56 protein-coding genes and 6 tRNA genes (1 of these 62 running past the window's edge) are annotated in these 57,143 nt (G+C 66.7%); 44 read left to right on the top strand and 18 right to left on the bottom strand.

The features are described from left to right. Positions 1-239 carry the 5' portion of a 1,4-dihydroxy-2-naphthoyl-CoA synthase gene (locus F3087_RS00575; RefSeq protein WP_150399779.1) on the bottom strand. The gene continues 655 nt to the left of window position 1, outside the view, so the window shows 239 of its 894 coding nt (coding positions 1-239); its start codon is at positions 237-239; its stop codon lies off the left edge, out of view. A gap of 94 nt (positions 240-333) precedes the next feature. Between F3087_RS00575 and F3087_RS00570 the strand changes: the two genes are divergently transcribed. The 3 genes from F3087_RS00570 (at position 334) to menD (ending at position 3,331) form a co-directional block, all read left to right on the top strand. Next, positions 334-990: a PaaI family thioesterase gene (locus F3087_RS00570; protein WP_150399778.1), complete on the top strand. Its 657-nt coding sequence runs from the start codon at positions 334-336 to the stop codon at positions 988-990. Between the two features lie 85 nt (positions 991-1,075). Continuing rightward, positions 1,076-1,525 carry a DUF6918 family protein gene (locus F3087_RS00565; RefSeq protein WP_150400817.1) on the top strand — a complete coding sequence of 150 codons (450 nt, stop codon included), beginning with the start codon at positions 1,076-1,078 and terminating at the stop codon, positions 1,523-1,525. 162 nt (positions 1,526-1,687) lie between these two features. Further along, positions 1,688-3,331 carry a 2-succinyl-5-enolpyruvyl-6-hydroxy-3-cyclohexene-1-carboxylic-acid synthase gene (gene menD / locus F3087_RS00560; RefSeq protein WP_150399777.1) on the top strand — a complete coding sequence of 548 codons (1,644 nt, stop codon included), beginning with the start codon at positions 1,688-1,690 and terminating at the stop codon, positions 3,329-3,331. Positions 3,332-3,349: 18 nt separating this feature from the next. Here the strand turns inward: menD and F3087_RS00555 are convergent, their stop codons facing one another. Continuing rightward, positions 3,350-3,565, bottom strand: a complete 216-nt coding sequence (locus F3087_RS00555) for a hypothetical protein (protein WP_150399776.1) — start codon at positions 3,563-3,565, stop codon at positions 3,350-3,352. 133 nt (positions 3,566-3,698) lie between these two features. After that, on the bottom strand, positions 3,699-3,935 hold the full coding sequence (locus F3087_RS00550) for a hypothetical protein (protein ID WP_150399775.1): 237 nt from the start codon (positions 3,933-3,935) through the stop codon (positions 3,699-3,701). Between the two features lie 206 nt (positions 3,936-4,141). On the opposite strand from F3087_RS00550, the gene F3087_RS00545 reads away from it, so the two are divergent. Continuing rightward, complete coding sequence (locus tag F3087_RS00545) at positions 4,142-4,720, top strand: TIGR03086 family metal-binding protein (RefSeq protein WP_150399774.1); 579 nt, start codon at positions 4,142-4,144, stop codon at positions 4,718-4,720. A gap of 66 nt (positions 4,721-4,786) precedes the next feature. Here the strand turns inward: F3087_RS00545 and F3087_RS00540 are convergent, their stop codons facing one another. Next, positions 4,787-5,419: a TetR-like C-terminal domain-containing protein gene (locus F3087_RS00540; RefSeq protein ID WP_150399773.1), complete on the bottom strand. Its 633-nt coding sequence runs from the start codon at positions 5,417-5,419 to the stop codon at positions 4,787-4,789. An 82-nt stretch (positions 5,420-5,501) separates the two neighbouring features. Here F3087_RS00540 and F3087_RS00535 point away from each other — a divergent pair, with 82 nt between their 5' ends. Continuing rightward, a complete protein-coding gene (locus tag F3087_RS00535) occupies positions 5,502-6,536 on the top strand; it encodes an aldo/keto reductase (RefSeq protein ID WP_150399772.1) in 1,035 nt (344 codons plus the stop codon). 20 nt (positions 6,537-6,556) lie between these two features. On the opposite strand, the gene F3087_RS00530 is transcribed toward F3087_RS00535, so the two are convergent. From F3087_RS00530 to F3087_RS00515, 4 genes are all read right to left on the bottom strand, one after another. Further along, positions 6,557-10,735, bottom strand: a complete 4,179-nt coding sequence (locus F3087_RS00530; protein ID WP_223884753.1) for a bifunctional nitrate reductase/sulfite reductase flavoprotein subunit alpha — start codon at positions 10,733-10,735, stop codon at positions 6,557-6,559. A gap of 113 nt (positions 10,736-10,848) precedes the next feature. Beyond that, the gene (locus F3087_RS00525; protein ID WP_150399770.1) at positions 10,849-11,553 is read right to left on the bottom strand and encodes a demethylmenaquinone methyltransferase; all 705 of its coding nucleotides are present in this window, start codon (positions 11,551-11,553) and stop codon (positions 10,849-10,851) included. 86 nt (positions 11,554-11,639) lie between these two features. After that, positions 11,640-12,779, bottom strand: a complete 1,140-nt coding sequence (locus F3087_RS00520; RefSeq protein WP_150399769.1) for a glycosyltransferase family 4 protein — start codon at positions 12,777-12,779, stop codon at positions 11,640-11,642. 92 nt (positions 12,780-12,871) lie between these two features. Further along, positions 12,872-13,339, bottom strand: a complete 468-nt coding sequence (locus F3087_RS00515; protein ID WP_223884752.1) for a MarR family winged helix-turn-helix transcriptional regulator — start codon at positions 13,337-13,339, stop codon at positions 12,872-12,874. Between the two features lie 57 nt (positions 13,340-13,396). On the opposite strand from F3087_RS00515, the gene F3087_RS00510 reads away from it, so the two are divergent. Next, positions 13,397-13,762, top strand: a complete 366-nt coding sequence (locus F3087_RS00510) for a cupin domain-containing protein (protein WP_150399768.1) — start codon at positions 13,397-13,399, stop codon at positions 13,760-13,762. Between the two features lies 1 nt (position 13,763). Here the strand turns inward: F3087_RS00510 and F3087_RS00505 are convergent, their stop codons facing one another. Beyond that, positions 13,764-14,216, bottom strand: coding sequence for a DUF3592 domain-containing protein (locus F3087_RS00505; protein WP_150399767.1), 453 nt, complete (start codon positions 14,214-14,216; stop codon positions 13,764-13,766). Between the two features lie 40 nt (positions 14,217-14,256). On the opposite strand from F3087_RS00505, the gene F3087_RS00500 reads away from it, so the two are divergent. Continuing rightward, a complete protein-coding gene (locus F3087_RS00500) occupies positions 14,257-14,763 on the top strand; it encodes a DUF2505 domain-containing protein (protein WP_150399766.1) in 507 nt (168 codons plus the stop codon). Positions 14,764-14,815: 52 nt separating this feature from the next. Here the strand turns inward: F3087_RS00500 and F3087_RS00495 are convergent, their stop codons facing one another. The 3 genes from F3087_RS00495 to F3087_RS00485 form a co-directional block, all read right to left on the bottom strand. Beyond that, entirely contained in the window at positions 14,816-15,250 is a 435-nt protein-coding gene (locus F3087_RS00495; RefSeq protein WP_150399765.1) for a VOC family protein, read from the bottom strand. A 57-nt stretch (positions 15,251-15,307) separates the two neighbouring features. Further along, complete coding sequence (locus tag F3087_RS00490) at positions 15,308-15,736, bottom strand: helix-turn-helix transcriptional regulator (protein ID WP_150399764.1); 429 nt, start codon at positions 15,734-15,736, stop codon at positions 15,308-15,310. Positions 15,737-15,811: 75 nt separating this feature from the next. Further along, positions 15,812-17,077 (bottom strand): geranylgeranyl reductase family protein, encoded by a 1,266-nt coding sequence (locus F3087_RS00485; protein ID WP_150399763.1) that lies wholly within the window; start codon positions 17,075-17,077, stop codon positions 15,812-15,814. A gap of 184 nt (positions 17,078-17,261) precedes the next feature. Here F3087_RS00485 and F3087_RS00480 point away from each other — a divergent pair, with 184 nt between their 5' ends. Both F3087_RS00480 and htpX read left to right on the top strand, forming a co-directional pair. Next, the gene (locus F3087_RS00480; protein ID WP_150399762.1) at positions 17,262-18,284 is read left to right on the top strand and encodes a polyprenyl synthetase family protein; all 1,023 of its coding nucleotides are present in this window, start codon (positions 17,262-17,264) and stop codon (positions 18,282-18,284) included. 82 nt (positions 18,285-18,366) lie between these two features. After that, positions 18,367-19,248, top strand: coding sequence for a zinc metalloprotease HtpX (gene htpX / locus F3087_RS00475; protein WP_150399761.1), 882 nt, complete (start codon positions 18,367-18,369; stop codon positions 19,246-19,248). On the opposite strand, the gene F3087_RS00470 is transcribed toward htpX, so the two are convergent. Then, positions 19,242-19,715 carry a MarR family winged helix-turn-helix transcriptional regulator gene (locus F3087_RS00470; RefSeq protein WP_150399760.1) on the bottom strand — a complete coding sequence of 158 codons (474 nt, stop codon included), beginning with the start codon at positions 19,713-19,715 and terminating at the stop codon, positions 19,242-19,244. The genes htpX and F3087_RS00470 overlap by 7 nt on opposite strands. An 18-nt stretch (positions 19,716-19,733) precedes the next feature. After that, positions 19,734-20,225 (bottom strand): YajQ family cyclic di-GMP-binding protein, encoded by a 492-nt coding sequence (locus tag F3087_RS00465; RefSeq protein ID WP_150399759.1) that lies wholly within the window; start codon positions 20,223-20,225, stop codon positions 19,734-19,736. Positions 20,226-20,389: 164 nt separating this feature from the next. Here F3087_RS00465 and F3087_RS00460 point away from each other — a divergent pair. From F3087_RS00460 to F3087_RS00410, 11 genes are all read left to right on the top strand, one after another. Continuing rightward, positions 20,390-20,472, top strand: a tRNA-Tyr gene (locus F3087_RS00460). Positions 20,473-20,685: 213 nt separating this feature from the next. Next, positions 20,686-20,758: transfer RNA gene (locus tag F3087_RS00455), tRNA-Thr, on the top strand. A 90-nt stretch (positions 20,759-20,848) separates the two neighbouring features. Further along, positions 20,849-20,924: transfer RNA gene (locus tag F3087_RS00450), tRNA-Met, on the top strand. Between the two features lie 41 nt (positions 20,925-20,965). Beyond that, positions 20,966-21,136, top strand: coding sequence for a 50S ribosomal protein L33 (gene rpmG, locus F3087_RS00445; RefSeq protein ID WP_150399758.1), 171 nt, complete (start codon positions 20,966-20,968; stop codon positions 21,134-21,136). Positions 21,137-21,407: 271 nt separating this feature from the next. Next, positions 21,408-22,466, top strand: a complete 1,059-nt coding sequence (locus tag F3087_RS00440; RefSeq protein ID WP_150400815.1) for a fused (3R)-hydroxyacyl-ACP dehydratase subunits HadA/HadB — start codon at positions 21,408-21,410, stop codon at positions 22,464-22,466. Between the two features lie 224 nt (positions 22,467-22,690). Then, positions 22,691-22,763, top strand: a tRNA-Trp gene (locus F3087_RS00435). 29 nt (positions 22,764-22,792) lie between these two features. After that, complete coding sequence (gene secE, locus F3087_RS00430) at positions 22,793-23,179, top strand: preprotein translocase subunit SecE (RefSeq protein WP_191093719.1); 387 nt, start codon at positions 22,793-22,795, stop codon at positions 23,177-23,179. A 218-nt stretch (positions 23,180-23,397) separates the two neighbouring features. After that, positions 23,398-24,108 (top strand): transcription termination/antitermination protein NusG, encoded by a 711-nt coding sequence (nusG, locus tag F3087_RS00425; RefSeq protein ID WP_223884853.1) that lies wholly within the window; start codon positions 23,398-23,400, stop codon positions 24,106-24,108. 96 nt (positions 24,109-24,204) lie between these two features. Next, positions 24,205-24,639 carry a 50S ribosomal protein L11 gene (gene rplK / locus F3087_RS00420; protein ID WP_150399757.1) on the top strand — a complete coding sequence of 145 codons (435 nt, stop codon included), beginning with the start codon at positions 24,205-24,207 and terminating at the stop codon, positions 24,637-24,639. Between the two features lie 76 nt (positions 24,640-24,715). Further along, on the top strand, positions 24,716-25,432 hold the full coding sequence (rplA, locus tag F3087_RS00415) for a 50S ribosomal protein L1 (protein ID WP_150399756.1): 717 nt from the start codon (positions 24,716-24,718) through the stop codon (positions 25,430-25,432). A gap of 104 nt (positions 25,433-25,536) precedes the next feature. Next, a complete protein-coding gene (locus F3087_RS00410; protein WP_150399755.1) occupies positions 25,537-26,067 on the top strand; it encodes an NADPH-dependent FMN reductase in 531 nt (176 codons plus the stop codon). Positions 26,068-26,121: 54 nt separating this feature from the next. On the opposite strand, the gene F3087_RS00405 is transcribed toward F3087_RS00410, so the two are convergent. Next, the gene (locus F3087_RS00405) at positions 26,122-27,744 is read right to left on the bottom strand and encodes an MFS transporter (RefSeq protein WP_150399754.1); all 1,623 of its coding nucleotides are present in this window, start codon (positions 27,742-27,744) and stop codon (positions 26,122-26,124) included. Between the two features lie 409 nt (positions 27,745-28,153). Here F3087_RS00405 and rplJ point away from each other — a divergent pair, with 409 nt between their 5' ends. The 15 genes from rplJ (at position 28,154) to F3087_RS00330 (ending at position 48,851) form a co-directional block, all read left to right on the top strand. Continuing rightward, positions 28,154-28,699, top strand: coding sequence for a 50S ribosomal protein L10 (gene rplJ, locus F3087_RS00400; RefSeq protein ID WP_150399753.1), 546 nt, complete (start codon positions 28,154-28,156; stop codon positions 28,697-28,699). Between the two features lie 142 nt (positions 28,700-28,841). Next, on the top strand, positions 28,842-29,222 hold the full coding sequence (gene rplL / locus F3087_RS00395) for a 50S ribosomal protein L7/L12 (RefSeq protein WP_150399752.1): 381 nt from the start codon (positions 28,842-28,844) through the stop codon (positions 29,220-29,222). A gap of 241 nt (positions 29,223-29,463) precedes the next feature. Continuing rightward, positions 29,464-30,540 carry an ABC transporter ATP-binding protein gene (locus tag F3087_RS00390; protein ID WP_150399751.1) on the top strand — a complete coding sequence of 359 codons (1,077 nt, stop codon included), beginning with the start codon at positions 29,464-29,466 and terminating at the stop codon, positions 30,538-30,540. A gap of 11 nt (positions 30,541-30,551) precedes the next feature. Then, positions 30,552-31,346, top strand: coding sequence for an MlaE family ABC transporter permease (locus tag F3087_RS00385; protein WP_150399750.1), 795 nt, complete (start codon positions 30,552-30,554; stop codon positions 31,344-31,346). Positions 31,347-31,451: 105 nt separating this feature from the next. Next, positions 31,452-32,216 (top strand): ABC transporter permease, encoded by a 765-nt coding sequence (locus tag F3087_RS00380; protein WP_223884852.1) that lies wholly within the window; start codon positions 31,452-31,454, stop codon positions 32,214-32,216. Then, positions 32,213-33,565: an MCE family protein gene (locus F3087_RS00375; protein WP_150400811.1), complete on the top strand. Its 1,353-nt coding sequence runs from the start codon at positions 32,213-32,215 to the stop codon at positions 33,563-33,565. The genes F3087_RS00380 and F3087_RS00375 overlap by 4 nt, the downstream gene beginning before the upstream one ends. Further along, entirely contained in the window at positions 33,562-34,638 is a 1,077-nt protein-coding gene (locus F3087_RS00370; RefSeq protein ID WP_150399749.1) for an MCE family protein, read from the top strand. The genes F3087_RS00375 and F3087_RS00370 overlap by 4 nt, the downstream gene beginning before the upstream one ends. Next, on the top strand, positions 34,638-35,648 hold the full coding sequence (locus F3087_RS00365; RefSeq protein WP_191093718.1) for an MCE family protein: 1,011 nt from the start codon (positions 34,638-34,640) through the stop codon (positions 35,646-35,648). The genes F3087_RS00370 and F3087_RS00365 overlap by 1 nt, the downstream gene beginning before the upstream one ends. A gap of 1 nt (position 35,649) precedes the next feature. After that, positions 35,650-36,903 (top strand): MCE family protein, encoded by a 1,254-nt coding sequence (locus F3087_RS00360; protein WP_150399748.1) that lies wholly within the window; start codon positions 35,650-35,652, stop codon positions 36,901-36,903. Beyond that, a complete protein-coding gene (locus tag F3087_RS00355) occupies positions 36,900-38,138 on the top strand; it encodes an MCE family protein (RefSeq protein WP_396897522.1) in 1,239 nt (412 codons plus the stop codon). The genes F3087_RS00360 and F3087_RS00355 overlap by 4 nt, the downstream gene beginning before the upstream one ends. Continuing rightward, entirely contained in the window at positions 38,135-39,376 is a 1,242-nt protein-coding gene (locus tag F3087_RS00350) for an MCE family protein (protein WP_150399747.1), read from the top strand. Before F3087_RS00355 ends, F3087_RS00350 begins: the two co-directional genes overlap by 4 nt. A gap of 29 nt (positions 39,377-39,405) precedes the next feature. Beyond that, a complete protein-coding gene (locus tag F3087_RS00345) occupies positions 39,406-40,131 on the top strand; it encodes a hypothetical protein (protein WP_191093717.1) in 726 nt (241 codons plus the stop codon). 11 nt (positions 40,132-40,142) lie between these two features. Next, complete coding sequence (locus F3087_RS00340; protein WP_150399746.1) at positions 40,143-40,862, top strand: hypothetical protein; 720 nt, start codon at positions 40,143-40,145, stop codon at positions 40,860-40,862. A gap of 423 nt (positions 40,863-41,285) precedes the next feature. Beyond that, positions 41,286-44,792: a DNA-directed RNA polymerase subunit beta gene (gene rpoB / locus F3087_RS00335; RefSeq protein WP_150399745.1), complete on the top strand. Its 3,507-nt coding sequence runs from the start codon at positions 41,286-41,288 to the stop codon at positions 44,790-44,792. A gap of 105 nt (positions 44,793-44,897) precedes the next feature. Beyond that, positions 44,898-48,851 carry a DNA-directed RNA polymerase subunit beta' gene (locus F3087_RS00330; protein ID WP_150399744.1) on the top strand — a complete coding sequence of 1,318 codons (3,954 nt, stop codon included), beginning with the start codon at positions 44,898-44,900 and terminating at the stop codon, positions 48,849-48,851. Between the two features lie 94 nt (positions 48,852-48,945). On the opposite strand, the gene F3087_RS00325 is transcribed toward F3087_RS00330, so the two are convergent. Then, positions 48,946-49,419, bottom strand: a complete 474-nt coding sequence (locus F3087_RS00325; protein WP_150399743.1) for an NUDIX domain-containing protein — start codon at positions 49,417-49,419, stop codon at positions 48,946-48,948. A 167-nt stretch (positions 49,420-49,586) separates the two neighbouring features. Further along, entirely contained in the window at positions 49,587-50,141 is a 555-nt protein-coding gene (locus tag F3087_RS00320; protein WP_223884751.1) for a hypothetical protein, read from the bottom strand. Between the two features lie 279 nt (positions 50,142-50,420). Here F3087_RS00320 and F3087_RS47070 point away from each other — a divergent pair, with 279 nt between their 5' ends. The 8 genes from F3087_RS47070 (at position 50,421) to F3087_RS00290 (ending at position 55,018) form a co-directional block, all read left to right on the top strand. Then, positions 50,421-50,549, top strand: coding sequence for a hypothetical protein (locus tag F3087_RS47070; RefSeq protein WP_263407187.1), 129 nt, complete (start codon positions 50,421-50,423; stop codon positions 50,547-50,549). Positions 50,550-50,720: 171 nt separating this feature from the next. Then, the gene (locus F3087_RS00315; protein WP_150400808.1) at positions 50,721-51,755 is read left to right on the top strand and encodes an alpha/beta fold hydrolase; all 1,035 of its coding nucleotides are present in this window, start codon (positions 50,721-50,723) and stop codon (positions 51,753-51,755) included. A gap of 9 nt (positions 51,756-51,764) precedes the next feature. Beyond that, positions 51,765-51,908, top strand: a complete 144-nt coding sequence (locus F3087_RS45790; protein WP_191093716.1) for a hypothetical protein — start codon at positions 51,765-51,767, stop codon at positions 51,906-51,908. Between the two features lie 52 nt (positions 51,909-51,960). Beyond that, positions 51,961-52,932: a zinc-binding dehydrogenase gene (locus F3087_RS00310; RefSeq protein WP_150399742.1), complete on the top strand. Its 972-nt coding sequence runs from the start codon at positions 51,961-51,963 to the stop codon at positions 52,930-52,932. A gap of 52 nt (positions 52,933-52,984) precedes the next feature. Continuing rightward, positions 52,985-54,049, top strand: a complete 1,065-nt coding sequence (locus F3087_RS00305; RefSeq protein ID WP_150399741.1) for a glycerophosphodiester phosphodiesterase family protein — start codon at positions 52,985-52,987, stop codon at positions 54,047-54,049. Between the two features lie 259 nt (positions 54,050-54,308). Beyond that, positions 54,309-54,384 (top strand) — tRNA-Glu (locus F3087_RS00300). 10 nt (positions 54,385-54,394) lie between these two features. Further along, positions 54,395-54,467, top strand: a tRNA-Glu gene (locus F3087_RS00295). An 83-nt stretch (positions 54,468-54,550) separates the two neighbouring features. Then, positions 54,551-55,018: a PaaI family thioesterase gene (locus F3087_RS00290; protein WP_150399740.1), complete on the top strand. Its 468-nt coding sequence runs from the start codon at positions 54,551-54,553 to the stop codon at positions 55,016-55,018. A 35-nt stretch (positions 55,019-55,053) separates the two neighbouring features. Here the strand turns inward: F3087_RS00290 and F3087_RS00285 are convergent, their stop codons facing one another. Then, entirely contained in the window at positions 55,054-56,064 is a 1,011-nt protein-coding gene (locus F3087_RS00285) for an aldo/keto reductase (RefSeq protein WP_150399739.1), read from the bottom strand. 100 nt (positions 56,065-56,164) lie between these two features. Between F3087_RS00285 and F3087_RS00280 the strand changes: the two genes are divergently transcribed. Beyond that, complete coding sequence (locus tag F3087_RS00280) at positions 56,165-57,037, top strand: helix-turn-helix transcriptional regulator (RefSeq protein ID WP_150399738.1); 873 nt, start codon at positions 56,165-56,167, stop codon at positions 57,035-57,037. Positions 57,038-57,143: the final 106 nt, after the last annotated feature.

Below are 57,143 nucleotides of genomic sequence, written 5' to 3'. Positions count from 1 at the left end.
CCGTCCTTCTCGCTCGGGCCGTTGCCGGTGATGAGCACCGCGCCGACGTCCGAGGTCATCCGTGCGTGGTCCAGGGCCCGATAGAGTTCGTCGACCGTATGCGGGCGAAACGCATTGCGCACCTCGGGACGATCGAAAGCGACACGGACCGTGCCCTGTTCGATGTGCCGGTGGTAGGTGATGTCGGTCAGGTTCTCGAACCCGGGGACGGGTCGCCACAACTTCGGATTGAACGTCACCCCAGTGATTATTGCCCTCGGCTCTGACTCGGCTCGAGCTGCGTGCGGAAACGTTGCCACTTGACGGTGTAAAATAACGCGTTACCGTGCATATATGAGTGATCGAGTGAAACCGGTTATCGACCGCAGTGCGGTGGACGAGTCCCGGTATGAACGGCACGGGGGCTTTCCTAAGGCGTCCCGCGCGAAGATCGGACCGAACTTCGGGCCGTTCGTCGAGGCGATGCGGACCCTGCAAGATCTCGCGGTCTCCGTGGACGCGCCGGACGAGGTCTTCGGCGCCGCGCTCGCTCAGGCCGAACAACTCATCGCGCTGCTCGAGCCGCACCGCGCACCCGAACTCCAGGGCCCGGCCGGGCGCGCGGTCGAATTGCCCGGCCGCGGAAGCCTTCTGCTGCCGCCGTGGCAACTGGCCGAGGCGGGTCCGGACGGCATCCGGATGACCGGCGAGTTCCGCCGATACCACCTCGGCGGCAACGGCGCGGTGCACGGCGGCGTGCTGCCGCTGCTGTTCGACGAACTGCTCGGCATGATCGTGCACTACGCCGGCCGGCCGATCAGCCGCACCGCGTTCCTGCATGTGAACTACCGCAAGATCACTCCGCTGGAAACGCCGCTGACGGTGCGCGGTCGTGTCGATCGGATCGAGGGGCGCAAGACCTTCATCACCGGCGAATTGCTCGATGAGCAGGGCAATCTGCTCGCAGATTGTGAAGGATTGATGGTGCAATTGCTGCCCTGGCAGCCTTGAGCCGGTGAGTGCCGCGACCAGTCGCGCGGGGATGCGTATAGTTGCGCCTGCTCGTTCATCGAAACCTATTCCGGAGGACCTGAAAGTGGTTGCAGCACTGTCTGAATCCCTGCTCGACGACGCCAAGCGCCCGGCTTTCCTTGCCGATGCCGTCGAGGTTCTTGATGCCGAGGTCTCGGACAAGGGTGGTGCGTCCGGCCTGGCAGTGAAGGGTGGCTACGCGGCGGTCAAGAAGATCAGCCCGTCGATCGTGCCCGACGGCCTGGAGTCGTTGGCGCCCAAACTCGTTGCGCAGCTGGACCCGTTCTGGCAGGAATTCACCGCAGCGGGAGCGTCGGGCAAGTTCGGCGATCTGCTGGTCGCCAAGTCCGACCAGGTCGCCGAGGCACTCCTGTCGGTCACCGACGCCCGCGCCGAAGCCTCCACCCGGCCGGCGCTGAAGAAGGTCTACTCGTCGATGCGTTCGTCGGCGAAGAAGAATGTCATCGAGGCGCTGCCGCGCGTCGGCGACCTGATTCAGAAGCACGCCAACTGAATTAAATCTCGTGCACGTCGAACGCGTCGCACATCGACCGGCCGCCCGCGGCCGGGCTTTCCGATGTGCGGCGCGTTCTGCTATCCGGCCGGCCCGGTTCGACCCGCCCGGTGTGAGCAGGGCGACGAAGACGTGGGGCCCACTGTCTGAGAGGCTGGAGACGTGAACCCGTCTACAGCACAAGCGCAGGTCGTGGTGGACGAACTCGCGCGCGGCGGGGTGCGGGATGTCGTCCTGTGCCCCGGCTCGCGCAACGCCCCGCTGGCCTTCGCGCTGCAGGCCGCCGACGCCGCAGGGCGGATCCGGCTGCACATGCGCATCGACGAACGGACCGCGGGCTTCCTCGCCATCGGTTTGTCGGTGGCCAGCCGCCTGCCGGTGCCCGTCGTGATGACCTCGGGTACCGCGGTGGCCAATCTCGGCCCGGCCGTGCTGGAGGCCAACTACGCCCGCATTCCGCTGGTCGTGCTCAGCGCCAACCGGCCGTACGAGATGCTCGGTTCCGGCGCCAATCAGACGGTGGAACAGCTCGGGCTGTTCGGCAGCCAGGTCCGCGCCACCATCAGCCTCGGGCTGGCCGAGGAAGAAGCCGTGACCGCCGACTGCGCGGCCTACGGGCAGCAGAACAGCCAGTGGCGCTCGGCCGTGTGCCGGGTCCTCGCGGCGGCCCGCGGCACCCGTTCCGGCAACGCGGGTCCGGTGCACTTCGACATCCCGCTGCGCGAACCGCTGGTGCCCAACCTCGCGCCCGGCGAGTTCACCCCGGACGGCCGCACGGACGATCAGGCGTGGACCAAGACCCAGTACGCCACGCTGGACGTGCCGCTCGATCTCGATCTCACCCCCGACACTGTCGTGATCTCCGGGCACGGCGCCGGGCTGCGGCCGGAACTGGCCGACCTGCCCACGGTCGCCGAACCCACCGCGCCCATGCACGGCCCCGCGCTGCATCCGCTCGCGCTGCCGCTGCTGCGGCCGCGCCAGGCGATCATCACCGGGCGGCCGACGCTGCACCGTCAGGTGTCCAAAGTTCTTGCCGATCCGGCGGTTCGGGTCTACGCGCTCACCACCGGGCCGCGCTGGCCCGATGTCTCCGGCAATGTGCTCGGCACCGGAACCCGTGCTGTCACCTCGGGCGCTCCGCGTCCGGAGTGGCTGGCGTACTGCCGGGAGCTGAACGCGAAGGCGCAGCAGGTGGTGCGCGAGGAGCTCGACGCGCACCCGAAGCCGACCGGGCTGCACGTGGCCGCGGTCGTGATGAACGCGCTGCGCGACGGCGACCAGTTGCTGCTCGGCGCGTCCAATCCGGTGCGGGACGCGGCCCTGGTGTCGCATCCGCGGCCGGGCATCCGGGTGCTGTCCAACCGCGGGGTCGCGGGGATCGACGGCACGGTGTCCACCGCGGTCGGGGCCGCGCTGCGGCACGAGGGCCGGACCGTCGCGCTGATCGGCGACCTGACCTTCCTGCACGACGCGTCCGGGCTGCTGATCGGTCCCGGCGAGCCGCGGCCCGCCGACCTGACCATCGTGGTCGCCAATGACGACGGGGGCGGCATCTTCGAGCTGCTCGAGCAGGGCGATCCGCAGTACGCGGGCGTCTTCGAGCGGGTCTTCGGCACGCCGCACGGGATGGATCTGGCCGCGTTGTGCGCGGCCTATCGGATTCCGCACAAGCAGGTCGATCCCGCGCAGCTGGCGGTCGAGCTGGGCGGCAACGCGCACGGGACGCGGGTACTCGAGGTGGCTACCGAGCGATCCAGCCTGCGCGAGTTGCACGCGACGGTGCGGGCGAAGATCGCGCCCTGACAAGATCTTTCGCTGAGTTCAGGCGTGGTCCGCTTCGTCGTCGAAGGGGACCGTGATCGATTGTTCGATCACGTCTGCCGCGTCGGCGTTCCAGGTTTCGGCTATTTCCGGGTCGTCCTGGTCTGATCGATCGTCCGCGTACTCGGTGTCGCTCGGGTAGGCGGGGATCGACTGCTCGGCGAGGTCGGCTTCCGGAACCGCGTACAGGTCGTCGGACGTGCTGCGATCGGTCATTGTGCGCTCCTCTCGGCAGTGGGCCTCGGTCGAGGGCGTACCCCGCGGCGGCACGCCGTAATCAAGGCGGACAAAGGTCCAGCACGTCGAGCATGCGCCTCGTGTGATGCGTGAGCAACCCGGTGGCGTCGAATTACTCGCCGGCGCGCGCTCCGTTTCCGTCGGCCGGGAATTCGACCAGCGCCAGTGTGCGGCCGGCCATGAACCGCGCGGTCCGCACAGGTGTCCCGGTTCGGGTCACCTCGGTTACTTCCACGACTCCGCGCGCGATGCGCACTTCGACTCGCCGCCCGGCTCGGGTAGCGACCACTTCGTAATTGCGAGACCCGTCGCCGAAGTCGACGACGATCTCCACTCGATCACCCTTCATCTACCAATTGTCCTCTTTTCCAGCGCTTTTCGCTGTCACGAGTTGGTCGCGGTGCGGTCGCGCGGGCGGCGTCGGACGGCCGTGGCAGGCCGGTGAATTCGCTCGGCGGAGCGCGCGCGGGGAGCGCCGAGATTCGCACCGATGAATCCCGCTGCACCGCGCCGTCAGTACAACCAGAGACGTCCAGCGTGCCCTCAGGAGAACCGATGAATCAGGATTTCGATTTCGAACCGGCCGCCACCGCACTCGAGACGGTGGTCTGCCGCATCGCCGACGATCAGCTCGACGCGCAGTCGCCGTGCGCCGACACCACGGTGCGTGATCTGCTCGCGCATGTCGTGGACCTGACCGAGGCGTTCCGGCAGGCCGCGACCAAGGAGGCGGTCGGCGGGTCGGTCGCGCCGTCCATCGGGGCGGAACGCGCGCTGGCCGGCGATTGGCGCACACGCATTCCGGCGCAGCTGAAGGCCCTCGTCGGCGCCTGGCGCGAGCCGAGCGCGTGGGACGGCGTGACCGAGGCGGGCGGGGTCAGTGAGGCGGCGCCGGTGATGGCCAGGATCGCGTTGGACGAACTGGTGGTGCACGGATGGGACCTGGCCAAGGCGACCGGGCAGCCGTTCAGCGCGACCGCGGATGATCTCGCCACGCTGCTCGACATGCTCAACGGTGTTCCGCCCGAGGGCACTCCGGGGCTCTTCGGTCCGGTGGTTCCGGTTCCGGCCGAGGCGTCCGCGCTCGACCGCGTGCTCGCGTTCACCGGTCGCAGCGCCGACTGGACCGCGTAGGCGCAACGGCCGCACGCCTTTTGATCGGGCGCACCCGGAATCGCCTGCGAATCCCGGTGCGGGACATCAGGAGGCGTGCGTCGATTCCGCTGTGGCGAACGTACCTGCGGTGACGGCATCGACGGCGGCGCGGGCGGCCGAGATCGCGGCGTGGTCATCGATCGGATCGCCGCTGGCCAGCAGGCGGTAGTACAGCGGGGCGGACACCGCCGACAGCACGGCGCGCGCATCGGTGCCCGCCGGCGCTTCGCCGCGTTCGATGGCGCGGTCGACGCAGGGCGACCATTCGGTGAGCCGGACATCGTAGAACCGGCGTAGCGCGGCGGCGGCCGACTCGTCGCAGGTGGCGGCGGCGATGACGGCCTGAAAGAGCTTGCCCTGCCGCGGATCCGTCAGCGTCTTCGCGACCAGGCGGGCATTGGCGGTGAGATCGCCGAGCAGCGATCCGGTGTCGGCATGCGCCACCGATTGCTCGGCCATGTCGACCAGTAGATCGGTGACCAAGCCGGTCGGAGTGCGCCAGCGGCGGTAGACGGTGGTCTTGCCGACCTCGGCGGCGGCGGCGACCTCGGCGAGATCCAGATGAGCGAAGCCGCGCTCGGCGAGCAGATCCCCGGCCACTTGCAACACGGCCTCGCGGACGCGCGCCGTGCGTCCACCTGGGCGGACCGAGCCGGGAGCGGCGTCGTCTTCAGTCATAATGGGTCTCCAGTTTCATTTAGCGCCGAGAGGGTGTACCGTTCGACGAGTTAACGGAACTATAGACCCTTTAGGAGTCAAGATGGACTACCGGCGGCTCGGCGCATCAGGTCTGCTCGTCCCGGCCCTCAGCTTCGGCGCGGGCACGTTCGGCGGACGGGGAGAACTGTTCAGCGCCTGGGGCGACACCGATGCCGAGCAGGCCCGGCGGTTGGTCGACATCAGCCTGGAGGCGGGTGTCACGATGTTCGACACCGCCGACGTCTACTCCGACGGCGCCTCCGAGGAGGTGCTCGGTGCGGCCATCAAGGGCCGGCGCGATCAGCTGCTCATCTCCACCAAGGCCTCGCTGCCCACCGGTCCCGGCCCGTCACAGTCCGGTTCCGGGCGGGCCCGGCTGATCGGCGCGGTCGAGGCCTCGCTGCGCCGGCTCGGCACCGACTACCTCGATCTGTTCCAGCTGCACGCCTTCGACGCGGGCACCCCCGTCGAGGAAGTCGTTGCCGCACTGGACGATCTGGTCCGGGCGGGCAAGATCCGCTACCTCGGCGCCTCCAACTTCGCCGGCTGGCAGCTGATGAAATCCCTTGCCGCGGCGGACAAGCACGGCCTGACCCGCTACGTCGCCCACCAGGTGTACTACTCCCTGGTCGGCCGCGACTACGAATGGGAACTCATGCCGCTCGGCCAGGACCAGGGGGTCGGCGCCGTCGTCTGGAGCCCCCTCGGCTGGGGCCGCCTCACCGGCAAAATCCGTCGCGGCCAACCCATTCCCGCCGGTAGCCGCCTGCACCGAACCGCCGAAGCCGGCCCCCCGGTCGACGACGAAAAGCTCTACGACGTAGTCGACGTCCTCGACGACCTGGCCGCCGAAACCGGCAAAACCGTCCCCCAAATCGCCCTCAACTGGCTCCTGCGCCGCCCCACCGTCTCCACCGTCATAGTCGGCGCCCGCAACGAGGCCCAACTCCGCCAAAACCTAGGCGCCATCGGCTGGGAACTAACCACCGACCAAATAGCCCGCCTGGACAAAGCCGGCACCACCACCCCGCCCTACCCCTACTACCCGTACCACCGCCTCCCCGACTTCGCCCGCCTCAACCCCCCTGCGGTGTAGCGGAAATCGTCCAGGACTGGTCAGTAGACGTCGCGGACGTAGCGTTTTTGGGTGATGAGTTGTTTGCGGAAGGCGAGGGCGCCGGGTTCGTCCAGGTTGCCGTGGACTCGGGCGATGCGGAGGAGGGCGTCGTCTACGTCCTTGGCCATTCTGGTTGCGTCGCCGCAGATGTAGAGGTGGGCGCCGTCGGCCAGCCAGGACCAGAGTTCGGCGCCGTGCTCGATCATGCGGTGCTGCACGTAGATTCGTTCGCGTTGGTCGCGGGAGAAGGCCAGGTCCAGGCGGGTGAGGAAGCCGGAGCGGAACATGTCTTCGAGTTCGGTGCGGTAGTAGAAGTTCCGGGCGGCGTGCTGTTCGCCGAAGAACAGCCAGTTGCGGCCGGTGCAGCCGAGTTCCCGGCGTTCCTGGAGGAAGCCGCGGAACGGGGCGATGCCGGTGCCGGGGCCGACCATGATCATCGGTGCGGCCGGGTCGGCGGGCGGGCGGAAGTGCGGGGCGCGTTGCAGGAAGATCGGCACGGAGCCGGGATCGGTGCCCGCTCGGTCGGCCAGGAAAGTCGAGCAGACCCCGCCGCGCCGGGCGGCCGAGCCGGTGGCGGCGGGATCGCCGTAGCGCACGATGCCGACGGTCAGCTGCACCTCGTCGGGGCTGACCAGCGGGCTGGACGAGATCGAATACTGGCGCGGTTGCAGCTTTTTCAGTGTGCCCAGCCAGTCCACCAGATCGGCGCGCACCGGGAAGTCGCGCAGCACGTCGACGGCCTGCCGGTCCCACAGGTAGTTGTCGAGCTCGTTGCGATTGTTCTGCCGCAACAGCTTCGCCAGCCGGATGTTCGAATTGCGTTCCGCGATAAAGGTGAGCAGGTCGTTGCTCACCTTGCTGATGTCGTAGTGCGTGCGCAGCGCCTCGCCCAGCGACAGTTCCCGATCGTCGACCTCGATGATCCGGCGGCCGTCGAGGCCGGTGGTGGCGAGCCATTCGTCCACCAGCACCGCGTCGTTGGTGGGCCAGACGCCGAGCGAATCGCCGACCTCGTAATCGGCTTCCACGCCGCGCAGATCGAAACCGAACTGCCGCACCTCTTTCGCGGATCCGTCGAGGGTGAGCGATTCGTTGCGCACCAGGGGCGCGGGCACCGGCGCCTGCCGGGTGAACGGCGCGATCTCCCGTCGGATCCGCCCCGGCGCGGGAGCGGCGGCCCGGGTGAGCCCCGCCGTCATGGTGGTGCCGCGGGTACGAGCCGTCCGGTCCGGCGGCACCGGCTGCGGATCATCGTCCGGCGCAACACCTTCCATCGACTCGCCGAGCACGCCCACGATCGAGTCGAGCCAGCGCTCGGCGGGCTCCTGGAAATCGGGTTCGCTGTCGACCCGCGCAAGCAGCCGCGTCGCACCGTATTCGGCGAACTTCTCGTCCAATTTGCGCCCGTGCCCGCAGAAGTCGTCGTAGGAGGAGTCGCCGAGCGCGAACACCGCGTAGCGCACGCCGGTGAGCTGAATCGCGCTGCCGTCGAGCCGGTTCCAGAAGTCGGTGCCGTTGTCCGGCGGCCCGCCGTCGCCGAACGTGCTGCTGATCACCAGCACGTCCCCGGCCAGCGCGTCCACCGCACACGAATCCATGTCGAGCAGCCGTGGCGCGAAACCACATTCGGCCAGCCGCGCGCCGACCGTCGCGGCGAGTTCCTCCGCGGACCCGGTCTGCGACGCCCACAGCACGGTCACCGGATGCGCGGGCGCGGCATCGGGAGCAGTGGCGGCGCGGGAATACATGCCCGCAAGCACCCCATCGATCCACAACCTGCTCTGCGCCGACATCGGCGCGGCGGCAGGCAGCACCGGCAGCCCGGTCACCGGAATCGCCTGTAGCGCCGCGAGATACCCGCTGAGGTAGATCCGCTCGGCCTCGGTGAGCATCGGCGTCGCGGCCGCGTCCAACCCGAACGCGGCGGCCAGCGGATGCGCGGCCGCCATCGAAGGCGTCGGCACGGCAGGCGATTCCGGCGCCTCGGGCTCCGGCACCGCCACCCGGCGCAACGACACCGCGCACGCCTTGAACTCCGGCTGCAACGACGCGGGATCGACCGCGTCGTTGGTGACCGCGTTGATCGTCAGATACTCACCGTGCTCGTCGTTCCAATGGAACGGCGCGAAGCAATCACCCGGCCGCACCCGATCGCTGATCCGCACCGGCAGCACAGCCCGCCCACGCCGCGAGGCGATTTCGAGCTGATCACCCGCGCGCATCCCGAGCCGCTCGGCGTCGGCCGGATGCACCTCGACGAACGGCTGCCCGTTCAACTTGTTCAGCTTGCCGATCTTGCCGGTCTTGGTCATGGTGTGCCATTGATGTTGCAACCGGCCGGTATTGAGCAGAAACGGAAAGTCGTCGTCGGGCATTTCGGCCGGCGGCAGATGCGGACGCGGCCAGAACACGGCCCGCCGGCTGGGCGTGGCGAACGCCAGCCGCGGCTGCTGCCCGTCCGCGTCGACGTGCAGGTGCTGGCTGACCCCGTCGTTGACGTACCGAATCGGATTGCGCGAGCGCGTACCGTCCGGGCAGGGCCACTGCATCGGCCCGTCGCGCAATCGCTCGAAATCCATGCCGCGCAGGTCATATCCGGTGGCCGGATTGGCGAACTGCTTGATCTCGGCGAAAACCTCGGCGCTGGAGGCGAATTCGAACCCGGCGAAACCCATCGCCGTCGCGACCTGAGCGATCAGCTGCCAATCCGGACGGGCAGCACCGACCGGATCGACCGAACGCTGCAACAGGGTGACGTTGCGCTCCGAATTCACCATCACCGCATCGGCTTCGGCCCACAGCGTGGCGGGCAACAGCAGATCGGCATAGGCATTCGTAGCGGTCTCGGTGTAGGCGTCCTGGGCGATCACCAGCTCGGCCGCCTCCAACCCGTCCAGCACCGTCTTGCGATTGGCCACGGTGGCAACGGGATTCGTGCAGATGATCCACGCGGCCTTGATCTTGCTCGCGGCCAGTCCGCGAAACATCTCGACGGTGCCCGGCCCCACCTCGGCCCGCACGGTCCCGGGCTGCAGCCCCCACGCGGTCTCGACGAACGTGCGATCGGCGGGGGAGAGCACGCTGCGCTGGCCGGGCAGTCCGGGCCCCATGTAGCCCATTTCCCGCCCGCCCATCGCATTCGGCTGCCCGGTGAGCGAGAACGGCCCGCTGCCTGGCCGGCTGATCGCGCCGGTGGCCAGGTGCAGATTGCAGATCGCGTTGGTGTTCCAGGTGCCGTGCGTGGACTGGTTGAGCCCCATCGTCCACAGCGACATCCACTCGCCCGCCTCGCCGATCCACTGTGCGGCCGTACGGATATCGGCCTCGGCGAGCCCGGTGATCGCGGCGACCCGCGCGGGCGGATAGTCGCCGAGGAACTCGGCCATCCCGTCCCAGCCCTCGGTGTGCTCGGCGATGAAATCCCGGTCTATGTCACCGTTTTCGACGAGCAGATGCAGCAGGCCGTTCAACAGCGCGAGATCGGTGCCGGGTGCGATTTGCAGGAACAGGTCGGCCCGCGTCGCGGTGCCGGTGCGCCGCGGGTCGACGACGATCAGTTTCGCGCCGGCCTTGAGCCGATCGGCCATGCGCAAGTACAGGATCGGGTGGCAGTCGGCCATATTCGCGCCGATCACGAAGAACAGGTCGGCGTGCTCGAAGTCGTCGTAGGAGCCGGGCGGTCCGTCCGCGCCGAGCGACTGCTTGTACCCGGTGCCCGCGCTCGCCATGCACAGCCGCGAGTTGGCCTCGATGTGCACGGTCCGCAGATAACCCTTGGCCAGCTTGGTGGCCAGATATTGCGCCTCGAGCGACATCTGCCCGGAGACATACAACGCGATCGCGTCGGGTCCGTGCTCGTCCAGGATCGCGCGCAACCGGTCGGCCGCCTCGCGCACCGCGTCGTCGACCGGCACCGGCACGGGTTCCTGACCGCGCTCGGGCCGCCGGTACGCGGTCTCCATCCGGCCGGGCGTGCGCATCAGCTCCAGGTGGGTGGCGCCCTTGGTGCACAGCCTGCCCGCGTTCGCCGGGTGCAGCTTGTCCCCGCTGACCTTGGCGATGGCCGGCGCTCCGTCGGCGCCCGCGCGGGTCTGCACCGTGATGCCGCAACCGACGCCACAGTACGAGCATGCCGTCCGCGCGGTGCCGACCGCGGTTTTCGTGCCTGCGTCCACCATGCTCCCGATCATGGCCATCGCCGATTGCGGCGGCTTTACCGCGCGTTATCGACAGGTGACAATGACCCTCACCAGCGGAAAAGCTGTCGGTGAGGTGTGATGCAGATCGCTGCTCAGCCGAGCTTGTACGCCCGATGTAGCGCGACGATCCCGCCGGTGAGATTACGCCACTTCACCGCGGACCACCCGGTGTCGGCGATCCGCAGCGCCAGTTGGCGCTGATTCGGCCAGGCCCGAATCGATTCGGCGAGATAGACATACGCGTCCGGATTGCTGCTGACCGCGCGCGCCACCTTCGGCAGCGCCTTCATCAGGTATTCCATGTACACCGTGCGGAAACCCGGCACGATCGGCGTGGAGAACTCGGCGATGACCAGCCGGCCGCCCGGCTTGGTGACGCGCAGCATCTCGCGCAGCGCGGCGTCGGGATCGGCGACATTGCGCAGGCCGTAGGAGATGGTCACCGCGTCGAACGATTCGTCGACGAACGGCAGCGCCATCGCATCGGCCGCCACCATCGGCACCTTGCGGTGCTTACCGGCCGCGAGCATGCCCTGGGAGAAGTCGGCGGCCAGGCACCAGGCACCCGACTTCGCCAGGTCGGCCGTGGACACCCCGGTGCCTGCGGCGAGGTCGAGCACGCGTTCGCCCGGCCGTGGCGCGAGCGCCTTGCGCACCGCCCAGCGCCAGTAGCGATCCTGACCACCGGAGATCACCGTGTTGGTCAGGTCGTACCGACGTGCGACACCGTCGAACATGGTCGCGACCTCGTGCGGCTGCTTATCCAACGAAGCCCTGGTCGTTTCTGTTTTCGCCACGCCTGACCCTAACGCTCGCGGTACGCCGTGCCGAGGCTGGTCCGGGGAATTCTCGGTCACATCGAAGCGCGGGCAGGCCGCGTCCTTTATGCCGTATGGGGTAACCGCATTCGGGTACCGGTCACGTCCGCGTAGTGCCCCATCAGCTCGGTGCAGATCGCCGGCCAGGTGCGGTGCAGCACCGATTTGCGTGCGGCACCGGCGAATCGGGCGCGCAGTACCGGATCGTGCAGTGCGGCAACGGCACTCGGCAGCAGTTCGGAGAACCGGTCGACCGGGAGCAGATATCCGTTGCGACAGTGCGCGATCAGGTCGCGCGGGCCGCCCGCGTCGGGCCCGATCACCGGGATGCCGGAGGCGAGCGCCTCTTGCACCCCCTGACAGAAGGTTTCGTGCTCGCCCGCGTGCACCATCACGTCCAGGCTGGCGTACGCCTCGGCCAGGGTGTCGCCGCCGAGCTCGCCGGTGAAGACCGCGCTCGGCATCATGCGCGCGAGCCGATCCCGTTCCGGCCCGTCGCCGACGATCACCAGCTGGATGTCCGGGTCGCCGTCGAGCACCGCGAGCCGCTCGACGTGCTTCTCCGGCGCGAGCCGACCGACGAAGCCGACCACCAGCTTGTCCTCGGCCCGCCAGGCGTCGCGCAGTTCGGTGCGGCGCGCGGCCGGGTTGAACCGGGCGATGTCCACCCCACGACCCCAGCGGTGTACGCGTGGAATACCGTGCTGGGCCAGGTCTTCCGCGGCGGCGGTGGACGGCGCGAGCGTCCTGGTCGCGCCCTCGTGGATGCGCCGGGTCCAGGCCCAGGCGGCCCGGCTGGCCAGCGCGAGCCCGTAACTCTTGGCGAACCCGGCGACATCGGTCTGATAGATCGCCACCGTCGGCAGATCCAGCCGCATCGCCGCCCCGAGGCCACCCGCCCCGAGCAGGAACGGTGAGGCCAGATGCACCACGTCCGCGTCGAAGTTCTCGATCGCCGCGACGATCCCCGGCTGCGGCAACCCCACCGGCAGCGAACTGATCTTCGGCACCATCACCGCGGGCACCCGGTGCACCCGGAAACGCTCGTGCCAGCGCGCGGCCGGCGGCAGTCCCCGCGGGGTGTCCGGCGCGATGATCAACGCGTCGTGGCCGTGCCGGTCCAGGTGTTCGACCACCCGCAGCACGGAGTTGACGACGCCGTTCATATTCGGCAGAAACGACTCCGCAACGATCGCTACACGCACCCCCTCAGGGTGACGCCCGCAGCGCGCCGGGTCGCCACACAAGCGTGAAGGACACCTAAAGATCGAGCGAACTCCTCGGGCCGGACGGCGTTTCACATGCCGAACGCGTGGAAGCGCGGATCGGCCACGCCCTCCTCGGTGGCGATCGCGCCGAGCAGGGTGCGCAGCACCGCGACGGACTCGGCGCCGTGCGCACGGATCAGTCGTTGTTCGTAGCGGCGATGGAACTTCTTCGCGGTGTCGAGCAGCGCATTGCCGCGCTCGGTCGGATACAGCAGCTTGGCCCGTCGATCGTTCGGGTCGTCGCGCCGTTCGAGGTAGCCGCGCCGCTGCATGTCGTCGACGATCTGGGCCGCGCCCTGCTTGGTGATCTCCAGGCGTTCGGCCAGCTCGCTGATGTTCATCGGCCGGTGCGCCAGCGAGCGCAGCACGTACCCGTCGGAGCGCCCGGTATCGGCGAAACCCTGCGCCGACACGGTTTCTCGAAGCTCACGCACGAATTGCTGATAGCCCAAGCCGAGCAGGATGCCGAAATCCAGGGCTTGCGAGGGTGCCGTCATACCGCCATGATAGACAAGCAAACTTGAACAAGCTTACTTGTCTATTTGGGAGTGCACATGCTCGTCATCAAAGCCGCCGACGCACCGCGTTTCGAGGTGCCCGGCGCGCAGTTCACCGCCATGGCTTCGCCGAGCAGGGGCTCGGCCGAGGTCTGTACCTGGCGGCTCACCGTCGCGCCACGGCATCAGCCGGACGGGGCGCACGTGCTCGATCGTGACGAAGTCTTCATGGTGGTCGCCGGGAAACTCGACGTCAGCGGTCAGATTCTGGAGTCGGGGGATGTCGTGGTCGTGCCGGCCGGCAGCCCGATCGCGGTCGGCAATCCCGGCGACGAACCCGCCGAGGCGTTCATCGCGATCGCGGCGGGCTTCGAGGCGGTCATGCCCGACGGCAGCCGGATGTCCCCGCCGTGGGCGCAGTAGCTCAGCTCGATTTCGGCCTGCGCCGGCTGAGCCGGGCCAGCAGGTACAGGGTCGGCAGCGCGACCAGCCACACCACGACGATCACCGACAACGCGGGTGGAATGGCAACGCGCACATCGCGTCCCTCCACCCGCACCAGATCGGGATCCGCGCGGTTGTATTCGACCCGGATGCGCTCGCCCGCGGTGAGATTGGTCGGGTACAGCACGCCGACCTTCGGATTGTGCGTCTCCCCGTCCGGGGTCACGTACATGACCGCCGAGCGCAGCCGCCCGGCGGAGAGCACCTCGGCGCTGGTCACGCCCTTGTCCGAGCTGATCAGGTAGTCGTTGCGCCAGGCGGCGAAGACCAGCAGCACGACCAGCACACTGATCACTGTCGCAGCCGTGAGCACGCCGATTCTGGCCCGCCGCAGGCGGATAGACCGCCGATCAGACTGCGTGGTTTCCAACACCGCAACAAGCCTACTGACCGTCTCGGATACGGTGTCGCGCATGTCCCGAAAATTCAGCTTCACCGTGCCTTATGCCGTCCCGGTCGAAGATCTTCACCGGGCACTTACCGACGACAAGGTCTGGCAGGCGCGTTTCGCCGACGCCGAGACCGCAACCCTGGATCTTTCGCACCCCGAGGGCGAAGGCACCATCCGCATCCATATGACCGAAAAGGCCTCGGAAGACAAGATTCCCAGCGTGGTGAGCAAGGTGCTCAAGAGCCAGCTCACGCTCGCCCGCACGGACAACTGGCAGGCCCTGGTCGGCGAGGTCGCCAAGGGCACCTTCGAGGGCGAGACCACCGGCATCGGCACCGAGATGTCGGGCACCTACGAGATGCGCTCGACCGCGGAGGGCTCCGAGATCGAGGTGGTCGGCACCGTGCAGGTCAAGGTGCCGGTGGTCGGCGGCGCCATCGAGCCGCTGGCCGAGCAGCTGCATCACCGGGTGCTCAACAGCGAGCGCACGTTCGTCGAGGAGTGGGTCGCCGCGCAGGCGACTGCCTGATCCCCGTCCCGCCCCGTCGTTCCGGTATCCGCCGGAACGACGGGGGCCTCGGCTAGGCGAAATCCGCGGGGGAGTATTCCTTCTGCTCCACCAGCACCAGCCAGTTCCCGGAGTTGTCCCGGATGATCGCCTCGGTGCCGTAGGGCCGTTCCGCGGGCGGCTGAATGAATTCCACGCCCTTCGCGGTGAGCTCCTCGAAGGTCTTCTGGCAGTTCTCCGTGCGCAGGCCGAGCGCGCCGTGCGTGCCGTTGGCGAGCGCGCGGCGGATGGCGTCGGCCAGGTTGTCGTCCAGCGGCGGGCCGGGCACCATCAGCGTCACCTCGAGCTCGGGGTGGTCCGGGTGCGCGACGGTCAGCCAGCGGAACCCGTTGTCGCCCATGATGTCGGAGACCTCGACGAACCCCAGCTTGTCCAGGTACCACTGCTTCGATTCGTCCTGGTCGGTGACGTACACGGTGACCAGGGAGACGTTCGTGATCGATGTCATGCGACCAGGCTATGGGCGGTTGCCGCCGGGTGGCTTCTCCGAAATTGCGGGATCCGATCAGCCGTCCCGCTTGCGATCGCTGAGTCCGTGCATGAACACGTAACACCCCGGAATGCGCGGCGCCCCATCGGCGAATTTGGCCTGATACTCCGACGGCGTGACGCCGACCAACTGCCGGAATTTACTGCTGAACGAGCCGAGACTGCTGTAGCCGACCAGCACGCACACCTCGGTGACCGTGACATTGGACGAGCGCAGCAGATCCTGCGCCCGCTCGATCCGCCGTTCGGCCAGATACGCGGCCGGCGTCAGCCCGTAGACCGCGGCGAACGCGCGCAGGAAGTGATACTTGGAAACGCCTGCGGCAGTGGCCAATTCATCGAGACGCAGCGGATCGGCATAGCGTCGATCCGCGAGATCCCGCGCCCGCCGCAGATGCGGCAGCAAGTACAACGCGGGCAATCCACCTGCTGGTTGTCCGCCCATGGCGATCACCTGTTCCTCGCGCGGGCAAGGGCCTCAGCGTACCGCTCGAGCGCAGGAAACCGCAGGTCCGAGCCCTCAGGCGAAGGGTGCGAGCTGGTCTGCGCGCATCGACACCCGCCCGGCCGCCCGCCAGGCGCGCGCGGTCAGGTCGACGTCCTCGTCGGTGACCAGATTCCCCATCACCCGAACCGCCGTGCGCTGTAAGTACTTCGACCGCATCACCGGCGGCCCGCCGATCGGCACCATCCGCGGATGGGTGGCCAGCCCGGCGATCCGCCGCGCCACCGAGAAGGTGCGGCCGTACTTCGCCCGCAACAGCTCGGGCCAGATGCGCGAGAGGTCCGGCTCGTCCAGGAGCCCGGCCAGCATGTGCCCGCCCTCCAGGCCGTAGTCGATGCCCTCGCCGTTCAACGGATTCACGCAGCCCGCGGCATCGCCGACCAGCACCCAGTTGCGCCCGGCCACGTTCGACACCGCGCCGCCCATCGGCAATAGCGCCGAGGCCACCGCGCGCAGCGAACCCTCGAACTCCCACTCGTCGAACCGCTGCTTCGTGTAGTGCTCCAGCAGCGGCTTCAGCGCGATGTGTGACGGGCGCTGCTCGGTGGCCAGCGAGCCGACCCCGATATTGACCTCGCCGTTGCCCAGCGGGAACACCCAGCCGTAGCCGGGGACCAGCTCGCCGTCGGCGTCGCGCAGCTCCAGATGCGAGGTGATCCACTGATCGTCGCTGCGGCCGGACTTGATGTAGGCGCGCGCGGCCGTGCCGTACGCGTACCGCCGATGCCAGGTGCGGCCGAGCAGCCGGCCGATCGGCGAGCGCACCCCGTCGGCGACGATCAGCGTCGCGCACTCGATGGTGTGGTTTCCGCTCGCTGTCCGCACGATCACACCGGTGATCCGGTCGCCGTCGCGGGTGACATCGACCACCTTGGCGCCGTCGATCATCCGCGCGCCGGACTTCATCGCGGTCTCGCGCAGCTTGTCGTCGAGTTCGGTTCGCGGGACGGCACTTCCATAGGTCGGGAAGGAACCGGCGGGCCACGGCAACAGCGCCTCCCGGCCGAAGCCGGTCATCCGCAGGCCGTGATTGACCGTGTGCGCGCGCAGCCACTCGCCGAGACCGAGGTGTTCCAGCTCGGCCGTCGCGCGCGGGGTCAGCCCATCGCCGCAGGTCTTGTCCCTGGGGAAGACGGCGGAGTCGAGCAGCGCCACATCGCGGCCCGCCCGCGCGGCCCAGGCCGCGGACGCCGAACCGGCCGGGCCCGCGCCGACGACCAGCACCTCGGCCCTGGCGGGCAGCGCGTCCCCGCCCGCGGGGGTGACATCCGGTGAACCCATGCGCTCAATACTTGCAGGGCAATCTTGTTCGTGTCGACGGCGGGCGACGTGGGCGCGCCGAGGCACGCGGGCGATGGTGTGCAAAAGTGTCTGATACACCGCATAGTGATGGTGTTCATGGGCCATCGGCTGGGGACACGCTAGGTTCTCTATCGTGGGGTCGGACGGATCGGTGGGAGAAGAAATGAGCACATCGGCTGTGAAGGACGAGAGCACGGTGGTGGCCGGGGTCGACCTCGTCGACACCGAACTCGCGGCGACCGTGCGCAACGGCCTGGAAGAGGTCGAGAAGCTCCTGGTCACCGAGCTGTCCGACGGCGAGGAATTCCTGCAGGAGGCGGCGCTGCACCTGGCCAAGGCCGGCGGCAAGCGGTTCCGTCCGCTGTTCACCATTCTCACCGGCCAGCTCGGCCCGAACCCGACCGATCCCGCGTTGATCACCGCTGGCACCGTGGTCGAGCTCGTGCACCTGGCGACGCTGTATCACGACGACGTGATGGACGAGGCGACCATGCGCCGCGGCGCCCCGAGCGTGAATTCGCGCTGGGGCAACAACATCGCGATCCTGGCCGGGGACTACCTGTTCGCGCACGCCTCCCGGCTCACCTCGACCCTCGGCCCGGACGCCGTGCGGATCATCGCCGAAACCTTCGCCGAGCTGGTCACCGGCCAGATGCGCGAGACCATGGGCGCGCGCGAATCCCAGGACCCGGTCGAGCACTACCTGCGCGTGGTCTGGGAGAAGACCGGCTCGCTGATCGCCGCGTCCGGCCGCTTCGGCGGCACCTTCTCCGGCGCGGACACCGAGCACGTCGAGCGGCTGGCCCGGCTCGGCGACGCGGTCGGCACCGCCTTCCAGATCTCCGACGACATCATCGACATCTCCTCGGCGGCCGAGCAGTCCGGCAAGACGCCCGGCACCGACCTGCGCGAGGGCGTGCACACGCTGCCGGTGCTCTACGCGCTGCGCGAGGACGGCGCCGAGGGCGACCGCCTGCGCAAACTGCTCGCGCACCCGCTGCAGACCGACGCGGAGGTGGACGAGGCCCTGGACCTGCTCGCCCGTTCCCGCGGCATGGTGCTGGCCAAGGAGAAGCTGCAGGGCTACGCCGACATCGCCTACGCCGAGCTGTCGAAGCTGCCCGCGGGCCCGGCCAACGACGCCCTCGAACACCTGGTTCGCTACACGATCGAGCGTGTCGGCTGAGTTGAGCAGGAACTTTGGTTCGTGCTCCGATCGTTGACCTGTTGTCAACACTCAACGATCGGGGAGTGGGCAAAGGAGACCTATGCACGGGCACGGGTATGCGAACGGGCTCAAGACGTTCGGTCTGATGGTCGGCATGTCGGCGTTGATCGTGGTCGCGGGCGCGTTGTTCCGCAGCCCGACCATCCTGATCATCGCCATCGTGCTGGCCGTCGGCATGAACGCCTACGCGTACTTCAACAGCGACAAGCTCGCGTTGAAGGCCATGCACGCGCAGCCGGTCAGCGAGCTGGAAGCGCCGGTCATCTACCGGATCGTGCGTGAACTGGCGACCACCGCCCGCCAGCCCATGCCGCGGCTCTACATCAGCCCGACCAACGCGCCCAACGCCTTCGCCACCGGCCGCAGTCCACGGCACGCCGCGGTCTGCTGTACCAGCGGCATCCTGCAGATCCTCGACGAACGCGAGCTACGCGCGGTGCTCGGCCATGAGCTATCGCACGTCTACAACCGCGACATCCTGATCTCCTCGGTGGCCGGCGCGCTCGCCGCGGTCATCTCCGGCCTGGCCAACCTCGCCTACTTCGCCTCCGCGTTCGGCGGCAACCGCAACGGCGGGGGGCCGAACATCATCGGCGTGCTGCTCGTCTCGCTGCTCGGCCCGATCGCCGCGAGCCTGATCAAGCTGGCCGTCTCCCGCTCCCGCGAATTCCAGGCGGACCAGTCCGGCGCCGAGCTCACCGGCGACCCGCTCGCCCTCGCCTCGGCCCTGCGCAAGCTGGAGCGCGGCGTGCAAGCCGCCCCCTTGCCCCCTGAGCCGCAATTGACCGCTCAGTCACACCTGATGATCGCCAACCCGTTTCGCGTGGGTGAGCGCGCCGCTCGCTGGTTCTCCACGCATCCGCCGATGGCCGAGCGCATCGCCCGGCTGGAGGAAATGGCCGGCGGCCGAAGGGATTACTGAGGGTCTTCGCCCGCGAGTTCGGCCTCGTACGCCCGGAAGGTGTCGACGAACAACCGACGGTGTTCCGGGGTCAGCGGTTCGAGCACCCTGCGCCACGCGCGGGCGCTGCCGCCGAGCCATTCGTTGACCGAATCTGTATGTGCCGCAGCGATTCCCACGAACGTGCGGCGACGATCGTGCTCGTCCGCGGTGCGCTCGAGCAGCCCGCTGCGACTGAGTTCGCCGACCATCAGGCTCACCGTCGTCGGCGCCACCTCCAGCCGCGCGGCGAGATCGTTCACCGTCTTCGGTCCCTCGAAGACCAGGATCGCCAGCAGCGACAGGTGCCGGGGCGCGAGCGAGAACTCCCGGAGCTCGTCCGGAACCCGTAATCGCTTGGCGCGCCCGACCACCCGGGGCATGAGCAGCAGCAGGGTGCGGATCCCCTCGTCGACGCCGAGCCCGGCCCGCTGCTGTTCGGTCGACATCGCCGGAACTCGCGCTCGCTATCGGTAGTTGACGAACTGCAGCGCGATGCCGAAATCCTCGCCCTTCAGCAGCGAGATGACGGCCTGCAGGTCGTCGCGCTTCTTGCTGCTCACCCGCAGTTCCTCACCCTGGATCTGCGCCTTCACGCCCTTCGGGCCCTCGTCGCGGATCTTCTTGGTGATCTTCTTCGCGTGCTCGGTGTCGATGCCCTGCACCAGCGTTCCGGTGATCTTGTAGGTCTTGCCGGACGCCACCGGATCGCCGGCGTCGAACGCCTTGAGCGAGATGTCGCGGCGAATCAGCTTCTCCTTGAACACATCCAGCGCCGCCTTGACCCGCTCCTCGGCCTCGGCGGTCAGCACGATCTTGTCCTCGCCGGACCACTCGATGGACGCGCCGGTGTTGCGGAAGTCGTAGCGGGTGGTCAGCTCCTTCTCCGCCTGATGCAGCGCGTTGTCGACCTCCTGACGTTCGACCTTGCTGACGACATCGAATGACGAATCGGCCACACTTCGCTCCTGTCCTGGCGGTCCAACTGCTCGCTCGACCGGTTGATCGGTCACCGTTAGTTGTACCCCGGAGCGCGACGGTAGTCCCGCCGCACGGCCGATGGCCAGCCGGTTTGCATTCAGGGTGCAGGTGCGATGTATTCTGCTCTCCGCACTCAGTGCACGGCAGATTGCCCGAGCGGCCAATGGGAGCGGACTGTAAATCCGTCGGCGAAAGCCTACGTAGGTTCGAATCCTACATCTGCCACCGAAAGCCCCCGTGGATCGAAGTTCTGATCCGCGGGGGTTTTTCGTTGCAGGCCTGCGGTCCGCGGCTCCGGCGTGCGCCGAGTGCCGGATCACCCGCCGAAAAAGGCTTCTGACCACCCGGTTTGGAGCTCTGACCCTAGAGTGTGTAACCTCGTTCAAGACTTCGCCGCGCCGGGGTCGGGTGTTCGGAGCCTGGTGCGGAAGTAGTCATGCCCCCTTAGCTCAGTCGGCAGAGCGTTTCCATGGTAAGGAAAAGGTCAACGGTTCGATTCCGTTAGGGGGCTCGCCGGATTGCCGGTGGTGACCGACTCGGCATCGCATATAGTTCCCACTCCGGTGGGGCCGGGCGCGGCACTACAGCAATGCGTCCCCGTGGCGGTGTAGCTCAGTCGGTAGAGCAAACGACTCATAATCGTTGTGTCGCCGGTTCAAGTCCGGCCATCGCTACCAAACCGATCAGACCAACTGGTTGACCCGAAAGAAGGAATATCGTGGCCGCGAAGTCCACCGATGTCCGGCCAAAGATCACCTTGGCCTGCGAAGAGTGCAAGCACCGCAACTACATCACCAAGAAGAACCGGCGCAACGACCCGGATCGGCTGGAACTCAAGAAGTTCTGCCCGAACTGCGGCACGCACCGGGGACACAAAGAATCCCGCTAGTCCGCCACGCGTGATGCTGCCGCGTGGATCGGCGTCGAGAGCCTAGATCGCTTTCGGCAATCTGGATCGTGACAGTGCGAGGGCCGGACGATTGTCCGGCCCTGACGCATTTCACGGTCGAGTGGCGCGGTAGGTGAGGGAGCGTAGCGAGCGAACCATGGATACAGCCGCCCCAGCGGTTACGGCGGAGCCGAGCGTCAGCGAGGCGTAGTCGTAGACGCTCCGCCGACTCCGGGCCTCGGGGTCAGATAGGTACAGTCCTCCCGTGACAATCAACACCGGTACAGACGAAGCGGTTCAGGCGGTCGAGTCCTTCGACCCCGCAGCACACGCGGCCTCGATGGTGGGTCACCACTACCGCGTCGACGACTACTACGAGGTCGGCCGCGAGAAGGTGCGCGAATACGCGCGCGCTGTGCAGGACTACCACCCGGTGCACTGGGACGAGGACCTGGCGCAGGAGTACGGCTACGACGGCCTGCTCGCGCCGCTGACCTTCATCTCCCTGGTCGGCATTCTGGCCCAGCGCAAGCTCTTCGAGCAGATTGTCACCGGCTACGACCTCAGCCAGATCCTGCAGACCGACCAGATCCTGGAATTCCACCGGCCGATCAAGGTCGGCGACCAGCTGGTCTGCGACGTCTACCTGCACTCGTTCCGGCAGGCGTTCGGCGGCGACATCATCGTCACCAAGAACATCGTCACCGCGCAGAACGACGAGCTGGTACTCACCACCTACACCACGCTGATCGGCCGCAGCGGCGGCGACATCGACCCGAACCTCAACGACGTCGTGCGCAACGTGCTCATGCACGGCATCGGCGAGGACGCCCCGGACCACCGCCCGCGCGCCAACGTGCCCGCCCCCGTGGTCGCGGCCAAGGTGCCCGAGGTCGCGCCGAGCAAGCGCGCGCGCAGCTTCGACGACATCGCGGCCGGCGACGAACTCCCCAGTCGGATCATCCGGCTCACCCGCGGCGACCTGGTGAACTACGCCGGCGTCTCCGGCGACGCCAACCCGATCCACTGGAGCGACGAGGTGGTCAAGCTGGTCGACCTCGAGGACGTGGTCGCGCACGGCATGCTCACCATGGGCCTGGGCGGCGGCTTCGTCACCTCCTGGCTCGGCGACCCCGGTGCGGTCAAGGAATACAACGTCCGCTTCACCAGCCCGGTCTATGTGGGGACGGATGAGGCCGCCGAGATCGAGTACACCGGTAAGGTGAAGTCCGTGGATCCGGAGACGCGGACCGCGGTCATCGCCATCGTGGCGAAGTCGGCGGGGCGCAAGATCTTCGGGCGCGCGACGGCTACCGTCCAACTGGCCTGACCTGGTCGCTTGACCCTGATTGGCAAACGACGCGGACGGTAACGTACACTCAGATTTCTGGGGTCACCAGCCGTTGCGCGCTGCTCTGTAGAGCCGGTTCCGGGCGAGTTCGTAAGGATTCGTCGAAGGAATCGGCAACTGCCAAGCAGCGCGCGTGTTATGTGACACCAGAAGAACAACTGAATACCGAACAGTGGTTGGACGGCCGACACGGATCCAACCGAAGGGGCGTAGCTCAACTGGCAGAGCAGCGGTCTCCAAAACCGCAGGTTGCAGGTTCAAGTCCTGTCGCCCCTGCCCTGGATGCCAGCGACGAAAGGATCGACGTGAGCGAGCGGGAAGATCGCCTGGGCGCACATGCGACCGACGACGGCGATGACACCGCCGGGGTAGCTCGTCCGAGTGGTAAGCGAACCGCACGGCGAACCCGCAGCGCGTCATCCGACACCGGTTCGATCGCCACTCTGGATCGACCCACGTCGCGCAAGGCAGCCAAGACCGATCGGGCCGAACGCGGAACGCGTAATCCGTTCAAGCGTTTGATCAAGTTCCTGCGTGAAGTAATCGCGGAACTGCGCAAGGTGATCTGGCCCAACCGGAAGCAGATGGTCACCTATACGAGCGTTGTTCTGGTGTTCGTGATTTTCATGGTCGCGTTCATCAGCGGGTTGGATGTGGCGTTCATCAAGGGTGTCAACTGGCTGTTCGGCTAGCAGAACGGCCCGACGCCGGCCGATCTCCGGGGCGGACCCGGGCGGAGTGATTCCGCCGCGCGCCCGGCCCCGGCACGCAGAGGATGTACGTGACGACACAGGAAGCGAGTGCCCCAGTGAGCACCCCGGAGAACGACACAAACGAAGAGTTCCCGGTCGAGGACGCGGTGGTGGATCCCACGACCGAAGACGCCGCGACCGTCGAAGACTCCGAGGACGTGGACTCCGAGGGCTCCGTCGACTCCGAGTCGGAGACCGACGAGGCGCAAGCCGCTGCCGAGGCCGCCCCGATCGACGCCGAACCCGCCGATCCGGTCGCCGAGATGAAGTCCGCGCTGCGTCGCGCCCCCGGTGACTGGTACGTCATCCACTCTTACGCCGGCTACGAGAACAAGGTGAAGGCCAACCTCGAGACCCGCGTGCAGAACCTCGACCTCGAGGAGTACATCTTCCAGGTCGAGGTGCCGACCGAAGAGGTCACCGAGATCAAGAACGGCCAGCGCAAGAACGTCAACCGCAAGGTGCTGCCCGGCTACATCCTGGTCCGGATGGAACTCAACGACGAGTCGTGGGGCGCGGTGCGCAACACCCCCGGTGTCACCGGTTTCGTCGGCGCCACCTCGCGCCCGTCGCCGCTGTCCATCGACGACGTGGTGAAGTTCCTCGTCCCCGCCGCCCAGCAGAAGAAGGCTCCGGCCGCCGCTGGTGCAGGCTCGTCCGAGTCGTCCAGCGAGTCGGTGTCCAAGCCGGCCATCGAGGTCGACTTCGAGGTCGGCGAGTCGGTGACCGTGATGGACGGCCCCTTCGCGACGCTGCCCGCCAGCATCTCCGAGGTCAACGCCGAGCAGCAGAAGCTCAAGGTGCTCGTGTCGATCTTCGGTCGCGAGACCCCGGTGGAGCTCGGCTTCACCCAGGTCGCGAAGATCTAAGACGTTCCGTCCCCGACGGAATGAATCGGCCCGGGTCACGGGTTGATTCACCAGGACTTGCAAAGAGCAAGGAAAACAGACACCTAGGAAAGAAAGATGCCCCCCAAGAAGAAGAAGCTCGCCGGGATCATCAAGCTTCAGATCCAGGCCGGCCAGGCGAACCCCGCCCCCCCGGTGGGTCCCGCGCTCGGTCAGCACGGCGTGAACATCATGGAGTTCTGCAAGGCGTACAACGCCGCGACCGAGTCGCAGCGTGGCAACGTCATCCCGGTCGAGATCTCGGTCTACGAAGACCGCTCGTTCGACTTCAAGCTGAAGACCCCGCCCGCCGCTCGGCTGCTGCTCAAGGCCGCCGGTGTGCAGAAGGGTTCGGCTGAGCCGCACAAGACCAAGGTCGCGAAGATCACCATGGACCAGGTCCGGGAGATCGCCAAGACCAAGGCCGAAGATCTGAACGCCAAGGACATCGACCAGGCGGCGAAGATCATCGCGGGTACCGCGCGTTCGATGGGTATCACCGTCGAAGGCTGAGCGACCTCGCTCCAGGTGGGAGGGCCGGCCAGGCCCGATAACCACGGCTGAAACCAGAAACTAAGGACAGAGAATCATGGCAAAACGAAGCAAGGCGTATCTCGCCGCGGCCGAGAAGGTCGATCGCGACACGCTGTACTCCCCGCTCGCCGCGGCGCGGCTGGCCAAGGAGACCGCGACCACCAAGACCGACGCGACCGTCGAGGTCGCCGTTCGTCTCGGCGTCGATCCCCGCAAGGCGGACCAGATGGTTCGTGGCACGGTCAACCTGCCGCACGGCACCGGTAAGACCGCTCGCGTCATCGTGTTCGCGGCCGGCGAGAAGGCCGCCGAGGCCGAGGCCGCCGGTGCGGACGCCGTCGGCGCCGAGGACCTGATCGAGCGGATCCAGGGCGGCTGGCTCGATTTCGACGCCGCGATCGCCACCCCGGACCAGATGGCCAAGGTCGGCCGGATCGCGCGTGTCCTCGGACCGCGTGGCCTGATGCCGAACCCGAAGACGGGCACGGTCACCAACGACGTGACCAAGGCCGTCAACGAGATCAAGGGCGGAAAGATCAACTTCCGCGTCGACAAGCAGGCCAACCTGCACTTCGTCATCGGCAAGGCCTCCTTCGCCGATGCCGCGCTGGTGGAGAACTACGGCGCCGCGCTGGAGGAGATCCTCCGCGTGAAGCCGTCGACCGCCAAGGGCCGCTACGTCAAGAAGGTGACGGTTTCGACGAACACCGGACCGGGCATCCCGGTGGACCCGAACCGCACCCGCAACCTCCTCGACGAGGACGCGTCTTAAGTAGCACCTAGCACGCCGATAAGGGCGGGAACGCGAATCGCGTTCCCGCCCTTACGCGTTCGCGGGGGCGGACTAATTCCGGGCGCGGCGTCGTTGGCCCTCACGTGACGGTTGTCCTGCTCATCTCCGGGAGCACGCGCAGTGCTTCGACCAATTCCGCCGCCTTGCGCACGGTGCAGGCGCTCGCCGCCGACGGCGTGGACGCGCGCTGGTTCGACGGCCTCGCCGCACTGCCCGCGTTCAACCCGGACGACGACGGCACCGGGCATCCGTCGGTTCTCGCGCTGCGCGAACAGCTTTCGCAGGCCGACGCGGTGCTGTTCTGCACCCCGGAGTACGCGGGCACGCTGCCGGGCAGCCTGAAGAACCTGCTCGACTGGACCGTCGGCAATGCCGATCTGTACGAGAAGCCGACCGCCTGGATCAATGTGGCCGCGGCCGGTCGTGGTGAAGGCGCCGCCGCGACGCTGGCCCTGGTCCTGGGTTATGTAGGGGCGGACATGGTCCCCGACGAGTGCGCCCGGCTGCCGGTCGGCCGCGACGAGGTCGGACCGGACGGACTGGTCGCCACCGCCGAATTCCGTAGCGGTGCCGCGGAAGCACTCAACCGGCTGGTCACCCGGGCGACTGCCTGAGCACGGCAAGGCCGGGACCCGACTGGATCCCGGCCTCCGATGCGGCAATCGACCTCAGTCGACCGAATCCTCCTGCGGTTGCGCCTCTTTCCGCCAGGCGAGCAGCACCGACTCACCCTCCGGCGCGCCCCACGGCAGGAAAATCGCCACCACGACCGCGCACACCACCACCGCGGCCGCCGCGACCAGCGATGCGGTGTGCGAGCCCTGCAGCGCGGCCGTCTTCATGGCGACGATGAGGTTCTCCCGCTGGCTCTCGAAGAACTGGGGGAGTGGGCGCTTGCGGATCTCCAGCACGCTGAGCGGGCTGGACTTCACCAGTCCCTTCTCGTTCTCACTCATCAGGTTGGCCGGCAGCGCGTCGATGCGCGGGGCGATCCTGGTCGTGTAGTACGACGCCACGATCGAGCCGAGCACCGCGACGCCGAGGGTGCCGCCGATCTCGCGGGTGGTGTCGTTCACCGCGGAGCCGGCGCCCGCCTCGTTCAGCGGCAGCGATCCCATGATCGATTCGGTGGCCGGTCCCTGCACGATGCCGACGCCGAGCGCCATGAACACCATGGCGGGCAGCACGTCGGTGAGATACGGACTGTCCACCGTCACCTGACCGCCCAGATACAACCCGAGCCCGGTGCTCAACAGGCCGGTCACGATGACCGGAGTCGGCCCGAATCGCTGCGCGAGCAGAGTGGCGATCGGTGCGCCGATCGCCACCGAGAACGCGAAAGGCAGTGAGGCGATACCGAATTCGAGCGGCGTGTATTCGCGCACCCCTTGGAAATACTGGGTGATGAGGAAAAGGAATCCGAACATCGAGAAGTAGCAGATCGCAATCGACAAGGCGGGCATCGAGAATCGCCGATTGCGGAACAGTGTCATATCGAGAATCGGTGCGGGAGTTCGCAATTCCCAGATAACGAAGGCGACGAGCAGAATAAGCCCGAGTGCGCCGGTGCCCACCGTGGTGGTGGACAGCCAGCCGAATCGCGGCGCCTCGATGATCGACCAGACCACCAGCGTGATGCCCGCGATGGACAACCCGATGCCGGGCAGATCGAGCCGGCCGACGTGGGTGGAGCGCGATTCCGGTACCCAGAGCAGCGTCGCCACCAAAGCGACCAGGGCCAGTGGCACGTTGATCCAGAAGACCGAGTGCCAGGTGAAGTGCTCGAGCAGCCAGCCGCCGGAGATCGGGCCGATCGCGATGGCGAAGCCGGCCATCGCGGTCCAGGCGGCAATGGCCAGGGCCCGTTCGCGTTTGTCGTGGAAGATGTTGATGATCAGCGCCAGCGTCGCCGGGAACACAGCCGCGGCGAACACGCCCATCGCGGCGCGCGCGGCGATCACCCCGCCCATCGAGCCGGACAGCGCGCCGGCCACCGACATGGCGCCGACGCCGACCAGGCCGACCATCATCACCCGGCGGCGGCCGAGCCGATCGCCGAGATTGCCGAACGCGAGCAACAGGCCCGCGAAGGTGAGGGTGTAGGCGTCGACGACCCATTGCAGGCCGCTGACGCCGGTGCGCAGCTGCACTCCGATGGAGGGCAGTGCCACGTTGACGATGGTGTTGTCCAGGACGACTAGCAGCTCGGCGAGGCAGATCACGGCCAAGGCGAGAAAGCGCTGGTTACGTCGTTCCAGCAGCACCGGTGGATCGACTATGGAGGTTGCCATAGTTGAGCAGTCAAACAGTAACTGTCACTCTTGGTAACACCTTCAGGCGGCGATGTCGGCCACATCGGGCAGTGATATGTGATGCACGGCACATCAATTCGGCCGCCGAATGGTCCCAATTCGCCTCTGGGGCACCCCGTTTTGGCAGTTGGGGGGTGGTCCGGGTACATTGGACATCAGTTATCGACTAGTTCGATTCCTACCCAATCCGTTCTACCGAAGACCGTTGGTCGTCGAGCCCGCATGGGTTCGGTCGAAGGTCCGGCGACATTGCCGGCGGCCCACGCAGGGAGAACCGAGGCCGTCATGTATTTGTGCGCCCCGGAACGCCTTGCGTCCGGGGCGTTTTTTGTCGCCGTCCCCTGATCGGTAGTCCGTTTCGAACCGACCATCAGAGAGGAGGCGAAGTATGGCAAAACCCGAGAAGGTCACTGCGGTCGAGGAGATCGCGGAGCAGTTCAAGAGCTCCACTGCCACCGTGGTCACGGAATACCGTGGACTGTCGGTCGGCAAGCTCACCGAGCTGCGCCGCGCGCTGGGCGCCGAAGCCACGTACTCCGTCGCCAAGAACACCCTGGTCAAGCGCGCTGCTGCCGAAGCTGGCGTGGAAGGCCTCGACGATCTGTTCGTCGGACCGACCGCGATCACCTTCATCAGCGGCGAGCCTGTCACCGCGGCGAAGGCCCTCAAGACCTTCGCGAAGGACAACAAGGCGCTCATCATCAAGGGCGGCTACATGGACGGCGCACCGCTGTCCGTGTCCGAGGTCGAGAAGATCGCCGACCTGGAGTCCCGCGAGGTCCTGCTGGCCAAGCTGGCCGGTGCGATGAAGGGCAACATGGCGAAGGCCGCCGGTCTGTTCAACGCTCCCGCATCGCAGGTGGCTCGCCTTGCCGCCGCGCTCGTGGAGAAGAAGCAGGCCGAAGCCGGTGGCGAAACCGCTGCCGCTGAATAACCCACGCGGCCTGAGCGTCAGGCCCGGAGGCGGCAGCGCCAGCGTAACCACGCAGGGCCAGTGAAGGCCGCCAATGAAACACAGTGGGTGATTCGCGTGCGCGTCGCCCTCATAGCGAATAACTACCGAAAGGAACAACATCATGGCCAACGTTGACGAACTGCTGGAGACCTTCGGCAGCATGACCCTGCTCGAGCTGTCGGACTTCGTCAAGAAGTTCGAAGAGAAGTTCGAGGTCACCGCCGCTGCTCCGGTCGCCGTCGCCGGTCCGGCCGGCCCGGGCGCCGTTGCGGACGCCGTCGAGGAGCAGGACGAGTTCGACGTCATCCTCGAGGGTGCGGGCGACAAGAAGATCCAGGTCATCAAGGTGGTCCGCGAGATCGTCTCCGGCCTGGGCCTGAAGGAAGCCAAGGACCTCGTCGAGGGCGCGCCGAAGGCCATCCTGGAGAAGGTTGCCAAGGATGCCGCCGAGACTGCCAAGGCGAAGCTGGAAGATGCCGGCGCCAAGGTCTCGGTCAAGTAATTCCGGACCGAATCGCCGACGGGCGGTCCCCTCTTCGGGGGCCGCCCGTTTGCTATTTCTGGCGACCTGCACCAACAATGCGGAAATAGCGAATGAAACGGGGTTACTCTTCAGTCAGGTTGGGGTGTGCCCCGTCTCGCTCTTGAGATACAGTGGCCCGACCCACTGTGACGTGACACACCGCGAGACCGAGCACGCGGTTAGCTGGTGGGCAGCTCGCTGAGAAATTGTGGAGGTTGGCGTGGGCGTCGAGGTCAGAACCGAAGGTATTACGAAGTCCTTCGGATCCCAGCGAATTTGGCAGGATGTCTCCCTGACCTTGCCGACCGGTGAGGTCAGCGCTCTGCTGGGCCCGTCGGGTACCGGCAAGTCGGTCTTTCTGAAGTCGCTGATCGGCCTGCTGCGCCCGGAGCGCGGCTCGATCTTCGTCGGCGACACCGATATCACCACCTGCTCGAACAAGGATCTCTACGAGATCCGCAAGCTCTTCGGCGTGCTGTTCCAGGACGGCGCGCTGTTCGGCTCGATGAACCTCTTCGACAATGTCGCGTTCCCGCTTCGTGAACACACGAAGAAGTCGGAATCCGAGATTCGCAAGATCGTCATGGAGAAGCTGGAGCTGACCGGTCTGCTCGGGGCCGAAGGCAAGCTGCCCGGTGAGATCTCCGGCGGTATGCGCAAGCGCGCCGGGCTGGCCCGCGCCCTCGTGCTGGACCCGCAGATCATCCTCGTCGACGAGCCGGACTCCGGCCTCGACCCGGTGCGCACCGCCTACATCAGCCAGCTGCTGATCGATATCAACGCGCAGATCGACGCCACCATCCTGATCGTCACGCACAACATCAACCTGGCCCGCACCGTGCCGGACAACATCGGCATGATGTTCCGCCGCCAGCTGGTCATGTTCGGCCCGCGCGAGGTCCTGCTGACCTCCGACGAGCCCGTGGTGAAGCAGTTCCTCAACGGACGCATGCAGGGCCCGATCGGCATGTCCGAGGAGAAGGACGAGGCCCAGATGGCGCGCGAGCAAGCGATGTTCGACGGCGGCCATCACCACGGCGGCGCCGAAGAGGTCGAGGGCATCATCCCGCAGATGCAGGCGACCCCCGGCATGCCGGTTCGCCAAGCAGTCAACCGCCGCAAGGAGCGGGTCCGCGAGATCATGCACACTCTGCCGCACGCTGCGCAGACCGCGATTCGCGAATCACTTGATCAGAACGATGAGACGCAGGTGCTCGCGTACAACAACAGCGACCTGGGTGGTTACCAGGGCGGCGCGTACGAGACCACCACTCGACACAACACAACTAACGGGTAACATCTGCGATCGTGAATTCCTCCCTGGCGCGATTGCGGACTCCACTGGAGTCGGGGTTTGGCCAGGCCGGCAACATCTTTGCGCTGTTCGTGGACGTGCTGCGCAAGACGTTTCGCCGGCCGTTCGAGTGGCGGGAGTTCATCGAGCAGTCGTGGTTCATCGCGAGTGTCTCGATCCTGCCCAGCGCACTCGTCGCTATTCCCTTCGGCGCGGTCGTCGCGCTGCAGACCGGCTCGCTCATCAAACAGCTCGGTGCCGAATCCTTCACCGGCGCAACAAGTGTGCTCGCCACCGTGCAGCAGGCGGCGCCGATCGTCACGGCGCTGATCATCGCGGGCGCGGCCGGTTCGGCGGTCGCCGCCGACCTCGGCTCGCGCACCATCCGTGAGGAGATCGACGCGCTGGAAGTGCTCGGCGTCGATCCGGTGCACAAGCTCGTCGTGCCGCGCGTGCTCGGCATGACCGTGGTGGCGCTGCTGCTCAACGGCCTGGTGTCGGTGGTCGGCATCGCGGGCGGTTACTTCTTCAACGTGCTGCTGCAAGGCGGCACGCCCGGCGCGTACCTCGCCTCGTTCTCCGCGCTGGCGCAGCTGCCGGACCTGTGGATCGGTGAGTTCAAGGCGCTGGTGTTCGGTCTGATAGCCGGTGTGATCGCCGCATACAAGGGCTTGCACCCCAAGGGTGGCCCGAAGGGAGTAGGTGAAGCGGTGAACCAATCCGTGGTGATCACGTTCTTGGTGCTGTTCTTCGTGAACCTCATTCTCACCCTGGTGTACCTGCAGGTCGTCCCGGCCAAGGGCGCCTGACCGGTGGCCACCCAGTACCGCAACCCCGCTCTCGCCAAATCGCTTCGCCGGGCGGGCAGTATCGCCCGTTCACCGCTGAAGGTGATCGATCGGGCCGGCGAGCAGATGTCGTTCTACACGCGCGCCATCGCCTGGATCCCGCGCACCGCCGTGCATTACCGCAAGGAGGTCATGCGGCTGCTCGCCGAGGTGACCTTCGGCAGCGGCGCGCTCGCGGTGATCGGCGGCACCATCGGCGTCATCGTGTTCATGTCCGGGTCGGTCGGCGTCGTGGTCGGCCTGCAGGGCTTCAAGGCGCTGGACGCGCTCGGCAGCTCGGTGCTGACCGGCTTCCTCACCGCCTACATCAACACCCGCGAGATCGCCCCGCTGGTCGCGGCTTTGGCGTTGTCGGCGACGGTGGGCTGTGGCTTCACCGCGCAGCTCGGCGCCATGCGGATCTCCGAGGAGATCGACGCGCTCGAGGTGATGGCGGTGCCCGGCGTGCCGTTCCTGGTCACCACCAGGGTGATCGCCGGCTTCCTCGCGGTGATCCCGCTCTACATCGTCGGCCTGCTCGGCACGTTCCTGGCCTCGCGGATGATCAGCATCTGGTTCAACGGGCAGTCCAGCGGGTCCTACGACCACTACTTCAGCCTGTTCCTACCACCTGAAGACGTGCTCTATTCGTTCGTCAAGGTGCTGGTGTTCGCGTTCGTGATCATCATGGTGCACTGCTACTACGGCTTCCACGCCACCGGCGGACCGGCCGGCGTCGGCGTCGCGGTGGGTCGCGCGGTGCGCGCGGCCATCGTGCTGGTCAACGTGCTCGATTTCTTCCTCAGCCTGGCTATTTGGGGAACGACCACGACGGTGCGGGTGGCCGGATGAGCCGCGGTGTGCAGGCTTGGCGGTCCACCGAGAAGCTGCGCGTGCGGCTGCTCGGCCTCGCGTTCTTCGTGGTGGTCGCGCTGTTTCTCGCGACCACCATCGCGATCTACAACAAGCAGTTCGTGAAGACGGTCGACGTCGACCTGGTCACCGACAGTGTGGGCAACGCGCTCACCAAGAACGCGGACGTGAAGGTCCGCGGCATCACCGTCGGCGATGTGCGGTCGAGCAACTCCGAGAACGGCAAGGTGACACTGCATCTCGCCATCCACCCGGACAAGGCCGATCAGATCCCCGCCAACGCGACCGCGCGGCTGCTGCCGAAGACGCTGTTCGGCGAGCGGTACGTGGACCTGATGATCCCCGCCGACCGCAGCGCGAACCACCTGACCAACGGGGTGACCCTGCAACAGGACAAGAGCGGCAACGCGATCGAGCTGAGCAAGCTGCTCGACGACCTGATGCCGCTGCTGCAGGCGATCCCGCCGCAGGACCTCGCCGCCACCCTCGGCGCGCTGTCGCAGGCGCTGTCCGGTCAGGGTCTGGCGCTCGGCGAGAGCGTGGACAAGCTGGACAACATCTTCCGTCAGGTCAACGGCGTGCTGCCGGACCTGCAGCAGGACCTGCGCAGCTTCGCCGAGGTGGCCGCCACCTACGCCGACGCCGCGCCGCAGCTGGTGAACGCGCTGGACAACCTGCGCACCACCAACGCGACCATCGTGCAACGGCGCTTCGACATCGACTCGCTCTACGCCGTGCTGACCCCCGCCTCCTCGAACAGCGCCGATTTCCTGGTGGCCAACCGGGACAACATCATCGACCTGTCCGCCGACTCCCGCCCGCTGCTCGAACAGCTCGCCACCTACTCGCCGACCTTCCCGTGCGTGATGGCGAACTTCGCTCAGCTCAAGCCGCGCATCGACGACATCCTCGGCAAGGGCACCAAGAATCCGGGCACCCGGGTGAGCATCGAGCTGACCAACCCGCGCGGCAAGTACCTGCCGAATCAGGACGAGCCGCGCTGGCTCGACGACCGTGGCCCGTGGTGTATTCCGGAGAAGCCGCTCGGCGTCGATCCCGGCCAGTACACCGGCGGCGCGAACAACGACGGTTCCTACGCGGTGCCCAGCCGCAACACCGGCGATCTGGAGACCGGCAAGATGTCGCCCCCGCAGTTCGGCGTCTACCCGGCCGGTCGGGTGCCGACCATCGCCGGTTCGCCGGTCGAGCAGCAGTCGCTCGGCGCGATCTACGGTGCCGCCAATGGTGTTGCGCCGGACCAGGTGCCGAGCTGGGTGACCAGGGCAGGCGCGCCCGCGTTCCGGGGTAGCGAGGTGAGCGTTCGATGAAGCAGAAACTCCGCGGCCTCGGTGGCCCGCTCACCAAGCTGATCATCTTCGTCGTCGTGACGGTGTTCGCGACCACGGTGCTCGCGCTGTCCATCGCCAACTACAGCGGCGACGGCACCAAGTTCAAGGCGCGGTTCACCGATGTCACCTCGCTGAACAAGGGTGACGAGGTGCGCGTCGCGGGTGTCCGGATCGGCAAGGTCACCAATATCGCGATCGTGGACAAGCGCCTGGCCGAGGTGAGTTTCGAACTCACCGACCGCAATTGGCTGCCCGCCTCGACCACCGCGAGTATCCGCTACCGCAACCTGGTCGGCCAGCGCTACATCGCGCTGGAGCAGGGCACCGGCGAGCAGGGCCGGAAGCTCAACGAGGGCGGCACCATTCCGCTGGAGCGCACCAACCCCGCGCTCAACCTCACCACGCTGTTCAACGGCTTCCGTCCGCTGTTCCGCACGCTGACCGCCGACGACGTGAACAAGCTCTCCTTCGAGATCATCCAGGTGTTCCAGGGCGAACAAGGCACCATCCACGACCTGGTCGCCACCACCGCGAACCTGACCAACAAGATCGCCGACAAGGACGCGGTGATCGGTGAACTGGTGCGCAACCTGACCGCGGTGCTCGACACGGTCAACCAGCGCGACGATCAGTTCGACAAGCTCATCGTCAACACCGAGGCGTTGGTCAGCGGCCTGTCCGCGGAACGCGACACGATCGGCCGCTCGGTCACCTCGCTGGGCAACCTGGCCTCGGCCACCGCCGACCTGCTCGTCCCGGTGCGCCCGACGCTGCAAGGCTCGATCGCCGGGCTCAGCCAGCTGGCCGGCACCATCAACGATCGGCAGGACGACGTGAACGACGTGCTGCGCAACCTGCCGATCAAGATGGAAAAGCTCGGCCGGGTGGGCAGTTACGGCTCCTGGTTCCAGTTCTATCTGTGCGGTATCGACATCGTGGTCGGGCCGGGCACGGCGGACGCCCCGAACCTGAACCTGCCGGCCGGACTGCCGACGATCAACCAGCCCATTTACACCAATGCCGCGCCGCGCTGCTCCGGGAAGGCCCGCTGATGGACGACCGGATTCTGCTCGGACGCCGCAGCCCCGTCTTCATGGGCGTGCTCGGCCTGGCCATGGTGCTGCTGGTGACGGTGTCCGCGTTCTTCCTGGACCGGCTGCCGATCATCGGCGCGGGCACCAAGTACACCGCCGAATTCTCCGAGGCCGCGGGCCTGAAGAAGGGCAACGAGGTCCGCATCGCGGGCGTGAAGGTCGGCTCGGTCTCCGACGTGCGCCTCGACGGGCCCAAGGTGCTCGTCGACTTCCGCACCCAGGACGCCTGGATCGGCAGCGAGACCACCGCCTCGATTCAGATCAAGACCGTACTCGGCCAGAAGTACCTGGCGCTGGACCCGAAGGGCTCCCGCGCGGCCGATCCGGCGAGCCGGATTCCGTTGTCCCGCACCGTCGCTCCGTACGACGTGGTGGACGCGTTCACCGACGCGGCGAAGAACATCGACCAGATCGACACCGCCCAGCTGGCCACCAGCATGCGGGTGCTCTCCGACGCGTTCGCCACCACGCCGCCGGAGCTGCGCGGCTCGATCGACGGCGTCGCCCGGCTGTCGGAGACGCTGGCCAAGCGGGACGAGGAGCTGAAGAAGCTGTTCGCCGCGACCAGGAAGACCACCCAGGTGCTGGCCGACCGCAACGCGGAGTTCGAGCGACTGCTGGCCAACGGCGGGCAGCTGCTGGCCGAGCTCAACATTCGTCAGCAGTCGATCGCGCAGTTGCTCTCCGGCGCCAAGACGGTGTCCGCGGAGCTCACCGCGCTGGTGCACGACAACGAGGAGCAGATCGGCCCGGCGCTGAAGAACCTGCGCGGCTCGATCGATCTGCTGAATGCCAACCAGCAGAACATCTCCAAGACCTTGGAGCTGGCGGCCCCGTTCTACGGGATCTACGCCAACGTGCTCGGCACCGGCCGCTGGTTCGACGCGGTGATCGTCAACCTGATCCCGCCCGCGCTGCCGGAGATCCCCGGCGCCCGTCCGCCGATCCGCAACATGGGAGGTAACTGACATGGCGGACCGGTTGCAGGCGCTGCGCAATTCGGGGCGCGGCACCAAGATCACCATCGCGCTCGTCCTGGTGGTGGCGATCGTCGCCGCCGGCGTGCTGTGGTGGACGGTCGATCGGCTGACCACCACCAAGATCACCGCGTACTTCGATCGCTCGGTCGGCATCTACGAGGGCTCGGACGTGCGGGTGCTCGGCGTGCCGGTCGGCAAGGTGGATTCGGTTGAGCCGCAAGGCGATCAGGTCAAGATCGTGATGAGCGTCGATCGCTCCTTCGACATCCCGGCCGACGCCAGGGCCGCGCAGATCACGCCGTCGATCGTGTCCGACCGCTACATCCAGCTCACCCCGGTCTACACCGGCGGGGACAAGATGCCGCGCACCGCCACGATTCCGCGCGACCACACGGTCACCCCGGTCGAGGTGGACCAGCTCTACAAGAGCATCACCGAGCTCTCGGACGCGCTGGGCCCCAACGGCGCCAACAAGGACGGCGCGGTCAACGAGCTGGTGCGCACCGGCGCGGCGAACCTGGACGGCAACGGCGAGGCGCTCGCCAACAGCCTCACCCAGCTGTCCAAGGCGGCCAAGTACCTGTCCGACGCGCGCGGCGACATCTTCGACACGGTCAAGAACCTGCAGAACTTCGTCACCATGCTGGCCAACAACGACGCGCAGGTGCGCCAGTTCAACGTCCAACTGGCCGACCTGTCCAGCTTCCTGGCCAGCGAACGCAGCGATCTCGGCGCCGCGCTGAACCTGCTCTCGGTCGCGCTCGGCGACGTCGCCCGGTTCATCGACAACAACCGTGACTTGATCGCCAGCAATGCCGAGGGCCTGGTCACGCTGACCAAGACGCTGTCGGATCAGCGCGACGACCTGGCCGCCGCGCTGCCGGTGCTGCCGCTGGCGCTGAGCAACCTGATCAACATCCACAACGCCGAGTCCGGCACCCTCGACATGCGCGCCAACTTCACCGATCTGCAAGACCCGTTCGGAGTGATGTGCAAGCTGATCGACGTGTCCAAGCTGCGGCCGGGCGATCCGCAGTTCGAGGCGCTGGGCCGGCAGATGCGCCCGATCCTCGATCACTGCAAGGAGATCTCCGACCAGATCACCGCCGGCGTGCAGACGCCGACGCTGATCCTGCCGTTCGGCGTGCTGAGCGGGGAGAACGAGCAGCGCGCTCCGGTGCCGGGCACGGTGCCCGGCATCCCGTCCGACCGGCTTCCGCCGTCGCAGGGAGGTGAGCGGTGAGTAGCCGAATCCGTTCCGTCACACGCGGTCTCGGTGCCGCGCTGGCCATCGGGGTGACCGCGGCCCTGGTCACCTCGTGCGCGTCCGACGGCATCTACAGCGTGCCGCTGCCCGGTGGCGCCGATGTCGGCGACCATCCGATGTACATCGATATCCAGTTCGACGACGTGCTCGACCTGGTGCCACAGTCGGCGGTGAAGGTCGAGGGCCTGCCGGTGGGCCGGGTCGAGGACATCAAGATCGGCAAGGACCAGTGGACCGCCACCGTGCGGGCCGTGGTGAACTCCTCGGTCGACCTGCCCGCGAACGCGCGGGCCGAGGTGCGTCAGTCGAATCTGCTCGGCGAGAAGTTCATCGAGCTGTCCAAGCCGGCCGCCGAGCCGGAGGCCAAGAAGCTGACCGACGGCTCGGTGATCCCGGTCGATCACACCCGGCACGCCACCGAGATCGAGCAGGTGCTCGGCGCGATGTCGTTGCTGCTCAACGGCGGTGGCGTCGCCCAGCTGCAACCGATCGTGACCGAGCTGAACAAGACCATCGGCGGGCGCGAGGATCGGGTGCGTTCGCTGCTCGATCAGGCGAACATCCTGATCAAGGGCCTCGATGACCAGGTCGACGACATCACCAGGGCGCTGGACGGTCTCGATGTCCTGAGCAGCCGGGTGAGCAGGCAGACCGATCAGATCGGCAAGATCCTCGACGAGCTGCCGCAGGGCGTGAAGATCCTGGAGGAGCAGCGCCCGCAGCTGATCGGGCTGCTCACCCAGCTGGATCGGGTGGGGCAGGCCGGTTTCGACGTGCTCGACCACTCCAAGGACGACCTGATCCGGGATCTCACCTCGCTGCGCCCGACGCTGCAGGAACTGGGCAAGTCCGCACCGGACCTGATCACCGCGCTGCCGCTGATCCCGACTTATCCGTTCCCCGACTCCACACTGGAGTCCACCTTCGGCGGGTCGGTCAACACCTGGCTGTCGGTGGATCAGCAGATCGGCGTCACGCTGAGCAATCTCGGTGTGGGCAAACCGGATCCGGTGTACACCCCGCCGATCGGACCGCCGGTGCCGGTGAATCCGACCAACCCGTACTACAACGGCAACGGACCGCGGCCGGGCTGGCCGACCGTGTCGATCCTGCCGCTGCCGCCGAACATGGCGCAGCCGCCCGCGCCGGGCGTGCCGCCCAACCCGGTCGGGGCGATTCTGGAGCAACTGGGAGTGGGTGGAACCCGATGACCAAGTTGGTCCGTTGGCAATTGATCGCGTTCGTGATCGTCGCGGTGGTCGGCGTTGTTTTTGTCGGTGCCAAGTACATTCGGCTCGATCACATGGTCGGCCTCGGTCAGTACGAGGTGAAGGTGCAGGCCGCGCAGACCGGCGGCATCTACAAGGGCGCCGAGGTGACCTACCGCGGCGTGCCGGTCGGCCGGGTCGGCGAGCTGGAACTCACCGGCGACGGCGTGGTGCTGCACCTGATCGTCGATTCGAGCTCGCCGAAGATTCCGGCGAGCGCGAAGGCCGTGGTGGCCAACCGTTCCGCGATCGGCGAGCAATACGTCGACCTGCAGCCGGACCGCGACGGCTCGCCGTACCTGAAAGACGGTTCGGTGATCACCTCGGCGACCACGCCGGTGCCGGTGGAGCAGCTGGTCGCCAGCGTCGACACCTTCACCCGCTCGGTCGATCTCGCGGCGCTGAACACCACCGTGCGCGAGCTCGGCAAGGCATTCGACGGCAAGGGCGACGACCTGCAGGTCTTCGTCGATTCGCTGAACAAGTTCACCACCACGTTCAACGAGACGCTGCCGCAGACCCTGCAGCTGATCCGGGACAGCAAGATCGCGCTCGGCACCCAGGCCGAGCAGTCCGGCGCCATCCGCGAGTTCAGCGACGGCCTGGACAAGCTCACCGCGCAGCTGCGCTCCAGCGACCCGGACATCCGCAGGCTGATCGGCACCGGCAACGACGCGGGCCAGCAGATCGACGCGCTGCTGCACGAGAGCGGCGGCGCGCTCACCCAGGACCTCGGCAACCTGCGCCAGCTGCTGCTGGCCATCTCGCCGAAGTTCTACGCGATCCGCCCGCTGCTGCAGTTCCTGCCGCAGTTGTCCATCGGCGGCTCGTCCACCGCCCCGGGCGACGGCACCACGCACTTCGGTCTCGTGCTGGAGGCCAACAATCCGCCGGCCTGTACCGTCGGCTACGAGGGAACGCAGCGGATCCTCGAGCAGATGAAGGCGCAGAATCCGGATTTCGACGACACCCGCGACGAGTTCCCGTTCAACAAGGACGCGAAGTGCACTGTGCCGCAAGGTAACCCGACCACGGTGCGCGGCGGTGCGAAGGCCGAACTGGCCGATCCGAATGTCGTGCAGCCCTGGGATTCCAACCCCAAGACCGATCCGGATCGATTGAACCTGAATCCGATCGCCGTGCAGATGGCAACCCTGATGGGAGTTACGCCGAAGCGGTGACCAGGAACGACGACGTTAGGGTGTCTGGCGTGACCTCAGATTTGACCAAGCAGCTCGATTCGACCGAGCCGCAGGAATCACCGGACCCCGCAGACGGCGTGGCGGCCTCCGACGTGGTTGCTGACGCTCCGGCCGACCGCGCGGTCGAGGCACCCGGCTCGGACCGCAGCGGGCTCGTCCGCACGGTCGCGCTGGTCGGCTCGGCGGGCCTGCTCGTCGTCGCCCTGGTCGCGGCGATCTGGTTCGGTACCGGCTGGGTCCGCTCGGCGGTCAGCGACGCCCCGCGCGCCGATGCCCGCGACACCGCGCTCGACGCCGCCCGCCAGGCCGCGCTCAACATGACCTCGATGAACCTCGACGACGTCCCCGGCTCGCTCGCGCTGGCCCGCTCCTCGATGACCGGCGCGCTGCTCGACTCGGCGAACAAGAACAAGGACCAGGCCGAGACGCTGGCCAAGCAGACCGGCACGGGCATGACGTCGAAGGTGCTCGGCTCCGCGCTCACCACGCTGAACAGCGAGAAGGACAAGGCGTCCGCGTTGGTCGTGCTGCAGGTGACCGAGCTGGCCAAGGACAAGCCGCCGGCCGAGTACCGCTACAGCTGGAACGTCGACGTGACCAAGACCGGCGACGTCTGGAAGGCCGAGCAGATCTCCTCGCTGAGCCAGCCGGTGCTGCTGAGCGGCGGCCAGGGCCAGTCGCCGCAGGCGCCGCCCGCCGACCAGCCGCCCGCCGCGCCCAAGCCGGGATCGTAGGAGAACCAGCCATGACCTCTCGTAAGCCGATCAACCGGGTCACCTCCAAGCGCCGCCCGTCCGGCGAGCAGCCGGCCCGCGCCGCCGCCGCGCCGCGCAGCACGCCGGCCCGCAAGCCGCGGGTGCCGGGCGCCACCCGGCCCGCCGCGTCGCGTCCGGCCCGGGAGGAGCAGCGTCCCGAACAGAAGAAGACAGCCGGCCGCAAGAAGGTCTCCCGCGGTTCCGGGACCCCGAAATCGGGCCGCTCGTTCTGGTCGCTGGTCGCCGCCATGCTGATCGCCGCGCTGCTGCTCGGCGGATTCGCGGCCGTCGCCGCGTCCCGTCCGGGCGTCGACGACTCGAACAAGGCCTACGTCGACAACAAGGCCACCGAGGAGGTGCGCGCGGCCGCCGATCACGCGTTGAAGACCGTCTACGCCTACGACGTGAAGAACATCGACAGCTACCGCGACACCGCCAAACAGGTCCTCACCGGCAAGATGCTGGCCGATCTGGACAAGTACGCCGACACCACCATCTCGGCGGTAAAACAGGCCCAGACCAGCGCCGATGCCAAGGCTGATCCGATCGCTGTGACCTTGCTCACCGACGATCGGGCCGAGTTGCTGGTCAATCTGGTGGTCAGTGCCACCAAGAACGGCGCGGCGCAGCAGAGCGTCGCCGGTCCGATCGTGCTGCACATGCAGAAGGTGGACGATCGCTGGCTCGCCAGCGACATCGTCGACCAGTGATCTTGCAGCGGCCCAGGGGATCTCAGTGTGCCCTGGTCGGGCCCGCAGGGAGCGCTTGCGAGCGCGAATGCGCGAGGCCGCCTACTTGACGAGTTTCGCTGGAGCCGTCACGCTATTCACAACAGCGGCAGCTGTCACAGTGGCTCCATTACGCCCCGTCGTCCTCGACGCAGCCAGCGATTCGGACACGGCGCGCCAGCCACGTGAATGTGCGCACGGATGGTAGGTTGACACCCCCGTGACGGTTGGTGTACGGTTGGACGTTGCGCTGGCTGCCTCCTGTCCATACCTCGATTTGCACACGTAAGTTCCACCTTCCGGTGTTACTTCCGTTGTTGCCTGTTCGGGTTTCGTTCGGGTTGTAACCAGCGGAATTCGTAGCAGACAAGCGACGGTCGCGGACCACCACGCGGCGCGCGTGAGGTGCTGGAAGGACGCATCTTGGCAGTCTCCACCCAGACCAAGGCAGTTGCCGGAATCCCCGGAGCCCCATTGCGGGTGTCTTTCGCGAAGATCCGTGAACCCTTGGAGGTGCCCGGACTTCTCGATCTACAGACGGACTCATTTGCATGGTTGATCGGTTCGCCGTCATGGCGTGAAAAGGTCGCCCTTCGCGGCGATGTCGGGCTAGTCGGGGGACTCGAGGAGGTGCTCGAGGAGCTTTCGCCGATCGAGGACTTCTCCGGCTCGATGTCCCTGTCTTTCTCTGACCCTCGGTTCGAAGAGGTCAAGGCCTCGATCGACGAGTGCAAAGACAAGGACATGACCTACGCGGCGCCGTTGTTCGTCACCGCGGAGTTCATCAACAACAACACCGGTGAGATCAAGAGCCAGACGGTCTTCATGGGAGATTTCCCGATGATGACCGACAAGGGCACGTTCATCATCAACGGCACCGAGCGCGTCGTCGTCTCGCAGCTGGTTCGTTCGCCGGGTGTCTACTTCGACCACTCCGTCGACAAGACCACCGAGAAGGACCTGCACAGCGTGCGCGTCATTCCGTCGCGTGGTGCTTGGCTGGAGTTCGACATCGACAAGCGCGACACCGTTGGTGTCCGCATCGACCGCAAGCGTCGCCAGCCGGTCACCGTGCTGCTGAAGGCGCTCGGTTGGACGAACGAGGAGATCGTCGAGCGTTTCGGCTTCTCCGAGATCATGATGTCGACCCTGGAGAAGGACAACACCGCCGGTCAGGACGAGGCGCTGCTGGACATCTACCGCAAGTTGCGTCCGGGCGAGCCGCCGACCAAGGAGTCCGCGCAGACCCTGCTGGAGAACCTGTTCTTCAAGGAGAAGCGCTACGACCTGGCGCGCGTCGGTCGCTACAAGATCAACAAGAAGCTGGGCATCCACCTCGGCGAGCAGGTCACCGGATCGGTGCTCACCAAGGAAGACATCGTCTCCACGATCGAGTACCTGGTGCGCCTGCACGCGGGTGACCGTGTGATGACCGCGCCCGGCGGCGAAGAGGTCCCGGTCGACGTCGACGACATCGACCACTTCGGTAACCGTCGCCTGCGCACCGTCGGCGAGCTGATCCAGAACCAGATCCGGGTCGGCCTGTCCCGCATGGAGCGCGTGGTCCGCGAGCGGATGACGACTCAGGACGTCGAGGCGATCACGCCGCAGACCCTGATCAACATCCGCCCGGTGGTCGCCGCGATCAAGGAGTTCTTCGGAACTTCGCAGCTGTCGCAGTTCATGGACCAGAACAACCCGCTCTCGGGTCTGACCCACAAGCGCCGCCTGTCGGCCCTTGGTCCGGGTGGTCTGTCCCGTGAGCGCGCCGGCCTGGAAGTGCGCGACGTGCACACCTCGCACTACGGCCGCATGTGCCCGATCGAGACCCCGGAAGGCCCGAACATCGGCCTGATCGGTTCGCTGTCGGTGTACGCGCGGGTCAACCCGTTCGGCTTCATCGAGACGCCGTACCGCAAGGTCGTCGACGGCCGGGTCACCGATGAGGTCAAGTACCTCACCGCCGACGAGGAGGACCGCCACGTTCGTGCGCAGGCCAACTCGCCGGTCGACGCCGACGGTCGCTTCCTCGAGGATCGGGTGCTCTGCCGCCGGGGCAACGAGGAAAACGAGCTCGTCGCCGCCGACGAGGTCGACTACATGGATGTCTCGCCGCGCCAGATGGTGTCGGTCGCGACGGCCATGATCCCGTTCCTCGAGCACGACGACGCCAACCGTGCCCTCATGGGTGCGAACATGCAGCGTCAGGCCGTGCCGCTGATCCGTTCCGAGGCCCCCGTCGTGGGCACCGGCATGGAGCTGCGCGCCGCCGTCGACGCCGGTGACGTCGTGGTGAACGAGAAGGCCGGCGTGGTCGAAGAGGTCTCCGCCGACTACGTCACCGTGATGGCCGACGACGGCACCCGCAAGAGCTACCGGATGCGCAAGTTCGCCCGCTCCAACCAGGGCACCTGCGCGAACCAGCGGCCGATCGTGGACGAGAGCCAGCGGGTCGAGGTCGGCCAGGTGCTGGCCGACGGTCCGTGCACCGAGAACGGCGAGATGGCGCTGGGCAAGAACCTGCTCGTCGCGATCATGCCGTGGGAAGGCCACAACTACGAGGACGCGATCATCCTGTCGCAGCGCCTCGTGGAAGAGGACGTTCTCACCTCGATCCACATCGAAGAGCACGAGATCGACGCCCGCGACACCAAGCTCGGCGCCGAGGAGATCACCCGGGACATCCCGAACGTCTCCGACGAGGTCCTCGCCGACCTCGACGAGCGGGGCATCGTGCGCATCGGCGCCGAGGTCCGGGACGGCGACATCCTGGTCGGCAAGGTCACCCCGAAGGGCGAGACCGAGCTGACCCCGGAAGAGCGCTTGCTGCGCGCGATCTTCGGGGAGAAGGCGCGCGAAGTGCGCGACACCTCGCTGAAGGTGCCGCACGGTGAGTCCGGCAAGGTCATCGGCATTCGCGTGTTCTCGCGCGAGGACGACGACGATCTGCCTCCCGGTGTGAACGAGCTGGTGCGCGTGTACGTGGCGCAGAAGCGCAAGATCCAGGACGGCGACAAGCTCGCCGGTCGCCACGGCAACAAGGGTGTTATCGGCAAGATCCTGCCGACCGAGGACATGCCGTTCATGCCGGACGGCACCCCGGTCGACATCATCCTGAACACCCACGGTGTGCCGCGTCGTATGAACATCGGCCAGATCTTGGAGACCCACCTCGGGTGGATCGGCAAGGCTGGCTGGGATGTCGGCGTAGGCGCGGACGGTTCCCGTCCCGACTGGGCGAAGGCGCTGCCGGAGGAGATGCTGGCGGCACCGTCCGACTCGAACATCGCCACCCCGGTGTTCGACGGCGCCCGCGAGGAGGAGCTGACCGGTCTGCTCGCCTCGACCCTGCCGAACCGTGACGGTGAGCGCATGGTCGACGACAACGGCAAGGCGACGCTGCTCGACGGCCGCTCCGGCGAGCCGTTCCCGTACCCGGTCGCGGTCGGCTACATGTACATCCTGAAGCTGCACCACTTGGTCGACGACAAGATCCACGCCCGTTCGACCGGTCCGTACTCGATGATCACCCAGCAGCCGCTCGGCGGTAAGGCCCAGTTCGGTGGCCAGCGCTTCGGTGAAATGGAGTGCTGGGCCATGCAGGCCTACGGCGCGGCGTACACGCTGCAGGAGCTGCTGACGATCAAGTCCGACGATGTCGTCGGTCGCGTCAAGGTTTACGAGGCGATCGTCAAGGGCGAGAACATTCCGGAGCCGGGCATTCCGGAGTCGTTCAAGGTGCTCCTCAAGGAACTCCAGTCGCTGTGCCTTAACGTCGAGGTGCTGTCTTCCGACGGCGCCGCGATCGAGATGCGCGACGGCGACGACGAGGATCTGGAGCGCGCCGCGGCGAACCTGGGCATCAACCTGTCCAGGAACGAAGCGGCCACCGTCGACGATCTGGCGAACTAGGCGGTCGGCCGGATGTCGTTGGCTGCCAACGACATCCGGCCCCGCGTTCCACCAACTAGTGAACTTTTTGCTCGAATTCGACCCGAATAGGGGAAAGGAAGTTACGTGCTAGACGTCAACTTCTTCGATGAACTCCGGATCGGCCTGGCCACCGCGGACGACATCCGCCAGTGGTCCTTCGGCGAGGTGAAAAAGCCGGAGACCATCAACTACCGCACGCTCAAGCCGGAGAAGGACGGGCTCTTCTGCGAGAAGATCTTCGGTCCCACCCGGGACTGGGAGTGCTACTGCGGCAAGTACAAGCGTGTCCGGTTCAAGGGCATCATCTGTGAGCGCTGTGGCGTCGAGGTGACTCGCGCCAAGGTGCGCCGTGAGCGGATGGGCCACATCGAGCTGGCCGCACCCGTCACCCACATCTGGTACTTCAAGGGCGTGCCTTCGCGCCTCGGGTACCTGCTCGACCTGGCGCCGAAGGATCTGGAAAAGATCATCTACTTCGCCGCCTACGTGATCGTCGCGGTCGACGACGAGCTGCGCCACAACGAGCTCAGCACGCTCGAGGCCGAGATGGAGGTCGAGAAGAAGGCGGTCGCCGATCAGCGCGACGCCGACCTCGAGGCCCGCGCCCAGAAGCTCGAGGCCGACCTGGCCGAGCTCGAGGCCGAGGGTGCCAAGTCCGACGTCCGCCGCAAGGTCAAGGACGGCGGCGAGCGCGAGATGCGTCAGCTGCGCGATCGGTCCCAGCGCGAGCTGGACCGGCTCGACGAGATCTGGACCACCTTCACCAAGCTGGCGCCCAAGCAGCTCATCGTCGATGAGGTGCTCTACCGCGAGCTGATCGACCGCTACGGTGAGTACTTCACCGGCGCCATGGGTGCGGAGTCCATCCAGAAGCTGATGGAGAACTTCGACATCGACGCCGAGGCCGAGAACCTGCGGGAGACCATCCGCAGCGGTAAGGGCCAGAAGAAGCTGCGCGCGCTCAAGCGGCTCAAGGTCGTCGCGGCCTTCCAGACCAACGGCAACTCGCCGATGGGCATGGTGCTCGACGCTGTTCCGGTGATCCCGCCGGAGCTGCGCCCGATGGTTCAGCTCGACGGTGGCCGCTTCGCCACCTCCGACCTGAACGACCTGTACCGCCGCGTGATCAACCGCAACAACCGCCTCAAGCGACTGATCGATCTGGGTGCGCCCGAGATCATCGTCAACAACGAGAAGCGGATGCTGCAGGAGTCCGTCGACGCACTGTTCGACAACGGCCGTCGCGGCCGTCCGGTCACCGGACCGGGTAACCGCCCGCTGAAGTCGCTGAGCGATCTGCTCAAGGGCAAGCAGGGCCGGTTCCGGCAGAACCTGCTCGGCAAGCGCGTCGACTACTCGGGCCGTTCGGTCATCGTGGTCGGCCCGCAGCTCAAGCTGCACCAGTGTGGTCTGCCCAAGCTGATGGCGCTGGAGCTGTTCAAGCCGTTCGTGATGAAGCGCCTGGTCGACCTGAACCACGCGCAGAACATCAAGTCCGCCAAGCGGATGGTCGAGCGTCAGCGTCCCCAGGTGTGGGATGTCCTCGAAGAGGTCATCGCCGAGCACCCGGTGCTGCTGAACCGCGCGCCCACCCTGCACCGCCTCGGCATCCAGGCGTTCGAGCCGCAGCTCGTCGAGGGTAAGGCGATCCAGCTGCACCCGCTCGTCTGTGAGGCGTTCAACGCCGACTTCGACGGTGACCAGATGGCCGTGCACCTTCCGCTGTCCGCGGAGGCGCAGGCCGAGGCCCGCATCCTGATGCTGTCCTCGAACAACATCCTGTCGCCGGCCTCCGGCCGACCGCTCGCCATGCCGCGTCTGGACATGGTGACCGGCCTGTACTACCTGACCCGCCTCGAAGAGGGCGCGAAGGGCGAGTACAAGGCCGCAGGCAAGGACAAGGCCGAGTTCGCCGTCTACTCCTCGCCCGCCGAGGCGCAGATGGCGGTGGACCGCGGTGAGCTCACCGTGCGTTCGCTGATCAAGGTCCGGCTCACCCACCAGCGTCCGCCGAAGGACATCGAGGCGAAGCTGTTCCCGGAGGGCTGGAACCGCGGCGACGCGTGGCTGGCCGAGACCACCCTCGGTCGCGTGCTGTTCAACGAGCTGCTCCCGGCGGACTACGCCTTCATCAACGAGCAGATGCCGAAGAAGCGTCAGGCGACGATCATCAACGATCTGGCCGAGCGCTACCCGATGATCGTGGTCGCGCAGACCGTCGACAAGCTGAAGGACGCGGGCTTCTACTGGGCCACCCGTTCCGGCGTGACGGTCTCCATGTCCGACGTGCTCGTGCCGCCGGAGAAGACCGAGATCATGGAGCGCTACGAGGCGCTGGCCGATCAGATCGAGAAGAAGTACCAGCGTGGTGCGCTCGATCACCAGGAGCGCAACAACGCCCTGGTCAAGATCTGGCAGGAAGCGACCGAAGAGGTCGGTACGGCACTGCGTGCGCACTACCCGCCGGACAACCCGATCATCACGATCGTCGAGTCGGGCGCCACGGGTAACTTCACCCAGACTCGTACCCTCGCCGGTATGAAGGGTCTGGTGACGAACCCGAAGGGTGAGTTCATCCCGCGCCCGATCAAGTCCTCGTTCCGTGAGGGCCTGACCGTGCTCGAGTACTTCATCAACACCCACGGTGCGCGTAAGGGTCTGGCCGATACCGCGCTGCGTACCGCCGACTCGGGTTACCTGACCCGTCGTCTGGTGGACGTCTCGCAGGACGTGATCGTGCGCGAGCACGATTGCGCCACCGAGCGCGGCATCATCGTGCACATCGCCGACAAGCAGGCGGATGGCTCGCTCATCCGCGACGCGCACGTGGAAACTTCCGCGTACGCTCGCACGCTCGCTTCGGACGCGGTGGACGCCAAGGGCAACCTCGTCATCGGTAAGGGCGCCGACCTCGGCGACCCGGCGATCGACGCGCTGCTCGGGGCAGGCATCACCGAGGTTCGGGTCCGCTCCGTGCTGACCTGCACCACCGGCACCGGTGTCTGCGCCACCTGCTACGGCCGTTCGATGGCCACCGGCAAGCTCGTCGACATCGGTGAGGCCGTCGGCATCGTCGCCGCGCAGTCCATCGGTGAGCCCGGTACCCAGCTGACCATGCGTACCTTCCACCAGGGTGGTGTCGCGGGCGATGACATCACCGGCGGTCTGCCGCGGGTGCAGGAGCTGTTCGAGGCCCGCGTGCCGAAGGGCAAGGCTCCGATCGCCGAGGTCAGTGGTCGCGTGCGGATGGAAGACGACGACCGCTTCTACAAGATCACCATCATCCCGGATGACGGTGGTGAAGAGGTTGTCTACGACAAGCTCTCGAAGCGTCAGCGTCTGCGTGTCTTCAAGCACGACGACGGCACCGAGCGTCTGCTCTCCGACGGTGACCATGTCGAGGTCGGCCAGCAGCTGCTGGAAGGCGCGGCGGATCCGCACGAGGTGCTGCGCATCATGGGTCCCCGTCAGGTGCAGATCCACCTGGTCCACGAGGTCCAGGAGGTCTACCGCTCGCAGGGTGTGTCGATCCACGACAAGCACATCGAGGTCATCGTGCGCCAGATGCTGCGTCGCGTGACGATCATCGATTCGGGTGCCACGGAGTTCCTGCCCGGCTCGCTCACCGAGCGGTCCGAGTTCGAGGCCTCCAACCGTCGCGTCGTCGCCGAGGGCAATGAGCCCGCGGCGGGTCGCCCGGTGCTGATGGGTATCACGAAGGCGTCGCTCGCGACGGATTCGTGGCTGTCGGCGGCGTCCTTCCAGGAGACCACTCGAGTCCTGACGGACGCGGCGATCAACTGCCGCTCCGACAAGCTCATCGGTCTCAAGGAGAACGTGATCATCGGCAAGCTGATCCCGGCCGGTACCGGTATCAACCGCTACCGCAACATCACGGTGCAGCCGACCGAAGAAGCCCGTGCCGCCGCGTACGCGGTGCCGTCCTACGACGACACCTACTACAGCCCGGACAGCTTCGGCCAAACCACCGGCGCCGCAGTCCCGCTCGACGACTACGGTTTCAGCGACTACCGCTGACCCGGTACCGCGCAAGCACATCCGGCCCCCGCTCCCTCCGGAGCGGGGGCCGTTTGCGTTGATTCATGGGTGGACAGTGCCGCCCGGTCGCTGATCAGCCGAGGAACGGGTGCTCCAGGTCTTCGGCGTGATGTCGCAGGCGCAGCCTGACTGTGTCGTGGATCGGCTGGTTGTCGAGCTCGCCGAGCATGAGGTAGCGAACGGCGGTGGACTCGTCACTTACCGCCAGCTCGCCCCCGATCACCCTTCCGTAGTAGGTGATGTTGAATTGCTGCCGCACCTCTCCATCGGAGTACGCGATGATGTGCTCGGGGTCGGTGTAAATGCCGAGCAGTCCGGTGATTTCGATGTCGAGCCCGGTCTCTTCCTTGGTCTCGCGAATCACGCACTGCTCCAGCGTCTCCCCGATCTCCATCGCCCCACCCGGCAGCGACCAGTTCCCCGAATCGGCCCTCCGCTGCATCAAAATCGCCCCACGCTCATCGACAACGAGCGCGGAACCACCGGGCACCAGGCTATTTGCCCTCGGTGCGTTGGGGTCTCGGTAGTAGTCGCGCCGGTTGCTCATGCTTGCTCCTGGCCTGAGTACGGAGTTACGGACTCCCAGATTTGTTCGAACTGGTCGGCATACGAAGAGAAGATCCCGTGAGGCGAGAGTTGCCGCAGGTGTAGTGCAGGGTGCTGGTAGCCGCGGGCTCGGACGAGATATGGGGTCACTATCATCTGCTTGTCGAATCAGAAGACCGAGTTGTACAGGTGCGTGGCGTGCAGCCCTACGGCGCATTCAGCTGCACGGGACAAAGGACCAAGCATGTTGAGCGCGTTGCGGATTCGCCCGGGAAGAGTCCCGCCCATTTGTTCCAGGTTGTCGCGTTCGGCGACGTGAGCACAGTCCGGGTCGGCGAAGGCCAGACGCATCCGCGCACCGCGCCGGCACTTGTCGGCAAGGTGGTCGGCGGCGTCGGGCAGCAGCTCGAGAATGAACGGATACGCGTATCCGACTATGTCGATCTGCTCGGTGGCGCTATGTAGCAACGACACCCACACGTCACGGGGGATATCAGCCCGATGGGCGTACGCGGTGACCACCTCGGCGGTGGCCGGCGTCCCGGCGCTGAGATCTGGCCGGACCTGCGGCCACAGATTGGCTTCGGACTCGCCCAACACGGTCGCTACCGCAAGGCGCGTGCGCCGGTGCGGCACTCGTCCGGCGAGCCAGCGGTTCACCGTCTTCACGTCGACCGCGACAGCCGTCGCCAGCTCGGTTGTATCGAGCTGGGCCCGCAGCATTGCCGACCGAAGGCGCTGGCTCATTTGCCCACCGTAGCGGACATTCGGGGGACGTTTTGAGGCATTCGAAATGTCCCGCGAAGTGTCCCGTCGGCAGTTCCGGCGTCCGTCCACCGCTCGTAGCGTCGTTGTCGTAGTTGCTCGAAACATGCGGAGCGCGTAGGCGTTCCGTTTGGCTCCGAGGTGGTGTCCATCTCCTGCACCGGAGCGCTGAGCGGCGGGTACGCGCTGTCATGACGGTGCCCGCCGCTCTGTCCAGACCATGATTCAAGGAGGGGCATGGCTTACATCCTTGCGGTGGCGCTTGGACTGCTGCTGATCGTCGGCATTGTCGCCTCGGTGGCGTGGGACGACCTGCGCGACAGGAGTGAGGGCGATGAGCGGGTGCGCGATGACGGCGATCGGTGAGTGCCCCAGCCGATCGGCTGGAGTGGCGAAAGAGTGATGGGAAATTTACTTTTGGGGGAATATTTTCTGTCAGAATATTTTCAATTGAAGGGGTTTGGTTGGTGGGTGGTGCGTGAGCGCGGCGGCGGCCTGCTGAATCCTGTTCCGCCCGTTGCGAAAGCGAGTCGCTTCATGCCCGAGCACCACCAGATCTTCGATCTCGGTGACTTCACCACGCAGCATGGCGCCACCTTGCGTGGCGCCTTCCTGGCGTATGCCACGTACGGCGAGCTCAATGCCGACAAGAGCAATGCGATCGTCTATCCGACGTGGTATTCGGGGCGACATTGGGACAACGAGTGGTTGATCGGCGCGGGTATGGCGCTGGATCCGGCCGAGTATTTCATCATCGTGCCGAACATGCTCGGCAACGGCCTGTCCAGTTCGCCGAGCAACACCCTGCAGCCCTACGATCGCGCGCGCTTCCCCGACATCACCGTCTACGACCAGGTGGCCGCGCAATACCGTTTGGTGACAGAGCTTTTCGGCATCGAACGGCTCGCGCTGGTCACCGGCTGGTCGATGGGTGCGGGCCAGACGTATCAGTGGGCGGTGAGCCATCCGGAGATGGTCGAACGCATCGCCCCGTTCTGCGGCTCGTCCCGGACGAGCGTGCACAACAAGGTCTTCCTGGAGGGCGTGAAGGCGGCACTGACCGCCGACTCCGCGTTCGCCGGCGGCTGGTACGGCGAGAACTGGCCGACGATCGGATTGCGCGCTCTGGCAAGGGTTTACGCGGGCTGGGGCCTCTCTCAAGCGTTCTATTGGGAGAAGGAGTACGAGAAGCTCGGCTACACCTCGCTCGAGGACTTCCTCATCGGCTTCTGGGAAGGTTTCTTCCTCGACGACCGCGACCCCAACAACCTGCTCGCGATGCTGTGGACCTGGCAGAACGCCGACGTCGGCCGCACCCCCGGCTTCGGCGGCGACACCGAAGCGGCCCTCGCCTCGATCAAGGCGACCACTCTCGTCCTGCCTGCCGAGAAGGACCTCTACTTCCCGCCGGAAGACGAAGCCTGGGCGGTCTCACACATCCCCAACGCCGAACTCCGGGTGATCCCCGGTATCTGGGGCCACTTCGCCGGTCACGGCAAAAACCCCGAAGACACCCGGTTCATCGATACCGCGCTAACCGACCTACTAGGTAAACCCGGTGGCCTGGCCTGATTCCGGGCCGTGCATTACACACTCGCGGTCGCGCTCGGCGCACTGCTACTCATCGGCATCGTCGTGCTCGCGGCCTGGGACGACCTCCGCGACCGCGGCGACGAGCGCACCCGGCCACCCCTGGACGAGCACATTGACATCAAGCGTCATTGAGGTTGCAGGCTGATCCTCGAAGGTTGATCGAGCTCTGACCAGAGGAGACGCTGTGCGCGCCGTAGTCCTGCATACATTTGGCCCCGCGGAAAACCTGCGATACGAGACGGTTCCGGACCCGGCGCCGGGTCCGGGCCAGGTGCGCATCGCCGTCAAGGCGGCCGGCGTGCACCTGATCGAAACGGCGATGCGCGCGGGCCTGCCGATCGGCCCACCGCTGCCGGAGCTGCCGGCGATCTTCGGCGGTGAGGTCGCCGGGATCATCGATTCCGTTGGCCCGGAGGTCGATCCGTCGTGGATCGGCGTCGCCGTCGTGACGCCGCGCAGCATCTCCGGTGGATACGCGGAACTGGCCGTCGCCGAATTGCCTGTACTGCACCGGATTCCGGAAGGGCTGGACTACACGACGGCTGTCGCCATGATCGTCACCGGCACCACCACCGTCGAAGTGCTCGATATCGCGAATCCGACCGCCGACGACGTGATCCTGGTGAATTCGGCCGCGGGCGGCGTCGGCCGACTGATTGTCCAGCACGCTCGCACCATCGGTGCCCGGGTCATCGGCGCCGCCGGTGGACCGGCCAAAGTCGCCGCGGTCGACACCCTCGGCGCAGACCTGGCAGTCGACTACAACGAACCCGGCTGGACCGACCGGGTCCGGCAGGCGTTCGGCGACCGCCCGGTGACGGTCGTGCTCGACGGCGTCATGGGCGAAAAAGGCCGGGCAGCAATGAGTTTGCTCACCGAGAGCGGGCGGTACGTCACCTACGGGAACGCGTCGCGTGAAAGTTTTCGACCGGACGCGAAAAAGCTTCAGGAACAGGGCATTACGGTAATCGACGCGCTGTCCCTGATGTTGAGCAAGCCGCGCGAGGTGCGCAACGAGGAGTCCCGCGCCCTGGCCGCGGCCGCCGCGGGCACCATGGTGCCGACCGTCCAGACGTTCCCGCTCGACCAAGCTGCGCACGCGCACGCCGCACTCGAGCAACGTGCGACCACCGGCAAGGTAGTGCTGGTTCCGTAGGGGTTCACCCAAGCGTCATCACGACGTCGGCAGCACCCGTCACAATGGAGGCATGCGTCGAACGTATGCGGTGGGCGTCGCGACGATTCTGCTGACCGGTGCCCTGAACGTGGGTACGGCGTCGGCGGACGACCCGTCCGCGCCCTTCGATCTCCAGGCGCATCGCGGTGGGGCAGCGCTCGTGGTGGAGAACACGCTGCCCGCCTTCGCGAATGCCCTGGAGCTCGGCGTCAGCACGCTGGAACTGGACGTGCAGATCACCGAGGACGGGTACGCGGTGGTCACCCATGACCGCGATCCGAGTCCGGACAAGTGCGTCGACACGCTGCCCGCCTTCCTCGGCGATCCGAAATTCCCGTATGTGCCCGGTACCAGGTTCATTCGAGATCTGACGTTGGCGCAGGTGCGCACCATCGATTGCGGATCGAAGCGATTGGCCGCTTTTCCGGAGCAGCGGACGGTACCGGGTGCCCGAATGCCGTTGCTGTCCGAGGTTTTCGACCTCGTGCACGCCTACCGGGCCGATGAGATCAAGCTGAATGTCGAGTCCAAGGTCGAAGCCGGAGCGCCGGAACAAACCGCGCCGCGCGAACAATTCGTCCAAGTGATCGCCGCGGAAGTGCACCGCGCACACCTCGAAAACCAAGTCACCATCCAAAGTTTCGACTGGGGCTCGCTGATGCGCATGCGCGAGGTGGCGCCGGAATTGCCGCTCGTCGCATTGACCAACGGACAGCAATTCCTCCAGGAAGGCCAGCCCGGCGCTTCCCCATGGCTCGGCGGCATCGACATCGATGACTTCCCGGGCTCGCTGCAACAGAAATTCGTCAGCGCGGCAGCATCTTTCGGTGCCGACGCGGTGTCTCCGGTGCACGGCGACCCGCAAGCCGGCAGCATCGAAGACCCCGGCTACCAACCCTTCACGACCAGCGCCCTGGTCCAGGCCGCCCACCAGCACGGCATGCGCGTAGTGCCATGGACCGTCGACGACCGGCCGACCATGACGGCGCTGCTGGGCCTCGGCGTAGACGGCCTCATCACCAACCGCCCAGACCTGTTGCGCACCATCCTCGCCGAACGCGGCTACCAGCTGCCGAAGGCCTATCGCCGACCTTGATCATGGCCCGGAAATAATCGGTTTCCTCGATCGGAAGCCGGTGTTACCGTCGACTAATCGAGAACGACGAAAGGTAACGGGCATGCTCAGCCACCTCGAATCATCGCTGACACAGCGTGAATTCGCGATGGCCGAGGAATCCGGTTACCGGTCGACGGATGAACGTCCTGATCAATGAGTAAGGCGTAACGCCGAACCATACGGGCCGCATCCGGGAAAATTCCACGGAGCGGCCCTTTTTCGTTCCTCCCATAATCCAGGCGCAGTTGCTCTGTTGGCACGGGCACCCTGACTTTCACTCAGGAGCCACGTCGGTTCGATTCCGACCTGCGTCACGCACATCCAGGCCTCGTGCTCCGCTGGCAGGGCACCGTGACTCTCGATCACGGCTACGCGGGTTCGATTCCCGTCGAGGTCACCGAAGAAAGGCGGTCAGTGGACAACGCACCCTCTGCACGGTATGAAAATAGAACACGTTTCAGTTACCCGGTGGGAGATGCAGTGGACACAGCGGCCATGGGCGAGTTGGTGATGGCGGGGTTCCAGAAGCTGGGGTTCATCCAGTACACCGGGATCGAAGGCGTGGAGTTCGACGCCGGCCGGAACGTGGTGCGGATGGCGCCGCGGGCCGAGCACCTGAACCACAACGGTGACCTGCACGCGGCGGTGCTGTTCGGCCTGGCCGAAACCGCGGCGATGGGCGCGTCGGTCTCGGGCATCGTCGACCTGATGGGGGAGACCTTCATCGTGGCCAGGGACGGGCGAATCGAATACCGGGCGCGCGCCAAAGGCGATGCGGGACCGTATCTTGCGACATCCGAGCTATCCGGCGCGGTCCTTCAACAGGTACGGGCGGATATCGCGGCACAGACACCGATCGAACTGGAAGTCCCGGTGAACATCACCGACAACACCGGAAAGTCGGTCGCCGCAGCGACATTCACCGCGGTCATCCGCCCACGCCGGTAGCGGGGGTGCGCTCGACGACCGAGCGCACCCACCACTCAGCGCTCGCTGTCGAGCATCGCCATCTGCTCCGAGGCATACCGCTCACCTGCGATCTGATCGCTGGGCACCGCCGCCTCGATAGTGGCCAGCTCATCCGCGGTCAGCGAGATATCCAGCGCACCAGCGGCTTCGGCCCACCGCTCGCGCCGCCGCGCGCCGACGATCGGCACGATGTCCGCGCCGCGGGTCAGCACCCACGCGATGGCCAGCTGAGCGACCGAAACATCCTTGCCCGCAGCGATTTCGGCCAGCGCGTCGACCAGCTTCAGATTCTGGCTGAGGTTCTCCCCCTGGAAGCGCGGGCTGTGCGCACGGAAATCATTGGCGGCGAAGGTGGTTCCCGCCTGCACCGAGCTGCTGAGCAGTCCACGCGACAGCACGCCGTAGGCGGTGATGCCGATGCCGAGCTCCCGGCACAGCGGCAGGATCTCCGCCTCGATACCGCGCGAGATCAGCGAGTACTCGATCTGCAGATCGGCGATCGGATGCACCGCCGCGGCCCGCCGGATGGTGTCCGCGCCGACCTCGGACAGCCCGACGTGCCGGACATACCCCGCCTCGATCAGCTCGGCGATCGCGCCGACCGTGTCCTCGATCGGGACATTCGGATCGAGCCGGGCCGGCCGGTAGACATCGACATAGTCCACCCCGAGCCGCTGCATGCTGTAGACGAGGAAGTTGCGCAGGGCCTCGGGCCGGTTGTCCACGCCACCCCAGGCCCCGCCGGGTCCGCGCAGCGCGCCGAACTTCACGCTGAGCACCACATCCTCGCGCGCCCGCTCGGCGATCGCGTTGCCGATCAGTAGCTCGTTGTGCCCGGCGCCGTAGAAATCGCCGGTATCGATCAGGTTCGCCCCGGAATCGAGCGCGGCGTGGATGGTGGCGGTGGATTCGGCGTCGTCCGCGGCGCCGTACATGCCGGACATGCCCATCGCGCCGAGCCCGATCCGGCTCACCGTCGGCCCGGTCTTACCGAGCTGAACTGTGGAGATCTTCGATGTCGTCATAGGACCAGCCTGAACCTCCGGCGGCGGATCCGGCAGAGATCGCCGATCGGGGGATTGCCGATCCCTGGCTGAGCGGCCCGATCCGGGGGACAGTAGAGGCATGGACCGAACCGAGCTCGCCGACTTCCTCCGTCGCCGCCGGGAGCAGCTGACCCCGGCCGACGTGGGTTTGCCGCCCGGTGTCCGGCGACGCACTCCCGGCCTGCGCCGGGACGAGGTGGCGCTGCTTGCGGGCATGTCCACGGACTACTACACCCGCCTGGAGCAATCCCGCGGTCCGCGACCGTCCACCCAGGTGCTCGCGTCGCTGGCCCGCGCCCTGCGCTTCAGCAGCGACGAACGCGATCACCTCTATCACCTGTGCGACCACGCGGCGCCGGTCCGCGAGCTTTCCGACAAGCACGTCGGTCCCGGCCTGATGCACCTGCTGGCCAAACTGGACGACACCGCCGCCACCGTGATCACCGACCTCGGTGAGGTGCTGGTGCAGAACCGCATGCACACCCTGCTGCTCGGCGACCTCGCGAACCGGCGCGGCTGGGAACGCTTCTATGCTTACCGCTGGTTCACCGACGTCGAGTCGCGCGCGGTCTTCCCCGAGGAAGACTGGGATCGATTGGGCCGCAAGCACGTCGCTGATCTGCGGGCGACCGCCGCGCGCCGGGCGGGCGATGCGGACGTCACCGAATTCATCGCGAAATTGCGTTCGGTCAGTACGGAATTCGACGTGTTCTGGGACGAACACGAAGTGGCGGTACGCCTTTCGGACACCAAGCGAATCCAGCATCCCGAGGTCGGCCTGATCGACACGATCTGCGAAACGCTGCTCACCCCCAACGCCGCCCAGCGCCTGCTCGTCTACCTGCCGCAGCCCGGCACGGACGCCGCCGAAAAACTGGATCTGTTGCGCGTCATCGGAACTCAGACCCTGAGCACCGCCGACCATATCGAGACTCAGGCGCGCCGCCCCTGACCGGACACCGGCCTCGCGGTGCCCCTATCGAATCCGGCGCGTCAGGCTGTCTTGATCGCGCCTCGTCGATCGCGTAATCGGCTCAGTCGCCGGCGGGGCGCTTCCG

It is taken from the genome of Nocardia colli (assembly GCF_008704205.1).
GTDB lineage: Bacteria > Actinomycetota > Actinomycetes > Mycobacteriales > Mycobacteriaceae > Nocardia > Nocardia colli.
This window is presented reverse-complemented; position numbering and strand designations above follow the sequence as displayed.

Bases quoted from the DNA above. Each gene is read 5' to 3' on its own strand.
- F3087_RS00570 (WP_150399778.1), top strand. From the start codon at position 334: ATGAGTGATCGAGTGAAACCGGTTATCGACCGCAGTGCGGTGGACGAG.
- F3087_RS00555 (WP_150399776.1), bottom strand. From the start codon at position 3,565: ATGACCGATCGCAGCACGTCCGACGACCTGTACGCGGTTCCGGAAGCC.
- F3087_RS00550 (WP_150399775.1), bottom strand. From the start codon at position 3,935: ATGAAGGGTGATCGAGTGGAGATCGTCGTCGACTTCGGCGACGGGTCT.
- F3087_RS00545 (WP_150399774.1), top strand. From the start codon at position 4,142: ATGAATCAGGATTTCGATTTCGAACCGGCCGCCACCGCACTCGAGACG.
- F3087_RS00540 (WP_150399773.1), bottom strand. From the start codon at position 5,419: ATGACTGAAGACGACGCCGCTCCCGGCTCGGTCCGCCCAGGTGGACGC.
- F3087_RS00535 (WP_150399772.1), top strand. From the start codon at position 5,502: ATGGACTACCGGCGGCTCGGCGCATCAGGTCTGCTCGTCCCGGCCCTC.
- F3087_RS00530 (WP_223884753.1), bottom strand. From the start codon at position 10,735: ATGGTGGACGCAGGCACGAAAACCGCGGTCGGCACCGCGCGGACGGCA.
- F3087_RS00515 (WP_223884752.1), bottom strand. From the start codon at position 13,339: ATGACGGCACCCTCGCAAGCCCTGGATTTCGGCATCCTGCTCGGCTTG.
- F3087_RS00510 (WP_150399768.1), top strand. From the start codon at position 13,397: ATGCTCGTCATCAAAGCCGCCGACGCACCGCGTTTCGAGGTGCCCGGC.
- F3087_RS00500 (WP_150399766.1), top strand. From the start codon at position 14,257: ATGTCCCGAAAATTCAGCTTCACCGTGCCTTATGCCGTCCCGGTCGAA.
- F3087_RS00495 (WP_150399765.1), bottom strand. From the start codon at position 15,250: ATGACATCGATCACGAACGTCTCCCTGGTCACCGTGTACGTCACCGAC.
- F3087_RS00490 (WP_150399764.1), bottom strand. From the start codon at position 15,736: ATGGGCGGACAACCAGCAGGTGGATTGCCCGCGTTGTACTTGCTGCCG.
- F3087_RS00485 (WP_150399763.1), bottom strand. From the start codon at position 17,077: ATGGGTTCACCGGATGTCACCCCCGCGGGCGGGGACGCGCTGCCCGCC.
- F3087_RS00480 (WP_150399762.1), top strand. From the start codon at position 17,262: ATGAGCACATCGGCTGTGAAGGACGAGAGCACGGTGGTGGCCGGGGTC.
- htpX (WP_150399761.1), top strand. From the start codon at position 18,367: ATGCACGGGCACGGGTATGCGAACGGGCTCAAGACGTTCGGTCTGATG.
- F3087_RS00470 (WP_150399760.1), bottom strand. From the start codon at position 19,715: ATGTCGACCGAACAGCAGCGGGCCGGGCTCGGCGTCGACGAGGGGATC.
- rplK (WP_150399757.1), top strand. From the start codon at position 24,205: ATGCCCCCCAAGAAGAAGAAGCTCGCCGGGATCATCAAGCTTCAGATC.
- rplA (WP_150399756.1), top strand. From the start codon at position 24,716: ATGGCAAAACGAAGCAAGGCGTATCTCGCCGCGGCCGAGAAGGTCGAT.
- F3087_RS00405 (WP_150399754.1), bottom strand. From the start codon at position 27,744: ATGGCAACCTCCATAGTCGATCCACCGGTGCTGCTGGAACGACGTAAC.
- rplJ (WP_150399753.1), top strand. From the start codon at position 28,154: ATGGCAAAACCCGAGAAGGTCACTGCGGTCGAGGAGATCGCGGAGCAG.
- rplL (WP_150399752.1), top strand. From the start codon at position 28,842: ATGGCCAACGTTGACGAACTGCTGGAGACCTTCGGCAGCATGACCCTG.
- F3087_RS00380 (WP_223884852.1), top strand. From the start codon at position 31,452: ATGTCGTTCTACACGCGCGCCATCGCCTGGATCCCGCGCACCGCCGTG.
- F3087_RS00375 (WP_150400811.1), top strand. From the start codon at position 32,213: ATGAGCCGCGGTGTGCAGGCTTGGCGGTCCACCGAGAAGCTGCGCGTG.
- F3087_RS00370 (WP_150399749.1), top strand. From the start codon at position 33,562: ATGAAGCAGAAACTCCGCGGCCTCGGTGGCCCGCTCACCAAGCTGATC.
- F3087_RS00365 (WP_191093718.1), top strand. From the start codon at position 34,638: ATGGACGACCGGATTCTGCTCGGACGCCGCAGCCCCGTCTTCATGGGC.
- F3087_RS00360 (WP_150399748.1), top strand. From the start codon at position 35,650: ATGGCGGACCGGTTGCAGGCGCTGCGCAATTCGGGGCGCGGCACCAAG.
- F3087_RS00350 (WP_150399747.1), top strand. From the start codon at position 38,135: ATGACCAAGTTGGTCCGTTGGCAATTGATCGCGTTCGTGATCGTCGCG.
- F3087_RS00340 (WP_150399746.1), top strand. From the start codon at position 40,143: ATGACCTCTCGTAAGCCGATCAACCGGGTCACCTCCAAGCGCCGCCCG.
- F3087_RS00325 (WP_150399743.1), bottom strand. From the start codon at position 49,419: ATGAGCAACCGGCGCGACTACTACCGAGACCCCAACGCACCGAGGGCA.
- F3087_RS00320 (WP_223884751.1), bottom strand. From the start codon at position 50,141: ATGCTGCGGGCCCAGCTCGATACAACCGAGCTGGCGACGGCTGTCGCG.
- F3087_RS47070 (WP_263407187.1), top strand. From the start codon at position 50,421: ATGGCTTACATCCTTGCGGTGGCGCTTGGACTGCTGCTGATCGTCGGC.
- F3087_RS00315 (WP_150400808.1), top strand. From the start codon at position 50,721: ATGCCCGAGCACCACCAGATCTTCGATCTCGGTGACTTCACCACGCAG.
- F3087_RS00305 (WP_150399741.1), top strand. From the start codon at position 52,985: ATGCGTCGAACGTATGCGGTGGGCGTCGCGACGATTCTGCTGACCGGT.
- F3087_RS00285 (WP_150399739.1), bottom strand. From the start codon at position 56,064: ATGACGACATCGAAGATCTCCACAGTTCAGCTCGGTAAGACCGGGCCG.
- F3087_RS00280 (WP_150399738.1), top strand. From the start codon at position 56,165: ATGGACCGAACCGAGCTCGCCGACTTCCTCCGTCGCCGCCGGGAGCAG.